The sequence below is a fragment of the Blastocatellia bacterium genome, from assembly GCA_035275065.1.
Classification (GTDB): Bacteria; Acidobacteriota; Blastocatellia; order UBA7656; family UBA7656; genus DATENM01.
Genome location: DATENM010000029.1, coordinates 1 through 48407, shown reverse-complemented (window position 1 = coordinate 48407; position 48407 = coordinate 1). Strand labels below are relative to the sequence as shown.

General features: G+C 62.6%; 25 protein-coding genes. 22 read left to right on the top strand and 3 right to left on the bottom strand.

Annotation, left to right across the window (positions count from 1 at the left end; translation table 11 throughout):
- The 18 genes from VJ464_05765 to VJ464_05680 all read left to right on the top strand — a co-directional run.
- On the top strand, window positions 1-2062 hold a 2062-nt coding region (locus tag VJ464_05765), incomplete at its 5' end, for an ABC transporter permease (GenBank protein HKQ04617.1).
- A gap of 9 nt (window positions 2063-2071) precedes the next feature.
- Complete coding sequence (locus VJ464_05760; protein ID HKQ04616.1) at window positions 2072-4525, top strand: ABC transporter permease; 2454 nt, start codon at window positions 2072-2074, stop codon at window positions 4523-4525.
- Window positions 4526-4641: 116 nt separating this feature from the next.
- Complete coding sequence (locus VJ464_05755) at window positions 4642-7062, top strand: ABC transporter permease (GenBank protein ID HKQ04615.1); 2421 nt, start codon at window positions 4642-4644, stop codon at window positions 7060-7062.
- Between the two features lie 11 nt (window positions 7063-7073).
- Complete coding sequence (locus VJ464_05750) at window positions 7074-8291, top strand: c-type cytochrome (GenBank protein HKQ04614.1); 1218 nt, start codon at window positions 7074-7076, stop codon at window positions 8289-8291.
- 63 nt (window positions 8292-8354) lie between these two features.
- Window positions 8355-10805 (top strand): ABC transporter permease, encoded by a 2451-nt coding sequence (locus VJ464_05745; protein ID HKQ04613.1) that lies wholly within the window; start codon window positions 8355-8357, stop codon window positions 10803-10805.
- Window positions 10806-11269: 464 nt separating this feature from the next.
- On the top strand, window positions 11270-13690 hold the full coding sequence (locus tag VJ464_05740) for an ABC transporter permease (protein HKQ04612.1): 2421 nt from the start codon (window positions 11270-11272) through the stop codon (window positions 13688-13690).
- A 104-nt stretch (window positions 13691-13794) separates the two neighbouring features.
- Window positions 13795-16233 carry an ABC transporter permease gene (locus VJ464_05735; protein ID HKQ04611.1) on the top strand — a complete coding sequence of 813 codons (2439 nt, stop codon included), beginning with the start codon at window positions 13795-13797 and terminating at the stop codon, window positions 16231-16233.
- A 23-nt stretch (window positions 16234-16256) separates the two neighbouring features.
- Window positions 16257-18710, top strand: coding sequence for an ABC transporter permease (locus VJ464_05730; GenBank protein HKQ04610.1), 2454 nt, complete (start codon window positions 16257-16259; stop codon window positions 18708-18710).
- Window positions 18711-18865: 155 nt separating this feature from the next.
- Window positions 18866-21373 (top strand): ABC transporter permease, encoded by a 2508-nt coding sequence (locus tag VJ464_05725; GenBank protein HKQ04609.1) that lies wholly within the window; start codon window positions 18866-18868, stop codon window positions 21371-21373.
- Window positions 21374-21518: 145 nt separating this feature from the next.
- On the top strand, window positions 21519-23981 hold the full coding sequence (locus VJ464_05720) for an ABC transporter permease (protein HKQ04608.1): 2463 nt from the start codon (window positions 21519-21521) through the stop codon (window positions 23979-23981).
- A 105-nt stretch (window positions 23982-24086) separates the two neighbouring features.
- Window positions 24087-26519: an ABC transporter permease gene (locus tag VJ464_05715; protein ID HKQ04607.1), complete on the top strand. Its 2433-nt coding sequence runs from the start codon at window positions 24087-24089 to the stop codon at window positions 26517-26519.
- 135 nt (window positions 26520-26654) lie between these two features.
- The gene (locus VJ464_05710) at window positions 26655-29051 is read left to right on the top strand and encodes an ABC transporter permease (protein ID HKQ04606.1); all 2397 of its coding nucleotides are present in this window, start codon (window positions 26655-26657) and stop codon (window positions 29049-29051) included.
- An 18-nt stretch (window positions 29052-29069) separates the two neighbouring features.
- Window positions 29070-29708, top strand: coding sequence for a DUF2911 domain-containing protein (locus VJ464_05705; protein HKQ04605.1), 639 nt, complete (start codon window positions 29070-29072; stop codon window positions 29706-29708).
- A gap of 408 nt (window positions 29709-30116) precedes the next feature.
- Complete coding sequence (locus tag VJ464_05700; protein ID HKQ04604.1) at window positions 30117-32642, top strand: PBP1A family penicillin-binding protein; 2526 nt, start codon at window positions 30117-30119, stop codon at window positions 32640-32642.
- A gap of 351 nt (window positions 32643-32993) precedes the next feature.
- Window positions 32994-35642, top strand: a complete 2649-nt coding sequence (locus VJ464_05695) for a putative Ig domain-containing protein (protein ID HKQ04603.1) — start codon at window positions 32994-32996, stop codon at window positions 35640-35642.
- A gap of 108 nt (window positions 35643-35750) precedes the next feature.
- Entirely contained in the window at window positions 35751-37697 is a 1947-nt protein-coding gene (locus VJ464_05690) for an ankyrin repeat domain-containing protein (protein HKQ04602.1), read from the top strand.
- Window positions 37698-37953: 256 nt separating this feature from the next.
- Window positions 37954-39021, top strand: a complete 1068-nt coding sequence (locus VJ464_05685) for a class I fructose-bisphosphate aldolase (protein HKQ04601.1) — start codon at window positions 37954-37956, stop codon at window positions 39019-39021.
- A 75-nt stretch (window positions 39022-39096) separates the two neighbouring features.
- Window positions 39097-39429 carry a hypothetical protein gene (locus VJ464_05680; GenBank protein HKQ04600.1) on the top strand — a complete coding sequence of 111 codons (333 nt, stop codon included), beginning with the start codon at window positions 39097-39099 and terminating at the stop codon, window positions 39427-39429.
- Between the two features lie 66 nt (window positions 39430-39495).
- On the opposite strand, the gene VJ464_05675 is transcribed toward VJ464_05680, so the two are convergent.
- The 3 genes from VJ464_05675 to VJ464_05665 all read right to left on the bottom strand — a co-directional run bounded on the left by VJ464_05675 (window position 39496) and on the right by VJ464_05665 (window position 43051).
- Window positions 39496-39783 (bottom strand): hypothetical protein, encoded by a 288-nt coding sequence (locus VJ464_05675; GenBank protein HKQ04599.1) that lies wholly within the window; start codon window positions 39781-39783, stop codon window positions 39496-39498.
- Window positions 39784-39876: 93 nt separating this feature from the next.
- Window positions 39877-40662: a hypothetical protein gene (locus tag VJ464_05670; GenBank protein ID HKQ04598.1), complete on the bottom strand. Its 786-nt coding sequence runs from the start codon at window positions 40660-40662 to the stop codon at window positions 39877-39879.
- Between the two features lie 124 nt (window positions 40663-40786).
- Window positions 40787-43051: an ATP-dependent Clp protease ATP-binding subunit gene (locus VJ464_05665; GenBank protein ID HKQ04597.1), complete on the bottom strand. Its 2265-nt coding sequence runs from the start codon at window positions 43049-43051 to the stop codon at window positions 40787-40789.
- A gap of 236 nt (window positions 43052-43287) precedes the next feature.
- On the opposite strand from VJ464_05665, the gene lysS reads away from it, so the two are divergent.
- The 4 genes from lysS to VJ464_05645 form a co-directional block, all read left to right on the top strand.
- Window positions 43288-44913: a lysine--tRNA ligase gene (lysS, locus tag VJ464_05660; protein HKQ04596.1), complete on the top strand. Its 1626-nt coding sequence runs from the start codon at window positions 43288-43290 to the stop codon at window positions 44911-44913.
- A gap of 23 nt (window positions 44914-44936) precedes the next feature.
- Window positions 44937-46184 carry an ABC transporter permease gene (locus tag VJ464_05655; protein ID HKQ04595.1) on the top strand — a complete coding sequence of 416 codons (1248 nt, stop codon included), beginning with the start codon at window positions 44937-44939 and terminating at the stop codon, window positions 46182-46184.
- A 132-nt stretch (window positions 46185-46316) separates the two neighbouring features.
- Window positions 46317-47006, top strand: a complete 690-nt coding sequence (locus VJ464_05650; GenBank protein HKQ04594.1) for an ABC transporter ATP-binding protein — start codon at window positions 46317-46319, stop codon at window positions 47004-47006.
- 133 nt (window positions 47007-47139) lie between these two features.
- Window positions 47140-48407, top strand: a 1268-nt coding sequence (locus VJ464_05645) for a Clp protease N-terminal domain-containing protein (GenBank protein ID HKQ04593.1), incomplete at its 3' end; no start/stop codon positions are given.

The window sequence follows — 48407 nt, the reverse complement described above, 5'->3', positions numbered from 1 at the left end:
GGGCGCTCACCCCGTTGCAGTTTTAACGTACGGATTCTGGCAGCGGCGTTTTGGCGGCGACCCCGGCGTGATTGGCACGACGCTCGCGCTCAACGACAAGAGCTTCACCGTCGTCGGTGTGATGCCGCCGCGGTTCGTTCTCAACAGAGAAGTCATGCCGACGGTTGACGCCATTCAGCAGACAGACGTGCTGCTGCCTCTGCCGATGAGCGAGGCGGCGCGGACGGATCGCGGCCACGAAGACTACAACATTTTCGCGCGCCTGAAGCCGGGCGTGACGGTCGCGCAGGCGCAGGCCGAGATGGACGCTATCGCCGACCGCATGAAGCAGCAGTACCCCGCGAACTACCCGCCGACCGGCGGCCTCACGATCAGCGTCGTCCCCTTGCTCGAACAGGTCGTCGGCAAGATTCGGCTGGCGCTCTACGTCTTGCTGGGCGCGGTCGGCTTCGTGTTGTTGATCGCTTGCGCCAACGTCGCCAACCTGCTGCTGGCGCGCGCCGCTTCAAGGCAGAAAGAGATTGCCGTCCGCCTGGCGCTGGGCGCGAGCCGCAGCCGAATCATCCGCCAACTGCTCACAGAGAGTGTCGTGCTCGCGGTGGCGGGCGGCGCGGTCGCGTTGTTGCTGACGTCCTGGGCGCTGGCCGCGCTCTACCCGGTCGTGATGGCGCAGTTGCCGATCCCGCATCACCTGGCCGAATCATTCGCGCTCAATCTCGACCCTGACCTGCGCGTCTTCGGCTTCGCGCTGCTGGCCTCAGTCATCGCAGGCGTCGCGGCAGGGTTGGCGCCGGCATTACAGGCTTCGAGGCCGAATCTCAGCGCGGCGCTGAAGGACGAAGGCTCGACCTTCGGCGCGCATCTGCGCCAGTCGCGTTTGCGAAACGGGCTGGTCGTCGTGCAGCTCGCCGTCTGTTTGTCGCTGCTTGCCGGCACCGGCTTGCTCATCAGAAATCTGCAAAAGGTCGGAACCATAGACACGGGGCTTGAGACGGCGAACGTCTTCGCCGTCACCGCCAGCCTGCAATCGCCACAGCCCGACGCGCGCCGCGAAGCCGACCTTCGCCGTCTGCTCGCGACGCGATTGCGCAGCCTGCCCGGCGTCAACTCGCTCGCTGAGGTCGAACGCCAACCCTTGACCGGCATGCCGCCAAGCGTATCGGTCATGCTTCCCGGCCAGACGCCATCTGCCGACTCGCCGTTGCGCGCCCGGTTCAACATCGTTTCGCCCGGCTACTTCGAAACGGTCGGGCTGCGTCTGAGGCGAGGCCGCAGCTTCAGCGAACAAGAAGCGCAGGCCGGCGCGGCGGTCTGTGTCATCACCGAAGCGACGGCGCAGCGCTTCTGGCCGAACACTGAGGCCATCGGTCAGCGCATCGGCCTGAACCTCCCGGCCTTGAACGCAACGGAACAGCAGTTTGAAGTGATCGGCGTGACCTGCGACACGCGCAGCGGCTGGGTGTGGCAGAAGGATGAAGCATTCGTGTATGTGCCGCTGAGCGCGGCGCTCGGCGAGAGCGGGCGCGCCGGGCAGACGCTGCTGGTGCGCGCCGCAAACGATCCGCAAGGCGTAATGCAAGCCGTGCGCGCCGAGGCCGAAGCGCTTGATCCGAACTTGCGCGTCCGTTTGCGGCGCGTCGCCGATTCGCTGACTTTTCAGATGGCGCCGTTCCGCGCCCTGGCCTTGCTGGCGGGCGTGGTCGGCTTGCTGGCGCTGTTGCTGGCTGCCGTAGGGCTGTACGGCGTGATGTCGTTCATCGTCAATCAGCGGACGCGCGAGATCGGCATCCGTGTGGCGCTGGGCGCGCCGCCGGCGATGGTCGTCAGGATGTTTATGTTTCAAGGTCTGCGGCTGGCCGCTGCGGGGGCGGCGCTCGGCGTTGTGGGCGGCCTCGGCATTTCGCGCCTGCTGGCATCCGTGTTGATCGATGTCAGCCCGTTCGACCCGCTCGCTTTTATCGGCGTGTCGGGCTTTCTGATCGGCGTCGCGTTGCTGGCCGTGCTCATTCCTGCTCGCCGCGCCGCGCGCGTCGAGCCGATGATTGCGCTGCGCTACGAATAAGAGGATTCGATGAATACCTTGTTAAACGATCTGCGCTACGGCACACGAGTGCTGCGCAAGCGGCCAGGCTTCGCGGCGGTGGTCATCATGACATTGGCGTTAGGCATCGGTGCTAACACGGCGATCTTTTCCGTCATCAACGCCGTGCTGCTGCGGTCGTTGCCGTACCCGCAACCCGAGCGGCTGGTCGTGCTGTTCGAGACCTCTAAAGAAGTGCCGACGATGGCCGTCCCCTTTCCCGACTACCTCGACTGGCGGGCGCGGCAGACGGTCTTCGAAGATGTCGCGGCGCGCATGCCTGTGGGCGGCATCTTGACCGGCGAGGGCGAGCCCGAACGCCTCGTCGGGCGGATGGTGACGGCGAGCTTCTTTTCGACGCTCGGCGTCCGCCCGCGCCTCGGGCGCTTCTTCAACGAAGCCGAAGACCAGCCCGGCGGCGAGCGCGTCATCGTCATCGGCTACGACCTGTGGCAGCGACGCTTCGGCGGCGATGAGAATGTCATCGGCCACGCGCTGCGCTACAACAACGAGAGCTGGACGGTCATCGGCGTGATGCCCGCGAACTTTGATTTCTACGGCACGGCGAATCCGAACAACGACTTCTGCATGCCAATCGGGCAGATGGCTGCGGTCGAGTATATGCGCGACCGCACCTCGCACACGGTGACGGCCATCGGGCGACTGCGCTCAGGCGTCCGTCTAGAGCAAGCCGACGCCGAGATGCAAACCATCGCCGCGCAGCTCGGCGAAGCTCACCCCGAATCGAACGCCGGCACAGGCGTCGGCCTGCGCTCATTCCTTGATGATTATGTCGGCGATGTGCGGCCCGCGCTGCTCATCATCATGGCCGCCGTCGCCCTGGTGCTGCTGATCGCCTGCGTCAATGTCGCCAACCTCTTGCTGGCGCGCGCCGCCTCGCGTCGAAAGGAGATCACCGTCCGTTTGGCGCTGGGCGCTTCGCGCTGGCGCATCATCCGCCAGTTGCTCACCGAAAGCCTCGTGCTCGCCTTGATAGGCGGCGCGCTCGGCGTGCTGCTGGCCGGTTGGGGCATTGACCTCTTGTTGAAGTTTCACCCCGACGCCCTGCCGCGACTCGAACAGGTGAGCATTGATCCGCGCGTCCTCGGCTTCACCTTGTTTGTGACTTTGATTACGGGAGTAATCTTCGGCCTCGCGCCGGCCTTGCAGGCGACCCGGATCGACCTGCACGACGCGCTCAAAGAAGGCGGGCGCACGGCATCTTTCGGCGCGGGCGGCAAGCGGCTGCGTGCGGCGCTCGTCGTCACAGAGATCGCCCTGGCGCTCGTCCTGCTCGTCAGCGCTGCCCTGTTGCTGGTCAGCTTCAAGCGACTGATGCAAGTAGACCCCGGCTTTGACCCGAAGAACGTGCTGACGATCAGACTGCGGCTGCCCGACGCGAAGTACCCCGAGGCGGCGCAGACGAACGGCTTTCTCAGAGAGGTGATGAGCCGCGTCTCGGCGCTGCCCGGCGTCGCGCGCGTCTGCGTCACGACCGGCTTCCCGCTGGGGCCGCAGAGCGAGTATGTCTATTGGGTCGAAGGGCAACCCGAGCCGCCGCGGCAGCAGGACTGGCCGGCGGCCATCATGCAATCGGCGAGCGAAGGCTATCACGATGCGCTGGGCATCGGGCTGCTCGCCGGGCGCATGCTCACCGAGCGCGACGGCGCTTCGTCACCGCTGGTCGTGCTGGTGGACGAAGCCTTTGTCGCCAGACATTTTCCGAACGGGGATTTCAGCAGCGCACTCGGCCATCGGTTGCGCTTCGGCGGCGAGCCGGGGCGGTGGTACGAGATCGTCGGCGTCGTGCGCCACGTCCGCGCCGAGACGCTTGAAGAAGAAGGCCGCGCCAGCGTCTACAGGCCCTGGCAGCAGATCTCGCCGAAATGGCTGGCCAATCGCAGCCGCGCGATGGATTTAGTAATCAAGACTACCGTTCCGCCGGAGGGCCTGGTGGCGGCGATTCGGCAGGAGGTGCAGGCCGTTGACCGCGACCAGCCGCTGGCTAACGTGCGGACGCTCGGGTTGCTCTACGACGAGCAACTGGCGCCGCACCGCTTCAGCCTGGAGCTGCTCGGCTTGTTTGCGGGCGTGGCGATGCTGCTGGCGATGATCGGCATCTATGGCGTGATGAGCTATGCGGTGACGCAGCGGACGCGCGAGATCGGCATCCGCATGGCGTTAGGCGCGGCGCGGCGCGACATCTTCAAGCAGGTGGTCGGCCAGGCGCTGCTGCTGACGGCGGGCGGAGTCGTCACCGGCTTGCTGGCCGCCGCCGTGTTGACGCGCTTGATGGCCAGCTTGCTTTTTAGCGTCAAGGCGATTCACTGGCCGACGTTCCTGCTGACCGCGCTGCTGCTCACTGTCGTCGCGCTGCTGGCCAGCTACCTGCCGGCGCGCCGCGCCACCCGCGTAGACCCGATGGTGGCGCTGCGCTACGAATAGAAGTCAGGAGTCAGGAGTCAGGAGTCAGAATGAATAAGGAAGCGCTGCGCGCGGACTTCCTCTTTTATTCTGTCTTCTGACTCCTGACTCCTGACTCCCGACTTCCAGGAGGTTTTATGCTGCAAGACCTACGCTACAGCGTGCGCATGCTGATGAAGAGGCCGGGCTTTACGGCGATGGCGGTGCTGACGCTGGCCCTTGGGGTCGGCGCGACCACCGCCATTTTCAGTGTGGTCTATGCCACGCTGTTCGAATCCCTGCCCTATCCGAAACCTGAGCAACTGGTGATGGTCTGGTCGCAGGTCAACCAGGGACGCAACTCCGTCTCAGCAGGCGATTACCTGGAGTGGAAGCGACGCAGCACGTCTTTTCAGTACCTGGAAGCCTGGAGCGGCGCCACCTTCAATGTCGCGACGGCCGAACGCCCCGAGCAAATCCAGGCGGCGCTGATGACGCCGGGGTTCTTTCGCATGACCGGGACGCCGATGTGGCTGGGGCGCGATTTCTTGCCGGAAGAAGGCGAGGCCGGCAAAGACCACGTCGTCATTATGACGCACCGCATGTGGAGCCAGTACTTTGGCGCTGACCAGGGGATCATCGGCCAACAGATTCGCATGAATGGTGAGCCTTACACGGTCATTGGCGTCGCGCCGCCCGGCATGCGGGATCGGCAGCCGTCGCAGTTCATGCTGCCGCTGGCCTTCAGACCTGAGCAGATCAACCACCAGGCCCACTCGCTCCTGGTGATGGGCCGCTTGAAAGAAGGCGTCTCCCTTCAACAAGCCAACGCCGAGATGCAGGCGATCAGCCGACAACTCGCCGAAGAGCTGCCGCAGACGAACGCCAATTGGGCGGCCAGCGTCGAGCCTCTGCAAAACAATTTCATACCGGAGAAGACGATCAAGAACCTCTGGCTGCTGCTGGGCGCGGTCGCATTCCTGCTGTTGATCGGCTGCGTCAACATCGCCAACCTGCTGCTGGCACGCGGCACGACGCGCCAGCGCGAGGTGGCGATCCGCGCCGCCCTCGGCGCGACGCGCGCCCGGATATTCGGTCAGTTCCTCACCGAAAGCCTGGTGTTGGCGATCATCGGCGGCGCGCTCGGCGTCTACCTCGGCGGGGTAATCATTAACGGGATTGTCGCCATCATGCCGCCGCAGATGCTGCCTTCTGAGGCCGATGTCCGTGTCAGCGTCCCTGTATTGCTGTTCACGCTCTTTGCCAGTCTGTTCGCCGGTTTGCTATCGGGCTGCGCGCCGGCCTGGCAGGCGAGCCGCCTCGACCTCAACGAAGTAATCAAGCAGGGCGGGCGCACGGGGGCGGGCGTCGCGGGGCGCGGCGTGCGGCGCGTACTGGTCGTCGTCGAATTCGCCCTGGCGCTCACCTTGCTTGCCGGCGGCGGCCTGGCGCTGCGCAGCTTCTGGAATCTGACGCGCCTTGATCTCGGCGTCCGCACCGACCACGTCCTCACTTTCTTTCTGCCTGTGCCGCAGGGCCGCTTCCGGCAAGCCGAGCGCATCAGCCCGTATTACCGGCAACTGCTCGAAAAGATCGAGTCGGTTCCCGGCGTCGAGACGGCGACGGTGATGACCGGCGCGCCTTTGCGCGGCACGGGAATCAACAGAGTCTTTCGCATTGCCGGCGCCCCGCCCATTGATCCGGGCGCGCGGCAGAGCGTCGGGCTTCAGATGGTCACGTCCGGATACTTCGAAACCTTCGGCATCGGCCTCGTCAAAGGGCGGCACTTCACTGAAGAGGACACCGCCGCCAGCCAACGCGTGGCGATGGTGAATGAAACCTTCGCCAATCGATATCTTCCGGATGCCGACCCGCTGACGCAGCGCATCGTACTGAGCCAGACGATACCGGGCAATCCGCAAGGCGGCTCGGAAGGCGAATGGCAGATTGTCGGCGTCTTCCATGACACGCGCGGTGGCGAAGGGCTTCGCGGCGACGACGCCCCGGTGATTTATGTGCCGTTCTGGCAAAGCCCCTGGCTGCGGGCTTCCATCGCGGTGCGGACGGCAGGCGACCCGGAGCGCATCACGAGTAGCCTTGCCGCGGCGATCCAATCGGTCGATCCCGACCTGCCGCTGGCCGGCGTCAAGACCCTGAATCAACTGTTGAGTGAATCGCTGGCGTTCGACCGCTTCGCTATGGTGCTGTATGGCAGCTTCGCGGCGCTGGCTTTACTGCTTGCCGCCATCGGCATCTATGGCGTGATGGCTTTCGCCGTCGCCCAGCGCACACATGAATTTGGCATCCGCATGGCGTTGGGCGCTGGCGGCAGGCAGATTTTGCTCCTGGTTTTGCGAGAGGGCGTGGCCCTGGCGCTGCTCGGACTCGGCCTCGGGCTGGGAGGCGCTTATCTGGTGGGCCGCGCCATGCAATCGACGTTGTATGGCGTGATGGCTTTGGACATCGTGGCGTTCAGCGCGGTCGCAGCCGTATTGCTGGCTAGCGCCGCGCTGGCTTGCTATTTCCCCGCACGGCGCGCCAGCCGCGTTGACCCGATGGTCGCCTTGCGCGACGAATAGGAGGAGAAAGGATGACGCGAGAGACGATCAATCACGGCGCGAAAAAGGTGATCCTTCTATCAGCACTCTTTTTAGTAATGATCGCCTGGGACAGACCACGTACGACAACCAGCGCCAGCGCGCTGCCCAACTTTTCTTCGGCTGAGGCCGCCGCAACACAAACGGCAAAACAGGAAGAGACCGTTGAGCAGAAGCGCAAGAACATTCAGGTACTCAAAGGCTTGCCGGAGTCGCAACTCTTTTTGGTGATGAACTTCATCGCCGATGCGCTCGGCGTCCACTGCGACTATTGTCATGTGAACAAAGGGACGGACCCGAAGACCGGTAACGACATCTGGGTATGGGAAAGCGACGACAAGCAGAAAAAGATCGTTGCGCGCCAGATGATGAGGATGGTGCTCGACATCAATAAGGCCAACTTCGGCGGCAGCCAGGCAGTGACCTGCTACAGTTGCCACCGCGGGGGAACCAGCGTGGCTCGCGAGGTGCCGCTGCCGCCGCGCGATTACGCGGTGGCAAAGCCGGACGAAAAGGAGGCCGCACTGCCGACCGCCGGGCAAATCTTGAATAAGTACGTCGCAGCGGTAGGGGGCGAGAATGCCTGGGCGAGGTTTAAGACCATCGTCATGAAGGGCACGCTCGAAAGGCCGCGGGGACGCAACGCCGACCGCTCCCTGAATATCGGTCAAGATGCTGTCGAGATAACCATGAAGGGGCCTGACAAGTATCTGGCCAAGCTCACAACCCCTCAGGGCATCGCCATACAGTGCATTAACGGAACGGTCGCCTGGGTCAGCAACAATAATGGGGCGCAGCAGTTGAGCGCAGAGGACCTGGAGCGGTCGAAACGGATTTTGGCGCGCTACAGCATCATCAAGGTTACCGAAGCGCCTGAGCGGATGAGCGTCACCGGGACGGAAATCATCGGCGGCCGTGAGGCTTATGTGGTCGCGACCCGGATAGATGCCAATCGGGCCAACAAATACTTCTTCGACAAGCAGACGGGCTTGCTCCTACGCCAGATCGCCACGACGGAAACGCTGCTGGCGCCGCTGCTTGAGCAAGTCGATTTCGAGGACTACAGGGACGTGAATGGTGCCAAGCTGCCATTCATAGTTCGCACCGCGAACGTCGCCGTGTTCGATACCACAAGGCGGAGGTTTACGGAAATCAAGCTGAACACAACCGTTGAAGACGCCATCTTCAACATGCCCGCCGCGCCAAAGTGAGGTCGGCCATTTTTCTGCCTCTTTTCGCTTGCCGCCTGCGTACTGATTCACTGGAGGTGCATCATGCAAACCCTTTGGCAAGACGTGCGCTATAGTTTGCGAACGCTGCTCAAGCAGCCCGGCTTCACCTTTGTCGCCGTTATCACCCTGGCCCTTGGCATCGGCGCCAACACCGCCATCTTCAGCCTAGTCAACACCGTCCTGCTGCGGCCCTTCCCGGTCGCGCGCCCCGGCGAGCTGTACGCGCTGTCGGCCCTCGGCAAGAACGATTCGATCATGGCTTTCTCGTACCCCCAATATGTTGACTTCCGCGAACGCAACGAGGTGTTCACCGGGCTGTTCGCGACGCGCATCGCGCCGATGAGCCTGAGCCGCGACGGCAACAACGAGCGCGTCTGGGGCTACCTGACATCGGGCAATTACTTCGAGGTGCTCGGCGTCAACGCCGCATTGGGGCGCACATTCACCCCTGATGATGACCGCACGCCGCTCGCCTCGCCGGTGGCGGTCGTGAGCTATGGCTGCTGGCAGCGGCACTTCGGCGGCGACCCGAACGCGGTCGGGCGTGACGTGCTCATCAACGGGCGGCCATTCAAAATCATCGGCGTGATGCCCGAAGGCTTCACCGGCACAGAGATGATCTACACGCCGGAAATCTGGGCGCCGATGATGATGCAGGAGTGGGTCGAGCCGGGCAACCCCTGGCTCAAGAATCGCGACACACACAACATCTTTGCCACGGGCCGACTCAAGCCCGGCGTCACGCTGCGGCAGGCCGAAGACTCACTCAACATCCTGGCCGCGCAGCTAGGCCGCGAATACCCCGACAGCGACGAAGGCGTGACGATCCAGTTGATGCCGCCGGGCTTCATCCTCCCGACCATCCGCGGCGCGTTCGTCAGTTTCACGACGATTCTTATGGCGACCGTGGCGCTGGTGCTGGCCGTCGCCTGCGCCAACCTCGCCGGCCTGTTGCTGGCGCGCGCCAGTGCGCGGCGGCGCGAGATCGCTATTCGACTGGCGATGGGCGCGAGCCGCTGGCGTTTGATCCGCCAGTTGTTGACCGAAAGCGCGCTGCTTGCGTTGATGGGCGGCGTGCTCGGTCTGGTGCTGGCCGTGTGGATCATCAACCTGGTGATCGCCTTCAAGCCGCCGCTCGACGCGCCGATCAACATCGGGCTCTACGTTGACTGGCGCGTGCTCGCTTTTTCGCTGCTGGTCTCTTTGATGACTGGCATCGTCTTCGGCCTGGTGCCGGCGTTGCAAGCGACGAACCCTGATCTGGTGCAGGCGCTCAAGGAAGCGACGTTACAGACCGGCGCGCGGCGTTCGCGCCTGCGCTCGGCGCTGGTCGTCGTGCAGATCGCGCTGTCGCTGGTGCTGCTGATCGCCGCAGGGCTGGTGCTGCGCTCGCTCGGCCATGTGCAGACGATGAATCCCGGCTTTGAAGTAGCCAACGGGCTGAAGATGTCGTTCGACATCGGCCTGCAAGGTTACGACAAGGCGCGCGGCCAGCAGTTTTACAAGCAGTTGATCGAGCGCGTCGAGGGCGTGCCCGGCGTGCGCTCGGCGTCGCTCACCGCCCTCTTCCCCTTGAGCGTAGACTATTCGGCCAACGCCATCTTCATCGAAGGCCAGCCGCCGGTGCGCGGCGCCGAAGTGCCGAACGCCATGGTCGCGTCGGTCGCGCCGAAGTACTGCGAGACCATGGGCATCCCCGTTTTGGCGGGCCGCGATTTCAACGACGGCGACACCGATAAGACGACGAAGGTCGCGGTCGTCAACGAAGCCTTCGCGCACCGCTTCTTTCCCGAAGCCCATTCGCTTGACGAAGTGATCGGCAAGCGCTTCAGCTTCATGAGCCTACAGGGGCCGTTCATTCAGATCGCCGGCATCACGCGCGACGGCAAGTATTGGAGCATCGGCGAAGCGCCGCAGCCATTCGTCTACTCGCCCCTGTCGCAGTTTTACACCTCCTCGGTCACGCTCGTGGTGCGCACGACGAGCGACCCGCAGGCGCTCGCCAACGCGGTTCGCGGCAAGATCAGCGAGATGGATGCGACGCTGCCGGTTTATGACGTCAAGACATTTGCCGAGCACCTCAGCTTCTCGCTCTTCCCCGTGCGCATCGTGGCCATCCTGCTGGCGAGCTTCGGCGGGCTGGCGCTCCTGCTTGCGGGCGTCGGCATCTACGGCGTCACGGCTTACTCAGTCAGCCAGCGGACGCGCGAGATCGGCATCCGCATGGCGCTCGGCGCGACGCGCGGCAACATTCTCAGGTTGATGCTGGGTCATGGGCTGAGACTGGCGGCCATCGGTTTAAGCATCGGGCTGGCGGCGGCCTTCATGCTGACGCGGCTGATGGCAGCGGTGCTGTATGGCATCAGCGCGACCGACGCCATCACCTTCGTCGCCATCTCCCTGCTGCTGGCCGGAGTGGCTCTGGGAGCCTGTTTCGTGCCGGCCCACCGCGCCACTCGCGTAGACCCGATGGTCGCCTTGCGCTACGAGTGAGCGACGCGGGACGCGGCGACGCGGCGAGAAGAAAAAGACGCGGGGACGCGGAGACCGAGGCGACGCGGCGAGGGAAAGAGACAGAGGCTGACAGATTGTCTTTCTTTCACCGCGTCCCCGCGTCACCGCGTCCCCGCGTCACTCTTCCCGCGTCGCCGTTTCTCCACGTCATTCCTGCTTTCCGCCTTTGGGATTGGCATTCCCAGAAGTGAACAGGAATCAGGGCATAGGAGGCAGAAACTAAGAGGCGTTTAGCCCCTATTTCGCGCCACCCGCCGCTTTCTTTATCGCCGCGCGCATCGGCCAAGCTCTCTAAATCCCAGAGTTAATCACCCAATTACGCGATTGCCTTCTGACTCCTGACTCCTGACTCCTGACTCCGACCAGCATGGCACGCGGCTTGGCTTAGGAGGATCGATCTTTATCTTTGTCAGTAGATCAATCGAGGGGGTGCGGAGATGCTCATGCAGGATTTGCGGTACGGCTTGCGAATGCTGTTAAAGCGGCCCGGTTTCAGTCTGGTGGCCGTGCTGACGTTGGCGCTCGGCATTGGCGCCAACACAACGATCTTCAGTTTCGTCAACGCCATTCTGCTGCGCCCGCTGCCCTACAAAAACGCCGAGCGGCTGGTGGTGCCGGTTTCGGTCAATCCGGCGCGCGGCTATGACAACTCTTCGGTCACTTACGCCGATTACCTGGACTGGAAGAATGAAGGCATCTTCGAGCAGGTCGCCGCGCTTAGCCTGCTGAGCGCCGCCGATCTGGCGAGCGGCGACGCCGAGCCTGAACGTGTGCAGGTGGCAGCGGTCACGCCGGAATACTTCGCCGTCATGGGCAGCGAAGCGAAGATCGGGCGAACCTTTGGCGATGGCGATTACAACTCGCCCGGCCCGGCGTCTGCCGTGATTATCACCTATGGCCTGTGGCAGCGGCGCTTCGGCGGTGACGCCGACATCATCAATCAGAAGATCTATCTCAATGGCCGCCCCTATCCGGTCGTCGGCGTGATGCCGCCGGATTCGACCTGGCCCGAAGACCGCGACGTGATCGTGCCGCTAGCGATTCCGAATCCCGGCCCCGACGAACTGCGGCGCGACAACATGATCTATTCTGCCATCGCGCGCCTGAAGGCAGACGTGCCGCCGGCGCAGGTCAACGCGGCGATGGCTGGCATCGCCGCGCGGCTTGAACAAGAGTATCCCGAATCGCGGCAGGGCTGGAGCAACCGCACCGTCAGCCTGCGCGATTATGTCGTCGGCAACCAACTGCGTAGCTCGCTGCTCATCCTGCTGGCGGTGGTCGCCTGCGTGTTGCTGATCGCCTGCGTCAACGTCGCTAACCTCATGCTGGTGCGCGCGGCGGCGCGCGAGCGCGAGATGGCCATCCGGCTGGCGCTCGGAGCGGGGCGCGGGCGATTGATCCGGCAACTGCTGACCGAGAGCCTGATGCTGGCCGTCGCCGGCGGCGGCGCAGGGCTGCTGCTGGCCATCTGGGGCGTGGACCTGTTGAAGTCGGTCGCGCCCTACGGCACGCCGCGACTGGCGCAAGTTCATGTTGATGTTAGCGTACTATGGTTCACGGTCGCCGCGTCGCTGGGCACGGCACTCATCTGCGGATTGATCCCGGCGCTGCAATCTTCGCGCGCAGACCTACAGCAGGCGCTCAAGGAATCGTCGCGCAGCGCCACGGGCGGCACGCGCAGCCGCTTTGTGCGCAACGCGCTGGTCGTTTCAGAGATCGCCCTGTCGCTGGTTTTGCTGATCGGCGCCGGCCTGGCGATCCGCAGCTTTATGCGCGTTCAACAGGTTGATCCGGGATTAAAGACTGAGCGCTTGCTCACAATGGAACTGAATGTGCCGAGCGTGCGCTATCCCGACCGCCCGCGGGTTGCCGCTTTTTACAGAGACTTGCTCGCGAGCGTCCAGGCGACGCCGGGCGTCGAATCCGTAGCCGCCACCTCGGCCCTGCCGCTGGGCGGCGGTGGTTTTTACCTGGGGCGCTCGTTCCTCGTCGAAGGTCAGCCGGAGCCGCCGGCGAGCGCCGATTATGCCGCGCAATGGAATGTCATCACGCCCGGCTACTTCAAGACCACCGGCATGCGGCTGATCGCCGGGCGCGACTTTGACGAGCACGACGGGCTCAACACCACCCCGGTCATCATCATCAACCAGACGCTGGCGCGGGACATCTTCGGCGATGCGAGCGCCCTCGGCAAGCGCATACGCTCGTGGCGCGACGAGAACCAGTTGCGCGAGATCGTCGGCGTCGTCGAAGACGTACGCTACTATGGCCGCGACGATAAATTGCGCGGTCTGGTCTACGTGCCGCACACGCAGAACGCCTGGCGCACGATGACGCTGACGGTGCGCACGCAGGCTGACCCGGCGGGCGTCGTCAGCGCCATCCGCGGCCAGATCGCCGCGGTCGATAGCGGCCTGGCGGTTGCCAATCTCGAAACCATGACGACGATACTCAATCGCTCGGTCGCGCCGCGCCGCGCCAGTATGTTATTGCTGGCGGCCTTCGGCAGCATCGCGGCGTTGCTGGCGGTGATCGGCATCTACGGCGTGCTTTCCTACACGGTGGCGCAGCGGGCGCAAGAGATCGGCGTGCGCATCGCGCTGGGGGCGCGCTCAAGCGATGTGCTGCGGCTGGTGATCGGCCAGGGCATGAAACTGACGCTCATCGGCGTCGGCATCGGACTCGGCGCGGCCTTCGCGCTGACGCGGTTGATGGCCAGTCTGCTCTATGGCACCAGCACCACCGACCCGCTGACTTTCAGCGCGATTGCGATCCTGCTAACCCTGGTCGCGCTGCTGGCCTGCTACGTCCCGGCGCGGCGAGCAACGAAAGTAGACCCGCTGGTGGCTTTGCGATACGAATGATGGGTGATAGGTGTCGGGTGTCGGGTGACAGGTTACGGATAACGCGGCGCTCTTCTTCCTAACACCCAACACCTATCACCTGACACCCTCACTGGAGGCAGTGAATGGAGACGCTAACGAAAGACCTGCGCTATGCGGTGCGGATGCTGCTCAAAGGGCGAATGGTTACGGTCATTGCGCTACTGGCGTTGACGCTCGGCATCGGCGCTAACACGGCCATCTTCAGCGTCATTAATGCAGTGCTGATCAAGCCGCTGCCCTACCCACAGCCGGAACAACTGGTGCGCGTTTACGAAAAGTCGCCACAGTTCGAGCAGATGTCGGTTTCTTATCTGAACTTCCTCGACTGGCAGCGCGAGTCGAGAGCCTTTGAGCACATGGCGGTCTTTCGCCACCAGCCCTTCAACATCACGGGCGGTGCCGAACCCGAGCGCGTCACCGGCAGGTTGATCTCCGCAGACTTTCTCGCAACCCTCGGTGTGCGCCCGGCGCTGGGGCGCGACCTGCGCGCCGAAGACGACCGGCGCGGCGCCGGGCCTGTCGTGATGCTCAGCCACGGCTTCTGGCAGCGGCGCTTTGGCGGCGACGCTAACATCCTCGACAAGCCGCTGACGATCAACGGCAAAGAATACACGGTCATCGGCATCCTGCCGGCGAGCTTCAAGTTCTATTCGCCGGTCGATCTCTTTGTGCCCATCGGCGTACAGGATGACGTTTCGTTGCAGGTGCGCGACTTTCATCCCGGCCTGCGCGTCATCGCGCGACTGCGCCAGGGCGCGACCCTCGCGGAAGCCCGCGACGAGATGCAAGGCATCGCCGCGGCGCTCGAACAACAATATCCGGCATCGAACACCCATCAGGGCGTGGCGATGGTTACGATGCACGATGACCTCGTGCATGACATCAAGCCTGTGCTGCTGCTATTGCTCGGCGCAGTCGGGCTGGTGCTGTTGATCGCCTGCGCCAACGTCGCCAATCTGTTGCTGGCGCGCGCCGCCGCCCGCCAGAAAGAGATGGCCATACGCACGGCGTTGGGTGCGAGCCGCTGGCGCATCGTCCGCCAGTTGCTCACTGAAAGCGTCCTGCTGTCGGCGATTGGCGGCGGCCTCGGGCTGCTGGTGGCGATGTGGGGAACGGACGCGCTGATCGCGCTGATCCCCGACACCATCCCGCGCGCCGATGACATCGGCCTGGATGCCCGCGTGATGTTGTTTACATTGTTCATCTCGGCGCTGACCGGCTGCGTCTTCGGGTTGATCCCGGCGCTGCATGTCTCCAAGCCCAACTTGAACGAGACATTGAAAGAGGGCGGGCGCACGGCGGCGACCATGCGCCAGGGCGTGCGTAACGCGCTGGTCGTCGTCGAAGTCGGCTTCGCGCTGGTCTTGTTAATCGGCGCGGGGCTGTTGATCCGCAGCCTGATGGCTGTGCGCAACGTCGCCCCCGGCGTCAACCCGCGGAACGTCATCACCATGCAGATACCGCTGTCGTCGAACGTCTATGACGACGCGACGAAGGTGAGAAACTTCTTTGACCACATGCTCGAACGCTTGCAGGCGACGCCGGGCGTGCAAGCGGTCGCCATCACCGCCAACATGCCCTTCATCGGCGACGACAGCGAAGCGCCGTTCTGGGTCGGCAACGGTCCGCGCCCTGCGCCCGAAGCGATTCAATGGGCGCTGATGAACCCTGTGAGCGCCGGCTACGCTGAGGCGATGGGCATCCCGCTAAAGCGCGGCAGGTTCATCACCCGCCAGGACACCAAGGACACGCCGCACATCGCCGTCATTGATGAATACATGGCGCGCGACCTCTTCCCCGGCGAAGACCCGGTCGGTAAGCGCATGACCATTCCCGGCAACGACAAGATGGCCGACATCCCGTTTGAGATCGTCGGCGTCGTCGGCCACGTCAAGCATTTCGGGCTGGACGCGCAGAAAGAGATTCCCTTCCAGTTCTATATGCCTTACGTGCAGATACCCGATGACTTCATCACAGGCTTTCTCGGCATGGGCCTGGTCGCGCGCACGGCCGGCGACCCGATGGCGGCCGTCGGGCCGATGAAAGAAGCGATTCTCACCGTAGATAAAGATCAACCGGTTACTGCCGTGCGCTCGATGGAGCAGGTGCTGGCCGACTCGTTGTCGCAGCGGCGCTTCACCATGCTGCTGCTTGGCCTGTTCGCCGCCCTGGCGCTGGTGCTGGCCTCCGTAGGCATCTACGGCGTGATGAGCTACACGGTGACGCAACGCACGCATGAGATCGGCGTTCGCATGGCACTCGGCGCGCGGCCTGCCGATGTGCTAGGGTTGGTGGTCGCTCAGGGCATGGCGATTGCGGGCGTCGGCGTCGGCATTGGGCTTGCGGCGGCGCTGGCGCTGACGCGCTTGATGTCGAGTTTCCTCTTTGGCGTCAGCGCGACTGACCCGCTAACTTTTATTGCTATCCCGCTCATTCTGGCGGGGGTGGCTCTGGGAGCCTGTTTCGTGCCAGCTCGCCGGGCAACGCGCGTAGACCCGATGGTCGCGCTGCGATACGAGTAAAGGTTAAGGTTGAGGAGATTCCTATGCAAACCCTGTTGCAAGACTTGCGCTACGGCGCGCGGATGTTGATGAAGAAACCCGGCTTCACCCTGATTGCCGTCATCACGCTGGCCCTGGGGATTGGCGCGACGACGGCCATCTTTTCGGTCGTCAATGGTGTCCTGCTGCGCCCGCTCGATTATCAAGACCCGCAGCAGATCGTCACGCTGTTGAGCAGAGGGCGGGGGCCGGTCTCGCCGGCGAACTTCCTCGACATGAAAGCAAACAGCCAGAGCTTCACGCAGATGGCGGCGGCGGAAGCCTGGGGCGGCACCCTTTCAAGCCAGGACCACCCCGAAGAGGTCGCCGGGTTGCGCATGGGCGATGGGCTTTTCGATCTGCTCGGCGTTCAGCCGATGTACGGGCGTACGCTCGAAGCCGATGACTTTCAACCGGGCCGCGACCATGTGCTGGTGCTGAGTCACAAGCTCTGGCAGCGGGCCTTCGGCGGCGACCCCGGCATCGTCGGGCAGACGCTCACACTGAGCGGCGAAAGTTACACTGTGGTTGGCGTGATGCCGCCACAGTTTCAATTCCCCCCTTTCTGGTCAACGCGCGCAGAGATGTGGGCGCCGCTCGACCTGCGCAACCGCGCCACCAATCGCGGCGGCAGCTCATTGCGCGTCTTTGGGCGTTTGAAGCCGGGCGTCAGCATGAGCCAGGCGCAAGCCGAGATTGCCGCGACCAGCGCGCAGCTCGCCCAGTCTTACCCGGAGGAGAATAGCGGCCTCGACATCCGCGTTGACCCATTAAACGAGAAAGTCGTCGGCAACGTGCGCCCGGCGCTGTTGATCCTGTCCGGGGCGGTCGGGTTCGTCCTGCTGATCGCCTGCGCCAATGTGGCTTGCCTGTTACTCGCGCGGTCAGCGGCGCGACAGAAAGAGATCGCCGTGCGCGTCGCGATGGGCGCGAGCCGCCAGCGCATCCTCCGCCAGTTGTTGACCGAAAGCCTGTTGCTCTCGCTGTGCGGCGCGGCGGTCGGTCTTCTACTCGCCGTCTGGGGCGTGGACTTGCTCAAAGCCCTGCTGGCGGGCAACAGCACCAGCTTCAGCGTCCGCCTGCCGCGTCTGAGCGAGATCAAGATCGACGCCGTGGTCTTCGGCTTCACACTCTTAGTTACAGTGTTGACCGGCATGCTCTTTGGCCTGGCCCCGGCGCTCGGCGCATCGAAGCCGAATTTGAACGAGACGCTCAAAGAGGGCGGGCGCAGCACGACCACCGGGCGTCGGCGCTTGCGCGAAACGCTGGTCGTCGCCGAGCTGGCGCTGGCGCTGGTGATGCTCGTAGGCGCCGGTCTGCTGATGAACAGCTTTTTGAAGCTACAGGCGGTCGATCCGGGGCTCAATCCGCGCAACCTGCTGACGATGACCGTTTCGCTTGCGGGCGCGCCCCGGTACGCCGGCCCGGCGCGCGAAGCCTTTTACCGCAGCTTGACCGAACAGCTCACGGCATTGCCGGGCGTCGAATCGGCGAGCGCCATCAATCACCTGCCGCTGGCCGGCGATGTCTGGAGCAGGGCGCTGAGCATCGAAGGCCGCCCGTTGCCGCCACCGGGACAACGCGACGCCACCATCTGGCGCGTCAGCCGCCCGGATTACTTTCGCGCGATGGGCATTCCTCTGCGCGCCGGGCGCGAGTTCAACGAACGCGACAGCGCCGACGCGCCCGCCGTCGCCATCATCAATGAAGCGGTGGCGCGCCGTTACTGGCCGACCGAAGACGCCATCGGCAAGCGCATCACGCTGGATGATCCGGGCACGCCGTCGCCGCGATGGCTCACCGTCATCGGCGTCGCCAGGGATGTCAAGCAGGAGAGCTGGACGAGCGAGCCACAAAACGAAGTCTATACGGCCTTCCAACAGACCCCGGCTTTCTTCGCGAACACGGCCCGGCAGTACACTTCAATGACCATCGTCGTCCGCACGACGGGCGAGCCTGCCAGCCTGGCGGCGGCGATGCAGGATAAGGTCAGGACGATGGACGCCAGCCTGCCGGTCTCGAACGTCGTGAGCATGGAGCAGGTGATAGCCGACACACTCTGGCAGCCGCGTTTCAATTTGCAATTGATCGGAGTCTTTGCGGGCGTGGCGCTGTTGCTGGCCGCCATCGGCCTGTATGGCGTGATGGCGTACTCGGTCGCGCAGCGCACACAGGAAATCGGCTTGCGCATGGCGCTGGGCGCGCAGGGGCGCGACGTTCTCAAGATGGTCGTGGGTCAGGGCATGAGGCTGGCGCTGTTGGGCGTGACGCTGGGACTGATCGCCTCGGCAGCGCTAACCCGCGTGATGACCGGCTTGCTGTTCGGGGTCAGCGCTACCGACCCGACGACATTTGCCGGCGTCGCCTTGATCCTCGCCTTAGTGGCTCTGGGAGCCTGTTTCGTGCCGGCCCGCCGCGCCACTCGCGTAGACCCGATGATCGCGCTGCGCTACGAATAGAAGTCAGGAGTCAGAAGTCAGGAGTCAGAATGAATAAGGAAGGGGAGTCTAAAAGATAGAATAGAAGCGGCGGCGGACAAGCGTACTGGCTGCCGCCGACTTCCTTGTTCATTCTGTCTTCTGACTCCTGACTCCTGACTCCCGGAGGTTTGCTGATGGATACACTGTGGCAAGACATACGCTATGGCATTCGGACGTTGATGAAGAATCCCGGCTTCACGGCCATCGCCGTGCTGACGCTGGCGCTCGGGCTGGGAGCCAACACGGCGATCTTCTCGCTGACCGATCAGATTCTCTTGCGCCGGTTGCCGGTTGAACGGCCCGAAGAGCTGGTGGTGCTGCGCTCACCCGGCTCGAAATCGGGGCACGTATGGAGCGACGGCGACGGCTCAGCTTCGTTCTCTTATCCGCAATACAAAGCGTTGCGCGATAAGAACAACGTTTTCGCAGGGCTGCTGGCGCGCTTTGCCGTGCCGCTCAGCGTCGCCGGCGACGGGCAGACCGAGCGCGCCAACGGCGAGCTGGTGACGGGTAATTATTTCGCCGTGCTCGGCGTGCGCCCGGCGCTTGGTCGTCTCTTGACGGACGATGACGACCGCGCGCCCGGCGCTGGCCCCGTCGCCGTCCTCAGTTACGGCTACTGGACGCGACGCTTTGGCGCTAGCCCCGACGTGCTGAACAAGACGCTGACGATCAACGGCGCGGTGATGACCGTTGTAGGCGTCGCACAGTCAGGCTTCAATGGCGTGCAGGTGGGACAACTCCCCGATGTCTTCATCCCCATGACGATGAAGGCGCAGATGACGCCGGGGTGGGACGCGCTGAACGATCCTAAGGATTACTGGCTGGCTATTCTCGGCAGGTTGCAGCCCGGTCTATCGGGCGCGCAGGCCGCAGCCGCCGTCGCTCCCATCTACCGGCAGATTCTCGAAGAGGAGCTGCCCTTGCAGGGCAAGATGTCGGCAGAACAGCAGCAGCGCTTTCTGGATAAGCCGCTGGTGTTGGACGCCGGAGCGCGCGGCAGGCCGATTCTTCAGCACGGCACCACAGAGCCTTTGAGCGTGTTGATGGGCATGGTTGGGCTGGTGCTGCTGATTGCCTGCGCCAATGTCGCCAATCTGCTGATGGCGCGCGGCGCGGCGCGGCAGCGCGAGATTGCCATTCGCATGGCGGTCGGCGCGGGGCGCTTTCGCCTGGTGCGGCAATTTCTGGTCGAGAGCCTGCTGCTCTCTTTTATTGGCGGCGGCGTCGGCCTACTGGTCGCCGCCTGGACGATCAGCGGTCTGATCGCCGCCCTCCCGCAGGGCTTCGGTGCGGAGGGACTGTCATCGCAACTCGATCCCCGATTGCTGGCTTTCAACTTCGCGCTGGCGCTGCTTACGGGCATCATCTTCGGCCTGATGCCGGCGTTCAAGGCAACGCGCCTGAACCTGGAAGGCACATTGCGCGAGCAAGGGTCGAGCGTGTCGGGCAGCCTCGGACAGGTGCGCTTCCGCAAAGGGCTGGTGGTTTCGCAGATCGTTCTGACGACCGTGCTGCTGGTCGGTGCCGGCCTGTTCGCGCGCAGCCTGAGTAACCTGAGCCGCCTCGATCTCGGCCTGCGCGCCGACCAGTTGATCGAGTTTTCAATCGAGCCGCAACTGAATGGCTACTCGCCGCAGCAAACCATCACCTTCTTCGACCAGTTGCATCAACGGCTGGCGGCGCTGCCGGGGGTCGAGTCGGTGAGCGCAGCCGAGATTCCCGTCTTCGCCGACAGCAGCGCCGGCTCGAACGTCACCGTCGAAGGCTATCAGGGGCAGGACGCCGAAAACTTGCACGTCGACCACAATTCGATTGGCCCGAACTACTTCTCGACGATGGGCATCCCGCTGATTAAGGGGCGCGAGATCAGTCAGGCCGACACCGCCAACAGCCCGAAGGTGGCGGTCATCAATGAGAGCTTCGTGCGCAAATACTTCGGCGAACACGAAGCGGTCGGCGCGCACTTCGCTTTCGGCTCCGGCAACAAAGTGATACCCGACATCGAGATCGTCGGCGTCGTCAAAAACAGCAAATCCTCCAGTGTCCGCGAAGAAGAGAAACCATTCGTCTATCTTCCCTATACCCAGAGGAAGCCGTTCGGCAGTTACACCTTTTACGTCCGCACCCGACAGGATGTCGGCACCGTGGCGACAACCTTGCGCGGCGAAGTCGAGCGCCTGGACGCGAACCTGCCGATCTTCGGTCTGATGACCGTCAGCCGGCAGATTGACGAATCGTTATTCATTGACCGCTTCCTGACCATGCTGTCGCTGGGCTTTGCGCTGCTGGCGGCGCTGCTGGCGATGGTCGGGCTGTATGGCGTGATGGCTTATACGGTGACGCGGCGAACCCGCGAGATCGGCATTCGCATGGCATTGGGCGCGACGCGCGGCAATGTCTCGTGGTTGATCTTGCGCGAGGTCGTGATCCTGGCAGCCATCGGGTTGATTGCCGGCTTGCCCGCCGCTTACGCGCTGGGCCGATTGACGGAATCGCTGTTGTTCAGCGTCAAGGCGAGCGATCCCATCGTCTTTATCAGCGCCGGGCTGTTGTTGAGCGCGGCAACGCTCGTAGGCGGCTACCTGCCGGCCCGCAAAGCCGCCGGCATCGATCCGCTGAAGGCATTGCGATATGAGTAGGCAGGAAGCAGGAGGCAGGAGGCAGGAAGCCGTCAACGAAGGACAGCTAATCAACATCTTCCATCAGCCGTATGGCCGGCTATTGCACGCTTCCTGACTGCCTCCTGCCTCCTGCCTCCTGCTTCCTGATTTACGGAGGTGAGCAATGAGCACACTGCTGCAAGACCTGCGCTACGGGGCGCGCATGCTGGCGAAGAAGCCGGGATTCACGGCGGTTGCCATCATCACCCTGGCGCTCGGCGTCGGCGTCAACACGGCCATGTTCAGCGTCGTCAATTCGCTGCTCCTACAGCCGCTGCCGTTCAAGCAGCCCGAACAGCTCGTCCGCGTCACCTCTGACTTCACCAAACGCAACGCCAAAGATGTCGGCGTCACCATCCCCGAGCTATTCGACTACCGCGACCGCGCCGGCATCTTCCAGGACGTTTCAGGCATATACCCGATCAACGTCAACCTGACAGAGGTCGACGAGCCGGAGCGCATCGAAGCCCTGCTGGTCAGCCCGAATTATTTTTCGATTCTCGGCGCGGACGCCGCCCTCGGACGCACCTTTCAGCCCGACGATTATCAACCGGGCATCACCGAGATCGTCGTCATCAGCGACGGCTTGTGGAAGCGGCGCTTCGGCGGCGATACAAACATCCTCGGCAAGAAACTCCGACTCGATAACGACCTCTTCACCATCGTCGGCGTGATGCCGCAGGGCTTTCATCATCCGGGCCGCGGCATTCAGGGCGAAGCCGAGATATGGGCGCCGACTGGTTATGCGGCCACGCCATTTCAGCCGCCGGCGCGTGGTTTCTATATCCTGAGCGGCGTTCTCGGACGATTGAAGCCCGGCGTTTCGCTCGAAGCCGCGCAGGCCCGCATCAACGTGGTCGCCGAAGATTTGCGGAGCGAATTCCCAAACGACTTCCCCGAAAATCGCGGCTGGGCGCCGCGCCTCATCCCCTTGCAAGATGATCTGGTCGGCAACGTGCGCCCGGCGCTGTTGATCTTGCTTGCGGCGGTGGCGTTTGTCTTGTTGATCGCCTGCGCCAACGTCGCCAACCTCTTGCTGGCGCGCGCCTCTGTGCGCCAGCGCGAATTCGCCATCCGCGCCGCGCTCGGCGCAAGCCGCTTGCGCTTGCTCCGTCAACTGCTGACCGAGAGCGCGCTGCTGTCGCTGAGCGGCGGTTTGCTCGGCCTCTTGCTGACGCTCTGGAGCATTGATGGGCTGGTGCTGCTGTTGCCATCGAGCCTGCCGCCGACGACGCACATCGGCGTTGACGGGCGCGTGCTGCTGTTCACGCTGCTGGTGTCGCTGGTGACCGGGTTCGTCTTCGGCGTCGCGCCGGCCTTTCAAGCGACCGCGACCAAGACCGCTATGCTGAAAGACGCGACGCGCGGCTCGACGGCGGGACAGCGGGCCAACCGTTTACGCAGCCTGCTGGTCGTCTCGGAGTTCGCGCTCGCCCTGGTGCTGCTGATCGGCGCGGGACTGTTGCTGCGCAGCTTCTGGCGACTGCAATCGGTCGCTCCCGGCTTCAATCCTTCGGGTGTGCTGACGGCGCGTTTCTGGATGCCGCAGCCGAACGACCCGCCGACCGGCCCCTACTTCAAGCATCAACAGCGGCTGCCGTTTTATCGTCAGGTCATGCAGCGCATCGCGGCGCTGCCGGGTGTCGAAGAAGCCGGGTGGGTCAACCGCCTGCCGCTCGGCGGGCAGAATGCCAATCAGAGTTTCTTGATCGAAGGCCGCCCGCTTGAAACCGCCGACGTATCGGCCAGCGACCCGTTTACGGCGAGCCCCGGTTACTTCGGGGCGATGCAGATTCCACTGGTGCGCGGTCGCTACTTCGACGACCACGATGACGAGAAGTCGCCGGGCGTGCTACTGATCAGCGAAAGCTTCGCCAACCGCTTCTTCCCTGACGAAGACCCTGTAGGCCGTCGCATACGTCCGGGCAATCGCAACTCGACCGCGCCGTGGCTCACCATCGTCGGCGTCGTTCGCGATGTCAAGACGACTGCCTTAGACGCCGACAACGCGCCGCAGATGTACCGCTGCATGTGGCAGGCGTCGGGGCTGCAATTCGCGCTTGTCGTGCGCGGCAACTTCGACGCGGCGACGATGGGGCGGGCAATCAGCAATGAGGTGCGCGCCGTTGATCCGAACATGCCGATCTATGGCGTCAAGCCGATGACTGAAGTGATGGCGGCGACCTTCGCGCAGCGCCGCTTTGCGATGCTGTTGTTGGGAATGTTTGCGGCGGTGGCGCTGTTGTTGTCCGCGGTCGGCATCTACGCGGTGATGGCTTACGTCGTGCAGCAGCGCACCAACGAAGTCGGCATACGCATGGCGCTGGGGGCGCGGCCCGGCGACGTGCTGCGCCTGATCGTCGGCCAGGGCTTGCGGCTCGTCCTCTGGGGCGTGGCCGTGGGACTGGCGGCGGCTTTTGCGTTGACGCGCCTGACCGCCAGCCTGCTCTTTAACACGAGCGCCAGCGACCCGCTGACTTTCACAGGCATCTCGCTGCTGCTCATTTTGATTGCGCTGCTGGCCATCTGCATTCCGGCCCGCCGCGCCACTCGCGTCGATCCGATGATCGCTCTACGCTACGAATAGAAGTCAGGAGTCAGAAGTCAGGAGTCAGAATGAAAGCCGCGGCGGAGCCGACCTCCTTATTCATTCTGACTTCTGACTCCTGACTTCTGACTCCCAGGAGTTTTTATGGAAACCCTGCTACAAGACATACGCTATGGCTTCAGGATGCTGCGCAAGAGCCCGCTGGTGACGCTGGTGGCGGTCGTTTCGCTGGCGCTCGGCATCAGCGCCAACACCGTGATCTTCAGCGTCGTCAACGCCATCCTTTTAAAGTCGCTGCCCTTTAAAGACCCGGAGCGCATCGTCCTCGTCTGGGGCAATACGCCGTCGGAAGGGCACACCCGAAGTCAGGTGTCGGCGACCGATACCGACGATTGGCGGCATCAGAATTCGGTCTTTGAAGACATCGCCACCTACAGCAACTGGAGCGCGACGCTGCTCGGCGAAGGCGAGCCGGAGCGCATCCAGGGCATACAGGTGGGCGACGGTTACTTCACCATCATGAAAGGGACGCCGATGCTGGGCCGCACCTTTCTGCCCGAAGAGCAGGAGGACGGCAAAGATTTCGTCGTCGTCCTCGGCTATGGCTTGTGGCAGCGGCGCTTCGCCGGCGACCCGAACGTCGTCGGCCAGAAGATCAGTCTCAGCGGCAGGCCCTACACGGTGGTTGGCGTCATGCCGGCGGACTTTCAATCGCTGCCTACCAGCCTGGTTGATCCGCGCGGCGAATTCTATCGGCCTGTCGCCGAACCGCACGACGAGAATGAGCGCTCGTCACGCCACTTGCGCGCCATCGCGCGGTTGAAAGATGGCGTCACGGTCGAACAGGCGCAGGCCGAGATGAACGTCATCACCGGACGCCTCGAACAACTTCACCCACGCCACAACACAGGCTACGGCGTGCGGCTCATCAGCTTGCCCGAAGACACGGTCGGCGGTTTGCGCGCGACGCTGCTGACGCTGTTCGGCGCGGTCGCCTTCGTCCTGTTGATCGCCTGCGCCAACGTCGGCAACCTGCTGCTGGTGCGCTCGGCGGCGCGGCAGAAAGAGATCGCCATTCGCCGGGCGCTGGGCGCGGCACGCCTAAGACTGGCGCGGCAGTTCCTGACCGAAAGTGTGCTGCTGGCGTTGATGGGCGGCGGTGCCGGTTTGTTGCTGGCGCTGTGGGGAACAAGCCTGGTCGAAACGCTCGGCGCGCGCGTGATGCCGCTGCTCACCGGCATCAAGATCGATAGCCGAGTGCTGGGCTTCACCTTGGCCATTTCGATACTCACTGGCATCGTCTTCGGGCTGCTTCCGGCCTTGCAGGCGACGAACCCCGACCTCAACGAAACGCTCAAGGACGGTGGCCGCGGCTCGGGCGCAGGGGCCAGCCGCAACCGCCTGCGCGGCGTGCTGGTGATGGGCGAAGTGGCGATGGCGCTTGTGCTGTTAATCTCGGCGGGGCTGTTGATCAAGAGCGTGATGCGATTGCGCGACGTCGATCCCGGCTTTGCCGCCGAGAATCGCCTGACCATGAGCGTCACGCTGCCGGGCGCGAAGTACCCGAAAGCGCCGCAGTGGGTCGCTTTTTACAATCAACTAGGCGAACGGCTCAAGGCGCTGCCGGGAGTCAAGGCGGCAGGCTTTACCAGCGTCCTACCGTTCAGCGGCAATTTCGATGGCCGCGCCCTGGCAATCGAAGACTATCCCAAAGCGCGCGGCGAAGAAGACAGCGTTGACCTCTACATCGTCACCCCTGCTTATCTTGAAGCGATGGCGATTCCGTTAAAGCAAGGTCGGGCGCTTGCCGAGCAGGACACCGACACGGCACCGCTGGTCGCGCTCATCAATCAGACCATGGCCGATGCGCTGTGGGCGGGGCAGAACCCCATCGGCAAGCGCATCAAGTTTCCCGGCTCCGAGCGCAATCCGCAGCCCTGGCGCACCGTCATCGGCGTCGTCGCCGATGTCAAACAGTATGGGCTGGATAGAAAAGACCCGATGCAAATCTACCTGCCCGAAGCGCAGTACCCGACGCAGTTCATGTCGCTGGTCGTGCATACCGCGGATGACCCGAAAGCCATGATTGCCGCCGTGCGCAGCGAAGTTCACGAGCTGGATAAAGACCAGGCGGTTTACAACATCTTCACCATGGAGCAACTGGTCGGCGATTCGATCTCGCTGCGGCGCTTCTCGATGGTGCTGCTGATGATCTTCGCCGGCGTCGCCTTGCTGCTCGCGGGCGTTGGCATCTACGGCGTCATCTCTTACACGGTGACGCAGCGCACGCATGAGATCGGCGTGCGCATGGCTTTGGGCGCGAGCCGCCGCGACATCATCCGTCTGATTGTCGGCCAGGGGATGGTAATGACGCTCGGCGGTATCAGCATCGGTTTGGTGGCGACCTTTGCGCTAACGCGGCTGCTGGCAAGCCTGCTGTTTGGCGTCAGCCCGACCGACCCGCTAACGTTCGCAATCGTCGCCGCCGTTCTGGCCGGAGTGGCTCTGGGAGCCTGTTTCGTCCCGGCTCGCCGCGCCACGCGCGTAGACCCGATGGTGGCATTGCGGTATGAGTAGGCAGGAAGCAGGAAGCAGGAGGCAGGAGCGGATACGGCTGCGACAAATGCTTGTTATCCCGAACCGCCGATCCTGTTGTTTCTCTGACTGCTTCCTGCCTCCTGCTTCCTGCTTCCTGATTATCAGAGGTGAACGATGCAAACGCTCATTCAAGACCTGCGCTATGGATTGCGGCTGCTGTTGAGGCGGCCCGGCTTCACGTTTGTCGCGGTGATTACACTGGCGCTGGGGATCGGCGCAAACACGGCCATCTTCTCAGTCGTCAACGCCGTACTGCTCAAGCCCCTGCCTTACCCTGAGCCCAGCCGACTGGTGGCGATCCGCGGCAATCAATCGCTGCCCGACCTCGACGACATCAGGGCGCAGAGCCAGGCGGTCGAGTACTTCGGCGGCGCGGTCGTCCAGGCGCTCGATTACACGGGCGAAGCCGAGCCGATTCAGGTGCAGGCGGCGCTCTGTAATGCAGACCTCTTTAGCGTTCTCGGCGCGCGCCCGCTGCTGGGGCGGGTGATCTCGCCCGCCGAAGACGTGGCCGGCGGCGAGCGCGTCGTCGTCCTCTCTCATGCGTTCTGGCAGCGACAATTCGGCGGCGACAGCGGCGTCATTGGCCGCAGCATACCGCTCAGCGGCAACAGCTACACGATTGTTGGCGTGATGCCCGCGGATTTTCGCATGCCGCGCGAGGAGCCGGACATCTGGGCGGCGGTGCGTGTTGCGAATCCGGTAGCGGCGCAGTTTCGCGGCGTCCACTTCCTGCGCACCTACCTGCGATTGAAGCCCGGCGTGACGATCAGCGCAGCGCAGTCCGAGATGGCCGCCATAGACCAGCGGCTCTCGGAAGCCTACCCGGACGAGAACAAAGATCGCCACCGCGTCTTGATCGGGCTTCATGAATTACTGGTGGGCGACATCCGTTTGCCGTTGCTGATCCTGTTCGGGGCGGTCAGCTTTGTACTGTTGATCGCCTGCACGAACTTCGCCAACCTGCTGCTGGCGCGGGCGGCGGCGCGGCATCGCGAGATGGTGATTCGCGCGGCGCTCGGCGCGCGGCGCTGGCGGCTCGTGCGTCAACTGGTGGTCGAAAGCGTGCTGCTCGCGCTGCTGGGCGGGACGCTCGGCGTCGTCCTGGCCATGTGGGGCATTGACCTGCTGCTCGCGCTCAAGCCCGCCAACCTGCCGCGCCCTGTGACCATCGGCATAGATGGCGGCGTGCTGGCCTTCACCCTGATGCTGTCGCTGCTTACGGGAATCATCTTCGGGCTGCTGCCGGCGTGGAGCGCGGCGAGCGCCAACGTCAGCGAGGCGTTGAAAGAAGGCAGCCGCGCCGCAACCGCCAGCATCACTCGACAACGCTTGCGCGGCAGCCTGGTCGTCGCCGAGATCGCTCTGGCGCTGGTGCTGCTGGTCGGCGCGGGACTCTTGATCAAGAGCTTCGCCCGCTTGCGCGGCGTCGCCCCGGGGTTCCAGCCCGAAGGCGTGCTGACCATGCGCATCGAGCTGCCCGAGGCGCGCTACAAAGAGATTCCGAAGCAGACGCAATGCCGCCTCCGTCTGCTTGAGGCGCTGAACGCGCAGCCCGGCATGCAGGCGGCGATGATCAGCGAATTGCCGCTCACCGATTATCGCCTGTCGCACAACTTCGTCATCGAGGGCCGCCCGCCGCTCGCCCCCGGCGATGAGCCGGAAGTCGAAACCCGCAGCATCAGCCGCACCTACTTTCAGACGATGAAGATTCCCGTGCTTGGCGGGCGCGACTTTGCCGCGCAGGACAACGATAAGTCGCCCATGGTCGCCGTCGTCAACGAGAGCTTCGTGCGCGAATACTTCCCCGACAGTAGCCCCATCGGCGCGCGCATCCAGTGGGCCAGGGGGCCGCGCGATTACTGGATGACGATCATCGGCGTCTGCGGCGACGTCCGCCAGGAATCGTTGGCCGAAGCCGCCGAGCCGACCGTCTTCACCCTCTACGAGCAACAGGATCAGCCGTGGAAGCGCTGGATGTTCCTCGTCATCCGCAGCCAGGATGAGCCGACGCGGCTCGCGCGATTGGCGCAGGAGCAGGTCTGGACGATTGACCGGCAACTGCCGGTGACCCGCATTCAACCGATGAGCGACGTGGTCGCCTCTTCGGTGAGCGGGCAGCGATTCAACCTGATCTTGCTCAGCCTGTTTGCGGCGGCGGCGCTGGTGCTGGCCGGCGTCGGCATTTACGGTGTGATGAGTTATACTGTCACGCAGCGCACGCACGAGATCGGCGTGCGCATGGCGCTGGGAGCCAGCGCGGCGGACGTGCTCAGGATGGTTGTCCGCCAGGGAATGACGCTCGCGGCGACGGGATTGATCATCGGGCTTGGCGCGGCTCTCGCCTTGACGCGTTTGATGGCGAGCCTGCTGTTTGGCGTCAGCGCCTCGGACCCGCTGACCTTCCTCGCCATCTCTCTGGTTCTGACAGCAGTAGCTCTGGGAGCTTGCTTTGTGCCGGCGCGGCGGGCGACGCGAGTCGACCCGATGGTCGCGCTCAGATACGAATAACTGTGGAGGACGTTTCTTATGCGTAGAGCTATGACACTGGCGGTTCTTGGAGCCACCTTAATGCTTTGCTTCGGCAGCCTGGCCGGGGCGCAGAATAACAAGCCGGCGCCGCCGCCCATCGTCGCCTTCGGCAGCGATTCGCCGGAGCGCGGCACCACCCGCGTCGGCTTCTGGAACACGAAAAAGGACATGGGCGCCGGCCAGTTTGCGATTGATTACGGTCGCCCGCTCTGGAAGGCAGATTACGAGGACACGGCGAAGTTCGACGCTTTTACCAAAGGCAAGGTCTATCGCCTGGGGAGCAATTTCTGGACGACGCTCGACACAGACATGCCGCTGACGGTTGCCGGCACGCAGATTCCGGCGGGCCTGTGGTATCTCGGCCTGCATCGCTCGGCAGACGGCGCGACCTGGAGCCTGGTCTTCATCGATCCGGCGAAAGCGCGCGCCGCGCACATTGACGCTTCCGAGATCGGTCGCGCGCCGGTCGCCTTTAAAGCGCCGATGACGATTGAAACGGCAGCCGAGACCAAAGACAAGCTGACGATTGATCTGCTCTTCAAACGCGGCAACCCGAAAGATGTGACCCTGCGCATCAGTTGGGGCAAGTGGCAGTTTAGCGCCCCTGTCGTGGTGCCTGTGCCGACCGCCGACTAGGCCGCCATCGCCAGTTGAACACAGAGACACGGAGGAAGCAGAGCGTTTTTCTCCGTGTCTCTGTGTGTCTCGGCGGTCTTCTTTCTTACATTCCTTGCGTTATCTGCTCGTTCCGCATTGCCTCAGGGTCTATTCATTCTCCGGACTTGAACCGCCAAGACGCCAAGGCCGCCAAGAGAACGCCGAGCTTTTCTTGGCGGTCTTGGCGTCTTGGCGGTTCATCCCCCAATGGTTATTCGAGAATGAATAGACCCTGCGCATTGCCTGCCCGCTTTTGCCTTTTGCGGCGCATCAGTGCTAGAGTTTGGTTTAGCCCCGCAGATTTTATTTAACAGACCAACGAACCCATTCGCAGAAAGTGGTATCTAAGTCTGCGAATCGGTAAAAGGAAGTTGAGTTTATCAAGACTTGGCGACAATAACCCGCAAAGCCAATACGCGCGTCATCCGGGTCGTTGAACAACGCCGCCCGCCGCTGTGGCGGCGCGTCTTCACGCGCAAGCTCGCCATTGTGCTGGCGGTTCTGGCGCTCCTATTCGCTTCCCTATTCGCCTTCTTCTACATCAAGTACTCGGCGCTGATTGACGCGCGCTTGCGCGGCGATGTCGTCGTCCGCACCACCGGCATCTATGCCGCGCCGCGCACCATCCGCCAGGGCTCGGGCGCCACCCTGCTATCGATCAAAGCCTATCTCGACAACATCGGCTACGTTGACGCCGCCAAAGAGGCCGACTCGAAGCGCGGGCGCTACGTCGACAAAGGCAACGCCCTGGAGATTCATTCGTCGAGCGACGCCGTCATCAACAACGCGCGGCAGTTCCCTAACGTCTTGATCGTCTTCGGGGCCGGCGGCAAAGGCGTCCGCCAGATCACCGACCTCGATTCCAAGCGCAATCTCGATCAGGCACAGCTTGAGCCGGAGATGATGACCGCCATCTCGAACGACAAGGCGCGGCAGAAACAGAAGCTCGTCTCTTACAAAGACCTGCCGAAGGATTACATCAACGCCGTCGTCGCCATCGAAGACCGGCAGTTCTTCGAGCATTCGGGCATCAACGTGCGCGGCATCGCCCGCGCCCTGTTCCGCGACGTCAGCGAAGGCCAGATGCAAGAGGGCGGCTCTTCGATCACTCAGCAGCTCGTCAAGAATTTCTTCCTGACGCCGGAGCGCACGCTCAAGCGCAAGATGCAAGAGATGATGATCGCCGTGACGCTTGAAACCAAGCTCAAGAAGGAAGAGATATTTCAGCTCTACGCCAACGAAATCTACATGGGTCAGTCGGGCAGCTATTCGATCAACGGCGTTGGCGAAGCGTCCTCGGCCTACTTCAACAAAGATGTCGTCAACCTGACGCTGCCCGAAGCCGCCTTCCTCGCCGGCATCATTCGCGGGCCGAGTCTCTATTCGCCTTACCGCGACCCCGAGCGCGCCCGCGCCCGGCGCAATCAAGTGCTCGACGCGATGGTCGAGGCCGGCTTCATTCCCAAAGATAAGGCCGAGGCGGCAAAGGCCACCAAGCTGGAAATCCAGCCGCGCAACACCGCCGTCAATAGCGACGCGCCGTATTTCGTTGACTACCTGCAACAGCAGTTGCTCAACGAAGGCATGTCGCGCGACCTGGCGCGGCAATCCTTCCGCGTCTATTCGTCGGTTGACCTGGAATTGCAGCGCGCCGCCGACAAAGCGGTCGGCGACACACTGACCCAGCTTGACCCCATCTTTGCCAAGCGCAAGAAGAACCCTATCCCGGCGGGCACGCTGCAAGCGGCGCTGGTTGCCATGAATCCGAAGACCGGCGAAATCATCGCCATGGTCGGCGGGCGCGACTACGGGCAGAGCCAGCTCAATCGCGCCACGGATGCCAACCGTCAGCCCGGCTCGGTCTTCAAGCCGATTGTTTATGCGACGGCGCTGAACTCGGCCTATGACGATCAGGCCGACGAGAAGATCACCGCGGCCTCAGAGTTCATGGACGCGCCGGAGACGTTTCTCTACGGGCGCGGGCAGACCTACTCGCCGGAGAACTTCGGCAAGACTTACGCCAATCAGAACGTCTCGCTGCGCGACGCGCTGACCCATTCGCTCAACGTCGTCACCGTGCGCGTTGCCGAAAAAGTCGGCTATGGAAAGATCGCTCGCATGGCCGAAAAGCTCGGGCTGCCGAAGCCGCAGCCGTACCCGGCGCTGGCGCTCGGCACGACGGAAGCGACGCCATTGCAGGTGGCGCAAGCTTACACGGCGTTCGCCAACGGCGGCGTGCTGACCGAAGCCAGTCCGATCAAGCGCGTCACCAACAGCAACGGCGTGGCGATTGTCGAAGCAAAGCCGTCGTCACGGCAGGCGCTGCGGCCTGAAGTCGCCTGGCTGACGACTTCGATATTGCAGGACGTGTTGAATCGCGGCACGGCGGCGCGCGCCCGCGCCATGGGATTCAAAGGGCTGGCCGCGGGAAAGACCGGCACGTCGCGCGATGGCTGGTTCGCCGGCTACACGCCGAATCTGGTCTGCGCCGTCTGGGTCGGCTTCGACGACAACTCGGAGCTTGGGCTTGAGGGCGCGAAGTCCGCCCTGCCCATCTGGACGGCGTTCATGAAGCAAGCCCTGGCGCTCAGGCCCGAGCTTGGCGGCGACAGTTTCCCGAAGCCCGACGATATCGTCAGCGAAGAGATTGATCCGGCGACGGGCATGCTTGCCACCGAGCAGTGCCCCACCAAGCGCACAGAGTATTTCATCGAAGGCACACAGCCGACCGAAGCATGCAATGCTCACACAGGCGACAAGCCTGCTGAGCCGCTGCTGCCCGGCTTCGAATACCCTGAAGGCAAGCCCGACAAAGACACCAGGCCGCCGCTTGATGGCGAGCCGCCGGAAGATGCCCCGCCGCCACCCACTCGCAAACAGGTCAAGAAGGCGGCCGACAAACCTAATCAGTGACAAGTGACAAGTGACAAGTGACAAGAGGGCTGCGCCTGCCGCCGCATTCGAGTAGATCGAGTGACAACGTCTTGTCACTTGTCACTTGTCACTCGTCACTTCCCCCAGGGTCTATTCATTCTCCGGACTTGAACCGCCAAGACGCCAAGGACGCCAAGAGAACGCCGAGCTTTTCTTGGCGGTCTTGGCGTCTTGGCGGTTCATCCCCCAATGGTTATTCGAGAATGAATAGATCCTGTCACTTCCCCGATGACTCTTGCCATCTCGGTCACCTTCCGCTATATCAATGGCGGCAAGTCAGACGGAAACGTTTAAGCTCCCCCGTCCCCTGCGAGAAACTGTGTGAGAAGCATGATCCCTAAACTCAGCCTGACGTGTCTGGCGCTGTTGATCGCGCTGGCGGGCAACGCCAGGACGGAGCGCCGCGCCACGGGTGACTTCACCGGCGATGACGACCTGATCACAGGCGCGCGCGCCATCGTCATCGGCAAAGTGCGCTCGCTCGCCTGCCGGCTGGACGCCGAGCAAGATCGCGTCTTCACCTACATCACTGTTGACGTTGAGGAGACGCTCAAGGGCGAGATCAATGCGCACCGCATCGTCCTGAAAGAAGAAGGCGGCGAGGCTGACGGTCAGGGCAGCATCGTCTACGGCACGCCGCAGTTTGCGCGCGGCGAGCGCGTCTTGCTCTACCTCGACACCTGGGCTGACGGCAGCCTCCGGGTTCATCAAATGTCATTCGGTAAGTTGACGATTGCCGAAGACCCCGCGGGCGGCGAACCCTTGCTCATTCGCGCTGATCCCGGCTGCGACGCGATGCGCGCGCAGGCGGCCACGCGCCGTCACGCTTCCGCGCCTGCCGCCGATCAACCGCGGCTGAATGATTACCGGCGCGTCATCAAAGCGCGGCTCGCGGTCAACCGGGAGCGCGCCGACGCCTTTGAAGCGGCGACCTATGCCGGCGTGCCTTGCCTGGCTGAGCCGCGCGAATACGCCGGCGCCATCACCCGTGGCGAGATGCGCCCGCAATTCACCTTGATCTATTCGGTGAAGTCCGTGCGCTGGTTCGAGCCCGACAGCAATCAGCCGGTGGTCTTCTACATCAATCCCGATCTCGCGCCCAACCCGCAGGTGATCGATGATGTCGGCGCGGCCCTGACCGCATGGACGAACATCGCCGGGTGTAGCCTGCGGCTGGTCAACGGCGGGGCGCGCAACGTCTGCCCGACGCTACGCACGGTGAATGCTTTTACCTTTAACAACTGCGATCTGCGCTTCTCGCCGTCACCTGTGCAGGGCCGGATCATCGCGCTCGGCGGCCTGAAGTGGACGAGCGACGAAACCAAACAGGTCAACGGTCAGACCTTCGTCAAAGCGGTCTATGGGTTCGTCTCGCTCAATCCTTACGCCACCGACAGCTATGACGATCATTGCAGCCTGCGCGAAGTGGCGACGCATGAGTTTGGTCATGCGCTCGGGCTCGGCCATTCGCAATACCCCGACGCGACGATGAATGGCACGGCACACTTTGATGGGCGCTGCGCTTCGATCACCGACGACGACGCCAACGGCCTTGCCTTCGTCTACCCGATCAACGATCCAGGCCCGCGCCCGCTGGCCATTGACACGACGGGATTGCTGCCGGACGCGGTCGATCAGATTCGTTATGTTCAGCCGATTGTCTCTTCGGGCGGCATCCTGCCGCACACCTGGAGCATCGCCCCCGGTTACGGCAGGCCGCCGAGCGGTCTGGCGCTCAACACCGGCGGCATCCTCACGGGCGTGCCGCTTGAAACCGGCACCTTCAGCTTCAAGGCGCAGGTTGACGATGGCGCCGGCAACGTTCAGCAGAAGTTGTTAACGATCACCGTGCGCCCGGCGCTGCCTTTTGATTCGCGCTACATTTCTCAAAGCGTGGCGTCGACCGTGCAAGCCGGCCAGCGCTTCAACGCCACCTTGAAATGGTTCAACGTCGGCAGCCAGATGTGGGACGGTTCAACCGTCGAGCTGGCGGCGCAGAGCCCGCCCGGCAACGCCGTATGGGGTGTTGCCGCCGTCGCCGTTCCGGGCTTCACGCTCAAGAGCGATCAGCTGACCATCCAGTTCACCGCGACCGCGCCGCGCACCGCCGGCACTTATAATTTCCAATGGCAGTTGTATCAGGAGGGCAAGGGCTTTTTCGGCCAGCCGTCGCCGAGCGTGCAGATCGTCGTCACCGCCGGCCCGCCCAGCATAGACAACGTCAACCCTCTGCAAGCCGCCGCCGGTACGCCTTTCAGCTATCAACTCGCAGTCGTTGGCGGCACGTCGCCTTTCACATGGTCGCTCGTAAGCGGTGCGCTGCCCGCGGGCTTGAGCCTGAACCCGCAGAGCGGACTGATCAGCGGCACGCCGGCAGCGGCGGGCTCAGCGACCGTCACCGCGCAGGTCATGGATGCCGCCTCGCGCACGGCCCAGCGGACGTTTTCGATCACCGTCGCGCCGGCGCCGCCCGCGCCATTGGCGCTCTCGCTGGCGACAAGCCTACAGGGCGTTAAAGGCGAGCCGTTCACTTATCAGCCGACGGCTTCGGGCGGCACGCCGCCTTACGCCTGGTCGCTCACGGCGGGCGCGCTGCCGGCGGGCCTGACGCTCAATGCCGCCACCGGCGCGGTGACCGGGACGCCCGCGGCGAGCGGCGATTTCAGTGTCACGCTCGCGGTGCGCGATCAGCGCAATCAAAGCGCCAGCGGCGCGCTTGCGATTAAAGTTACAGAACCTCAACCGCTGCCGGCCATCAGTAAGGTGAAGTATAAGCCCGGCAGCCGCAAGCTGATCGTCAACGGCGAGCGCATCGATGCCAGCGCGACCCTGACGATTGATGGGGCGCAGGTCGCCGCGCGCTTCGACGCCGGGGGACTGATTGCGAAACCGGTGTCGCTAGGCACCGGCACACACGAAATCCGCGTCGTCAATCCGGGCGGCCTCGCTTCGCCGCCTTACTTGCTCACAGTCGAATGAAACCGGGCCTGCCGCCCGCGCCGTACTGCTCATTCGTCCGAAGCCTATCGCCCACACGCCCGCGCCTTGCGGGCACTGCGGCCGGCTCTCTCAATCTGGAGGCTCCTCGTGAAAAAACTACTGCTCCTCGGTTTCTCAGTCGCCGTCATCTTCATCGGCTTTCAACAAACGTCTGAAACGGCAACGTCGCCGCAAGCGGTCGGCGAGATCACAGACAGCCCGCCTGTCAACTTCAAGCCGGCGGCCTTCACCGCGACGCCCCGCGATGCGCCGGCGATACCTGTCGCGGAAGCCGAGCTGCGCGCCGCTTCGACAAAAGCCCTCAAGCTCATTCAACAGGCGCAAAGCGGCTGGTACAAGCGAGAGACTTGCGCCTCGTGTCATAACCAGTTGCTCCCCGAAATCCCCTTCAAGCTGGCGCGCGAACGCGGCATCCCGATGGATGAAGCGGCGGCGCGCGAAGAGACCGCGGCGGTCTTCGGCTCTCTCAAAGATTTGGACGCCGCGGTTCAGGGATACGATTTCATCGACGCCGTCTCCAATGGCTGGACACTGGTAGCGGCGCACGCTGCCGGCATCAAGCCCAATCTGGCGACCGGCGCCTACGCCCAGATGATCGCTTCGCGCCAGCTCGCCGACGGGGGCTGGTTCATGATTGACTCTCGCCCGCCGCAATCTAACAGCCGCTTCACCGCGACGGCGATCTGCGCTCAGGCCATGCGGCTGTACCTGCCTGAACAAATGAAAAGCGAGAATCAATCGCGCACCCTCAAGGCGAGAGCGTGGCTGCTGAAGGCCACGCCGCGAAGCACCGAAGAGCGCGCCATGCAGTTGCTCGGCCTGCACTGGACGGGCGCCGACGTGAAGGCGTGCAAGAATGCCGCGCGGCAACTGCTGGCCGAACAGCGCGAGGACGGCGGCTGGTGCGAGTTGGCCGGCTTACCAAGCGACGCTTATTCGACCGGCGAGGCGCTGGCGGCGCTGCACGAGGGCGCGGGATTGCCGATCAGCGATCCGGTTTACCAGCGCGGACTGCGCTACCTGCTCAAGACTCAAGAAGCCGACGGCTCGTGGCATGTCAGGTCGCGCCTGCACCCGCCCGCGCCCGTCAGCCCGCCTTACTTTGAGACAGGCTTCCCGTTCCAGCATGACCAGTTCGTTTCGATGATGGGCAGCAGTTGGGCGGCAGCGGCCTTGATGCAGGCGATCCCTGCGAAAGGTGCCCCGCGCACGCTCTCGGAGTTCGCGCCGGCTGAAGCCGAGTGGATGGCAGTCGCCTTGAATGGCCGCGCGGCGGATCTGAAAAGGCTGCTCGACGCCGGCATGAAGCCGGATAGCAAAACCGCCGAGGGCACGACCGCCTTGATGATGGCGGCGCGCGATCTTGAGAAGGTACGGCTGCTGGTCGAGCGCGGCGCTGACGTGAATGCCCGCGCCGCAACCGGCATCACGCCGCTGACCGCCGCCGCGCAGTATCCCGGCAACGTCGAAGTCGTCCGCTTGCTGTTGGAGAAAGGCGCCCGGCCAAACAACGAGAAAGGCGTCGAGGTGCGCAACAACGCCTCGGCGGTCTTCTATGCCCTGCTGGCCTTTGACACGCAGATGGTCGGAGCGCTGCTCGATGCCGGCGCAAATATCAATGACCGCATGAAACTGATCGGCAGATTTCCTGTCTCACCGCTGCTCTACACCGTATCCGGCAACGACCCGACAATGGTTGAGTACCTGATTAGCAAGGGCGCGAATCCGAACGAAACGGACGATGACGGCATCTCGATTCTTGACTGGGCCGTTATCGCCAACCGCCCTGCCACGGCCAGGGCGCTGATCGCCCACGGCGCGGACGTCAACCATGTGGATCGCTTCGGCATGACGCCGCTGCTGTATGCCGCTTCGATTGACTTTGGCGACACAGAGGTGCTCGCCGCGCTGCTCGCCGCCGGCGCCGATTTGAAGGTCAAGAACAAGCAGGGACAGACGGCTGCCGACCTGGCGAGAAGTTACAACCACGCGGCGATGTCGAGCCTGCTGGCGAGCAAAGCCGCGGCCCGCTGATATGTTCGCAGATCAGTATGCGCGGGATGAGTTCCGGTCATAGCGGGGCGCGCGATTTTTTTTTGCGGCGAGGTATTTTCGGCTCGCCCGGCAGCTCTGCTTGAATGGGTAAACATCTCAGGTCCTTGCGGGACGCGTCATAAGCGCGTCCCTTTTTTTGCGCGTTGACCGCGCCGGTTGCGCGGCATAAAATGGTTCCTTCGATCAGCAAGACCCATTTTGACCAACGCCATTCGAGACTTGCCAGGAGGCTGAGATGAGTGGACAAATTGAAGAAATCCTCGGCGCTGAAGCCGAGAGCCTGCTGTCGTACCAGAGCAAATCCATCCCCAAAGAGCATCTCCATCTGCCGGGGCCGGATTACATAGACCGCGTGTTTGCATATACCGACCGCTCGCCGGTCGTCATGCGCAACCTGCAAACGATGTATAACACGGGCCGGTTGTCTAAGACCGGCTACCTGTCGATCCTGCCGGTAGACCAGGGGATTGAGCATTCGGCGGGCGCGTCGTTTGCGCCCAACCCGATGTACTTCGACCCGGCGAACATCTGCGAGCTGGCGATTGAAGGCGGCTGCAACGCCGTCGCCACTACCTTCGGCGTGCTCGGCATGGTGGCGCGCAAGTACGCGCACCGCATCCCGTTCATCCTCAAATTCAACCACAACGAGTTCCTGACCTATCCGAACAAATTCGACCAGATTCCTTTCGCGTCCGTGGACGCGGCCTTCGAGATGGGCTGCGTCGGCCTGGGCGCGACCATCTACTTCGGCTCGGACGAATCAACGCGCCAGCTCCAGGAAGTCTCGGAAGCCTTCGAGCGCGCCCACGAGCTTGGCATGTTCACCGTCTTGTGGTGCTATCTGCGTAATCCAGCCTTCAAGACCAAAGAGGCCGACTATCACACGTCGGCTGACCTGACAGGCCAGGCCAATCATCTCGGCGTCACCATCGAAGCCGACATCATCAAGCAGAAGATGCCGACCAACAATGGCGGCTACAAGGCGCTGGCCTCGAAAGAGAACCCTTACGGCAAGATTTCCGAGCTGGTCTACACCGAGCTGACGACCGATCACCCGATTGACCTGACGCGCTATCAGGTGGCGAACTGTTATATGGGGCGCGCCGGCTTGATCAACAGCGGCGGCGAGTCGGGGCAGAACGATCTGCAACAGGCTGTGCGCACGGCGGTCATTAACAAGCGCGCCGGCGGCATGGGCTTGATCAGCGGGCGCAAGGCGTTCCAGAAGCCGCTGCGCGATGGCATCGAAATCCTCAATGCCATCCAGGACGTTTATCTCGCCGCGCAGGTCACCGTCGCTTAGACTTAGAAGCTATACGGGGGGCGCGGCAACAGGGGCCGCGCCTTCATGGTTTTCCACTCAACACAGGTTGACATCATGGACGAACCACATGCCTCCAACGTGACGATCCGCGACGTTCTCGATCTGCTCTCGCAATTGCGCACGAGCGCCGTTGAGTTCCAGCAGCACATCGATATTTATTTCAGCTCGGAACAGGACTGGCAGCGCATCAAGGATCGCTTCGTGACCTTCGAAGAGCGCTTCATCTCGCTCGAAGCGCGACTGTCGGGCGTCGCGCCCGAACCCTCCTGGCAGGAAGACGAATTGACTTACATGATTAACGAGCTGCGTAGCATCGGCCAGGATTTCACAGAGATGCGCCAGGAGTTTTTGCGAGCTTTGCAGGAAGCGCCAGAGCGTGTGATGTAAAAAGTGGGGAAGTAAAAGGCAGGAAGCAACTCGCCACGGCGAGCCGTGTGTTTTGGGTCGGTGTTCTTAAGACACCTTACGTTCCATCTTATCGAGGCGGCGATTCATATCGCGCTGATCTGATCGGACTTCCATCACGTCTTCATTCAGCAGGTCGAATTTCCTGTCTATCTTGCGAATGTCGCTGTGCATCTCTAAAAGGCGCTCGTCCATTGATGTCCAGCGGACAGTGAACTCCTGCTGAAGGTTGTCAACTTTCCCTTCAAGCGATTCAACGCGAGTACTGAGATTTCGCATCCCTGTCTCCATCGCTCGAACTAGAGTAATCAGTTCCTGAAGTTCGTTACTACTCATCTTGCCTCCTTTCTAAAGTGTTCTTACCTTGCTTAACGCGATTATGTTGCGGGCGGTTCCCAGCGTCAAGCGGAATCATGGCGCGTCATTCCCTCATTTGACTTCTTTGATGTTCGCCGGCCTGGCAAAGAGTTTGTCCGCGAGGTTGGCGTTGAGATTGACGTCGTCGAAACTGACGCGGGCGCTCTGCTTGCCATTGCGGTAGAAGTCCTGAATCGTCGGAAACTGCACGCCGCCGAATTCCACCCAGCGAAAATAGCGCGTCTCGCTTAAGACCTCACCCTCGGTGGTGAGCGATTTGTATTCGATGCTCAAGGGCAGGTGGTCGCGCGGGTTGAAGTGAATCGTCGCCTGGCCGCCATCGCTAAACTCGACGCGCACGGCTTCGGAAAAGGTGCTGCGCCACGGCTCGCGGCGGCCCAGATAAACCAGCTTGACGCCCTGCTGCGCGTTGGCCACGCGCAAGAGGTTGTCCAGATCGTAGCGCGCGCCTTGCTGAAACTGCTTCACCTGTTCATCAGTCTGGTCTTTGATCTGTTTCGCCTTGGCGTCATAAATCCAGTTAGCGCCCTCTGAATTCGCCTGCACATATTTGGTGTCGCCCTTGCCAAACTCTGTGCGCTCGCGCTTCGGGCCGACGTAATCAACGAACGGCAAAGGGTCGCCCGATACGCCCTTTTCATAAGCCGTGTATTGGCCGCGCGTCGCCGTCGTGCGCATCTTCAGGTAAGCCTCGCCGCCGCGCGCCTTGATGGCCGCTTGCACCAGCGCGAGCGCCTTCGCCGGGTCGCTCTCGTCCTGCTCCTGCGCCGCCGTCACGTGGGTAGCAATTATTACAAACGCCAGCAGCCAATAAATAAGCCTGAGTCTTCCCTGCACCGCTTTGCCTCCTGAATCAAATCACCGTTCGGATGTGGCGCAAGCTGTTAGCTTGCGCCACATTGAAAAGAAAGCGGCGCGAATCCCTACTCGCGCCGCTCTCATTCATACCGTCTAATGCGGGCTACGGCTTGCCGGCCTTAATCTTCATCTCGCCGTCTTCAAAGTCGGCCAGGAAATAGTCCGCCTCTTTCCAGCGCGTCGTCACCGGCAGCTTGACCAACTCGTCAATCGTGCGCTTGAGAAAGCGCGCGCCATAGGCCGGGCTGAAGCCTTTCTCGACCAGATGCACGAGCGCCGAGTCGCTGACTTCGAGCTCTTTGCCTTGCCGCCGCATCTGCTTGCGCAGCGTGTTCAGGTAAAGCTCGGCGATCTGCTTCACTTCGTCCTGGGTCAGCGGCGTGAAGACGACGATCTCATCAATGCGATTACGGAATTCGGGCGAGAAGCGCTCTTCCGCCGCCTTAATGACATCGCGGTTAATCTGCTTGATGTCCGCCAGCGTCTTGGTGCCAAAGCCCAGCGGCTTCATGTACTTTTTGAAGTTATCCGAGCCGAGGTTCGACGTCATGATGATGATGGCGTCCGACAGATAAACCTTCTTGCCGCGCCCGTCGGTGATCCAGCCTTCGTCGAAAGCTTGCAGGAAGAGGTTGAGCAGGTAAGGCGACGCCTTTTCGATCTCGTCGAGCAGCAGCACCGTGTACGGGTTGTCGCGCAGGCGTTCGGTCAGGATGCCGCCGCGCTCGCTGCCGACGATGCCGCGCGGCATGCCGATCAGCTTCTCGACGGCGATGGTGCCGTCTTGATACTCGGACATATCGATGCGGATCATCTTGTCGTCGTCGCCGAACATGAACTCCGCGACCGCCTTCGCCAGCTCGGTCTTGCCGACGCCCGTCGGCCCCAGAAACAGCAGCACGCCATCGGGCTTGTAGAAGTTCTCTTTGAGCGGCCCTTTGTTCAGGCGCAGCCGTTGACCGACCGCCCTGATGGCATCCTTCTGGCCGATGACGCGTGCCGACAACGCATCGTCCATGTAAGCGAAGCGGTCATTGGTGTCGCGGAAGATCATGTCGCGCGGGATGCGTGATTCCTGGCTGATGACGTCAATGATGTGCTCGCTTTTGACTTCGGCCGTTTCGGGATTGTTGATCTCGACTTTCACCGAGGCGGTGTCGAGCCAGCCGATGACTTTGTCCGGCAGGTGCAGGTTGCGGATGTAGCGCGGCGCCATCTCAAGCGCCGTCTCGATGGCTTCGTCCGAAATCGTCACCGAGTAGTTGCGCTCTAACCGGGGGCGCACGCCGACGACGATCTTGCGCGTGTCTTCGACCGACGGCTCGTCTACGCGAACCAGGCGGAAGCGACGCGCCAGGGCTTCGTCTTCAGAGATATATTCTTTGTACTCGGTCATGGTCGTCGCGCCGACGATGCGAATCTCGCCGCGCGCCAGCGACGCCTTGAACATATTTGCCGCGTCCGAACTGGCTCCCAGAGCCGATCCGGCGCCGATAATGGTGTGCGCTTCGTCAATGAAGAGGATGAGGTTGTCGCGCTCTTTGACCTCGTTGATAATCCCTTGAATGCGCTCTTCGAACATGCCTCGCAGCATGGTGCCGGCGACGATGCCCGACATTTGCAGTTGCACGACGTGCGCATTACGCAATCGCTGCGGCACGCTTTCCGGCTCCAGCTCGATCTTCCGCGCCAAGCCCTCGACGACGGCGGTCTTGCCGACGCCGGCTTCGCCGACGAGCATGGGCGAGTTGGCGCGCTCGCGGTGACAGAGAATTTCGATCATCTGGCGAATCTCTTCATTGCGCCCGATGACCGGCGGCAGTTTGTCCTGGCGCGCCAGCTTGTTGAGGCTGACGCCGAAGTGCTTCAAGTAAGGCGGCAGCTCATAACGCCGGCGGTACTTCTCTTCCTTCTCTTCGTGGCTGCGGACGCGGGTTTGAATCTTCTGCATCACCAGCTCGCGGTCAGAGCCAAGGCGGCGCAGCAATTCGACGGGGTAGCTGTGCGCGTCTTTGAAGAGCGCGACGAACAGGTCGTGCGATTCGATCAAGCGCCGCCCGCGCTCGTGCGCCTGCTTCAAGGCGTTTTGCAGCAAGGTGCGCATCGCCTCGCTGATCTTCATGCCGCGTCCGAGATAGTCGCGCTGGCTGAGCTTGGTTTCGAGCGATTGCAGCAAGACCTGCGGATCGAGGTTCAAGCTCTGCATGACTTCGTTGAAGAACTGGCGCTCGGTCTCGGCAATCGACAGCAGGACATGTTCCGGCGCCAGTTGATTGTGGTCGCGCGAGCGTGCTTCATCGTAAGCCTTGCGAATGATCTTGCGGCCACTGTCAGCAATTTTGTCGGTATAAATTTCTAAATCAATCATGGCTGTTCTACTTCCTATGGGGGCCGGCGAGCCCGGCGTCTGCGCTCACTTGCGAATCAGGTTCCGCGGTTTGATGAATCATCCTTTTCAAGTATAGCACAATAAAAAACAGACTCAACAATCGCTCCATGACGCGCTTTCGGCGCCCATGTTTGACACTGCGGAAAGTCGCTTCCTATAATCAATTGCTTGTAGCAACAGGCAGAAACGCAACTGTCAGAGCATGGGAGAAACCGATGGCCGACGAGCAGCCGCAAGGGCAAGAACCTGACATCAACGACCAGCAACTGGAGCGCCAGCGCGCGCTCGAAGAGATCGCCGACCTCGGCGTTGAAACCTACCCGCACAAATTCCCGCGCACCCACACGATCACCGAGATCGTTCGCGACTTCGGCGGCAAGAGCGGCGAAGAGTTGGAGGCCGCGCCCGTGCGTGTGCGGGCCGCCGGGCGGGTTCACGCCATCAACAAGATGGGCAAAGCCGCCTTCATCCGTTTTACCGATGGCGGCGAGTTGATGCAAATCTACCTGCGCTCGAACGAGGTGGACGAGAAGACCTGGGCGCTCTTCAAGCTGCTGCATCTCGGCGATTTCGTCGGCACCGAAGGGCGATTGTTTCGCACACGCACGGGCGAGCTTTCGATCCACGGCGAGTCGCTCGCCTTCCTGTCAAAAGCCCTGCTGCCGCCGCCCGACAAGTACTATGGCCTGCACGATGTCGAGGTGCGCTACCGGCAACGTTACGCAGACCTGATCGCCAACCGCGACGTGCGCCGCGTCTTCGAGAAGCGCGCCGAAACGATTCGTCTGATTCGCCATTTTTTTGACGAGCGCGGCTACATCGAAGTCGAAACGCCGATGCTGACGCCGCTGGCGACGGGCGCGGCGGCGCGGCCTTTCGTCACGCATCACAACGCCCTCGACATCGATCTTTATGCGCGCATCGCGCCGGAGCTTTACTTGAAGCGGCTGATCGTCGGCGGCTTTGAAAAGGTCTACGAGATCAACCGGAACTTTCGCAACGAGGGCTTCGACCGCAGTCACAATCCCGAATTCACGATGCTCGAATTCTACGAAGCCTATTCCGAATACGAAGACTTGCTACGCATGACCGAAGAGCTGATCGCCGCCCTCGCCGAGCGCGTCGGCGGCAGCGCGCGGCTGCCTTACGGCGAAAGGGAGATTGATTTTACGCGCCCGTGGCAACGCCTGACCATGCGCGAAGCCGTCAGCCATTACTGGCCCAACGAAAATGAGAGGCCGACGGTTGACGATCTCTCGACCCGCGAGGGCTTGCTTGCGTGGATTGAAAAACTTCCCCGCCATCTGCGAGCCGAGATATCAGACGTGCAAAAACTCGGCGACGGTTATTTGCTCGGCGAGTTGTTCGAGGCCGTCGCCGAAAAGCGTCTCGTCAACCCGACCTTCATCACAGAATTCCCGACCGAGCTATCGCCGCTGTCAAAGCAAAGCCAGAGCGACCCGCGCTTCGTTGACCGCTTCGAGCTGTTCATCGCCGGCATGGAGATTGCCAACGCCTTCTGCGAGATCAACGACCCGCGCGACCAGCGGCGGCGCTTCGAAGATCAGATGAAGCGGCGCGCCACTGGCGACGACGAAGCGATGGTGATTGACGAAGACTACATTCGCGCCTTGAGCTACGGCATGCCGCCGACCGCCGGTGAAGGCATCGGCATTGACCGCCTGGTGATGTTGCTGACGAACTCGCGCTCGATCCGCGACGTCATCTTGTTCCCTCATATGAGGCCAGAAAAATTAGCCGTCGCGAACGTGCAGGCAACGAGTGAGCTTGAGGCTGATGCGGAAGGCATCAGGTCAGACGAGCCTTCAACTGACCACTGACCACTGGCCATTGACCACTGCTCATGCCATACGAACTGTTCATCGCGCTGCGCTATCTGAGGGCGAAGCGAAAGCAAGTGATGATTTCAGTCATCACCGTGATCGCCATTGCGGCGGTTGCTGCCGGCGTGGCGGCGCTGATTACCGTACTGGCGATGATGACCGGCTTCCGGCAGGAGTTTCAGACCAAGATACTTTCCGGCACCGCGCACCTCAACCTCGGACACAAGACGCGCGAGCCGCTCAGCGATTATCGCCAGATGGTCGAACGGCTCAGCCAGCTCCCGCATATCCGCTCGGCCTCGGCGACGCTTTATGACCGCGTCCTGATCACCGGCAGCAATCAGACGGAAGGCGCGATCCTCAAGGGTGTCGACATGAGCGAGCCGCCGGCGACGAATGAAGTCTTCCAGTTTGCCACCGAAGGCGACCCGCGACTGCTTGCCGAACCGGAGAGCGAGCCGGATTCGGACGTGAAGATCGACCGCGTCTTCGTCGGCCGCGGGCTCGCGGCAACCGTCGGCTTAAAGGTCGGCGACATCGCCACGATCACTTCGCCGCAGGGCCACCTGACGCCGATGGGCATGGCGCCGCGCATCCGCGACTTTCGCGTCGCCGGCATCTTCTCGACCGGCTTGAGCGATTACGACGAAGCCTGGGCCTATATCTCGCTCGATGCGGCGCAACGCCTGACCGGCAGCCCGGACGTCGCCGAGATGATCCAGATGAAAGTCGACGACGTGGACAACGTCCAGGCGATCAGCCAGCAGGTGCTTGCCGCCGTCGGCAATGATTACCAGGTGCAGACCTGGCAAGAACTGAACGCGCCGATTTACAGCGCGCTCAGTTATGAGAAATATGTCTCCGGCATCGCCCTGCTGATCGTCATCGGCATCGCCGCGCTCAACATCATCACCGTGCTGATCATGATCGTGCTGGAGAAGCAGCGCGACATCGCCATCCTGAAATCAATGGGCGCGACCAGCCGCAGCGTGATGTGGCTCTTTATGGCTCAAGGCTTGATGATCGGCGCGGTCGGCACAGTGATCGGGGTGGTTGTCGGCGCGGGCTTTTGCCACTTCGCCGACCGCTATCACTGGATCAAGCTGCCGGCGGGCGCTTACGCGCTCGACTACCTGCCGTTTCACTTGAGCGTCACCGACGCGGTGGTGGTGGTGGCGGTCGCCCTGGCCATCAGCTTCCTATCGACACTCTATCCTTCATGGAATGCCGCGCGCGTCACGCCGGTCGAGGGGCTGCGGTATGAGTGAGGCGATTGCGGATTGCGGATTGCGGATTGCGGAATTTAGAATGTCGTTTGGATGATCGATGATTCAAAGACTCCGGTTGAAGGCGCAACGGTTGAAACGCGGCCCGCCGCTTCGTCATTCCAGCAATCTGCAATCCGCAATCCGCAATCCGCAATCATCAAGGCCGAGGGCCTGACAAGAATTTATGATTCGGGCAGCAGCCGCGTCGTCGTCTTTGAAGGCTTACGGATGGAGGTCGCGGCGGGCGAGATGGTGGCCATCGTCGGCCCGTCGGGGGCTGGAAAATCAACCCTATTGCATCTTTTAGGAGGATTGGATAGACCAACGAGCGGAGTCGTAAATGTGGCCGAATTTGACATCGCGAAACTCGGTGATGTAGACTTGGCACGGTTTCGCAACAGGGAGATTGGGTTCATCTTCCAATTTCATCACCTGCTGCCCGAGTTCTCAGCCGTTGAAAACGTCATGATGCCGTTGCTCATCAGCCGCGGCTCGTCGAGAGCGGCGCGCGAGCGTGCCCATTCTCTGCTTGAGGCGGTCGGTCTCGGCACTCGCGCAACGCACCGTCCCGGCGAACTGTCAGGGGGTGAGCAGGCGCGTGTCGCTTTGGCCAGAGCGCTGGTCGCAGGCCCGCGCTTACTTCTGGCCGACGAACCAACCGGCGACCTCGACAGCAAAACCAGCGAAAGCATTCATCGCCTGCTCAAGGAGGTTCACCGTTCGCAGCGCCTCACCTCGGTCATCGTCACCCACAATGAGCGGCTGGCGGCGATCTGCGACCGCGTGCTACACCTTGAAGACGGGCAATTGCGGAACGGCTAAATTCGATTTTGGATTTTAGATTTTCATAGCTTGGCGCTTCGCGCCGGCGATTTTGGATTGAGGGAACTGGACCCAATGGAGCTTGCAGTTTTCCGGTAATCTAAAATCTAAAATCCAAAATGGATAGGCGAATATGTTCGAACGTTATACCGAGAAAGCGCGCCGCGTCATTTTTTTCGCCAGGTATGAAGCCAGCCAGTTTGGGGCGCAGGCCATTGATGCAGAGCATATCCTGCTCGGCTTGCTGCGCGAAGACAAACAACTGACGCAGAAATTTTTCCGCAGTCCGCACTCGACCGTCGAATCCATCCGCAAGGAGATCGAAGGGCGCACGCCCTTGCGCGACAAGGTGTCGGCTTCGGTTGACCTGCCGCTCTCGGTGAGCGCCAAGCGCGTCCTGAGCTTTGCCGCCGACGAAAGCGAGCGCCTGCAACACCGTCACATCGGCACAGAGCATCTGCTGCTGGGCATCCTCCGCGAAGACAAATCGATTGCCGCCGAGATTCTCTACGAGCGCGGCCTCAGACTCAATCAAATCCGCGAAGACTTGATGCGGGCGCATCAGAACGAACGCGCCATGGCGGCCAAGAAGGACGCGCCGCATCTGGCCGAGTTCAGCCGCGACCTGACGGAAGCGGCCATGACCGATCAGCTCGACCCGCTCATCGGGCGCGAAGCCGAGACCGAGCGCTTGATTCAAATCCTCTGCCGCCGCACCAAGAACAACCCTGTGCTGATCGGCGAGCCGGGCGTCGGCAAGACCGCCATCGTCGAGGGGCTCGCCCAGCGCATCGTCAACGACAGCGTCCCGCCGTTCCTCGCCGACAAGCGCATCCTCGCGCTCGACATGGGCGCGCTGATCGCCGGTGCGAAGTATCGCGGCGAGTTCGAGGAGCGCCTCAAGGCCGTGCTCAATGACCTCGCGAAGCAGGAAGGCCGCGTGATCCTCTTCATCGACGAGTTGCACACGATGGTCGGCGCCGGCAAAGCCGAAGGCGCGATGGACGCCGGCAACATGCTGAAGCCCGCGCTCGCACGCGGCGAACTGCATTGCGTGGGCGCGACCACGCTCGACGAATATCGCAAGTTCATCGAGAAGGACGCAGCGCTGGAGCGACGCTTCCAGAAGGTGCTGGTCAACGAGCCCTCGGTCGAAGACACGATCGCGATTCTGCGCGGCCTCAAGGACCGCTACGAAGCGTTCCACCGCGTCCGCATCTCCGACGAGGCGATCGTCGCCGCCGCCGAGCTCTCCGATCGCTACATCCGCGACCGCTTCCTGCCCGACAAGGCGATCGACCTCGTGGACGAAGCAGCGTCGAAGCTGCGCATGGAAATCGACTCGATGCCGGCGGAGCTCGACGAAATCGAACGCCGCATCATGCAGCTCGAGATCGAACG

Bases quoted from the DNA above. Each gene is read 5' to 3' on its own strand.
- VJ464_05655 (HKQ04595.1), top strand. From the start codon at position 44,937: ATGCCATACGAACTGTTCATCGCGCTGCGCTATCTGAGGGCGAAGCGA.
- VJ464_05715 (HKQ04607.1), top strand. From the start codon at position 24,087: ATGGAAACCCTGCTACAAGACATACGCTATGGCTTCAGGATGCTGCGC.
- VJ464_05680 (HKQ04600.1), top strand. From the start codon at position 39,097: ATGGACGAACCACATGCCTCCAACGTGACGATCCGCGACGTTCTCGAT.
- VJ464_05720 (HKQ04608.1), top strand. From the start codon at position 21,519: ATGAGCACACTGCTGCAAGACCTGCGCTACGGGGCGCGCATGCTGGCG.
- lysS (HKQ04596.1), top strand. From the start codon at position 43,288: ATGGCCGACGAGCAGCCGCAAGGGCAAGAACCTGACATCAACGACCAG.
- VJ464_05755 (HKQ04615.1), top strand. From the start codon at position 4,642: ATGCTGCAAGACCTACGCTACAGCGTGCGCATGCTGATGAAGAGGCCG.
- VJ464_05685 (HKQ04601.1), top strand. From the start codon at position 37,954: ATGAGTGGACAAATTGAAGAAATCCTCGGCGCTGAAGCCGAGAGCCTG.
- VJ464_05735 (HKQ04611.1), top strand. From the start codon at position 13,795: ATGGAGACGCTAACGAAAGACCTGCGCTATGCGGTGCGGATGCTGCTC.
- VJ464_05730 (HKQ04610.1), top strand. From the start codon at position 16,257: ATGCAAACCCTGTTGCAAGACTTGCGCTACGGCGCGCGGATGTTGATG.
- VJ464_05750 (HKQ04614.1), top strand. From the start codon at position 7,074: ATGACGCGAGAGACGATCAATCACGGCGCGAAAAAGGTGATCCTTCTA.
- VJ464_05760 (HKQ04616.1), top strand. From the start codon at position 2,072: ATGAATACCTTGTTAAACGATCTGCGCTACGGCACACGAGTGCTGCGC.
- VJ464_05675 (HKQ04599.1), bottom strand. From the start codon at position 39,783: ATGAGTAGTAACGAACTTCAGGAACTGATTACTCTAGTTCGAGCGATG.
- VJ464_05725 (HKQ04609.1), top strand. From the start codon at position 18,866: ATGGATACACTGTGGCAAGACATACGCTATGGCATTCGGACGTTGATG.
- VJ464_05705 (HKQ04605.1), top strand. From the start codon at position 29,070: ATGCGTAGAGCTATGACACTGGCGGTTCTTGGAGCCACCTTAATGCTT.
- VJ464_05710 (HKQ04606.1), top strand. From the start codon at position 26,655: ATGCAAACGCTCATTCAAGACCTGCGCTATGGATTGCGGCTGCTGTTG.
- VJ464_05695 (HKQ04603.1), top strand. From the start codon at position 32,994: ATGATCCCTAAACTCAGCCTGACGTGTCTGGCGCTGTTGATCGCGCTG.
- VJ464_05745 (HKQ04613.1), top strand. From the start codon at position 8,355: ATGCAAACCCTTTGGCAAGACGTGCGCTATAGTTTGCGAACGCTGCTC.
- VJ464_05740 (HKQ04612.1), top strand. From the start codon at position 11,270: ATGCAGGATTTGCGGTACGGCTTGCGAATGCTGTTAAAGCGGCCCGGT.
- VJ464_05665 (HKQ04597.1), bottom strand. From the start codon at position 43,051: ATGATTGATTTAGAAATTTATACCGACAAAATTGCTGACAGTGGCCGC.